Genomic DNA, 50,492 nt, shown 5'->3' on the forward strand with positions numbered 1-50,492 from the left:
AGGGCTCACCACCGGTGAGTCGCAGGGTGTGCACCCCAAGGGATACGGCCGTCTCCACGAGCTGAACGCGCTCGCCCTGGCTGAGCAGCTCAGGTGGATCTTCCCCCTCCGGGCAGCAGTAGGGGCAAGCCAGGTTGCAGCGGGCTGTGAGCGACAGGCGCAGCACCCCCAGGGGCCGGCCGAGCTGATCCAGGGGACCTTGCGCCATGGGCGCACGCTAGGGCCAGAGCGCGGCGGCGGCGGCGGGGTCGTTGGCGTTGCGCAGGGGGGCGGCCGGCAGGGGCACGCTGCGGGCGCCCACCGCCTCCAGCCAGCCCTGCAGGCTGCGGCGGCCCAGGGCGAGGTGCGCCTGAAGCGAGGCCCGCTGCTGTCGATCGGCGGGGTAGATCCCCAGCAGCGGCTGCAGGCGTTCGCCATCGTGGGCCACCAGCACCTGCCCGGGGTCGCGATGCGCTTCCTGGCAGAGGATGTCGAGGCTGTCGCCATCCAGCCAGGGCATGTCGACGGGGCAGAGCAGCAACAAGGCACCTGGGTGGTGCTCCATCAGCCGGGCCAGGGCCCGCAGGGGCCCCTCCCAGGGGGCCGGTTCTTCGAGGATCTCCAGGGGCACCGCCAGGGAGGGGGCGATGGCCCGGGCCAGATCGAGGTGGCTGGGGTGCCGGCTGAGCACAGTGATCGGGGCGCCAGCCAGGGCCAGCAAGCGCAGGCTGCGCTCCAGCCAGCTGCCCCCTTCCGGGTGGGGCAGCAGGGCCTTGTCGCGGCCCATGCGGCGGCTCTCGCCGCCACTGAGCAGGCAGGTCCGCAGGGGGGGCATGGTCCGCGGGTCCAAGGCCAACGGCGGCAGCGGCTCACCCTATGGCGCCCCCATTCCGGGGGCAGCGCTGAGCCCATCAATTCCGTAGCGGTTGCTACCGGAGCGGCCCTGGGCGCTCCGTAGGGTCCGGCCACCGTTCCCACCAGCCATGGCCGCCGCTTCGGTCCCTTCCGAGCTCACCACCACGCTGCTGGCGGCCAAGCGTCGGCTTGGTTTGAGCTTCGCTGATCTGGGCGCTCTGATCGGCACCGATGAGGTCTGGGTGGCGAGCCTGCTGCATGGCCAGGCGATGGCGACCGCCCAGGAGGCCTCCACGTTGCTGACGGCTCTGCAGCTCGAGGCCTCCCTGCTCGAAGAGCTCACCGCCTACCCGCTCAAGGGTGCCCTCAATCCGGTGATTCCCACCGATCCGCTGCTCTACCGCTTCTTTGAAATCCTGCAGGTCTATGGGTTGCCGCTCAAGGACGTGATCCAGGAAAAGTTCGGCGACGGCATCATGTCGGCGATCGACTTCACCCTCCATGTCGATCGGGTGGAGGACCCCAAGGGCGATCGGGTGAAGGTGACAATGAATGGCAAGTTCCTGCCCTACCGCAAGTGGTGAGTGGCGCCGAGTCCGGCAACGCCCGCGCCCAGTGTCCCTATTGCGGTGTGGGTTGCGGCCTCGATCTCAAACCCCCGGCCGAACCGGATGGCAGCTGGACGGCCCGGGGTGATCGCCAGCACCCCTCCTCCCTGGGGCAGGTGTGCATCAAGGGGGCCACCGTTGGTGAAACGCTCGACCGCGGCCGCCTCACCACGCCCCTGTACCGCGAGCGCACCGATCAGCCCTTCACCCCGATCGACTGGGAGACGGCTTTCCAAATTCTGGTGCGGCAGATCCAGAAGGTGCGCGCTGAGCTGGGGCCGCAGGGCCTGGCGATGTATGGATCGGGTCAGTTCCTCACCGAGGACTACTACCTGGCCCAGAAGCTGTTCAAGGGGGCCCTGGGCAGCAACAACTTCGATGCCAACTCCCGCCTGTGCATGAGCTCAGCGGTGTCGGGCTACGCCCGCAGCCTGGGCTCCGATGGCCCCCCCTGCTGCTACGACGATCTCGATCTGGCCGACACGGTGTTCGTCATCGGCGCCAACATCGCCGAGTGCCATCCGGTTCTGTTCCAGCGGCTCGTCAAGCGCCATCGCAAGCGCCAGGATCCCGATGAGCTTCGGGTGGTGGTCGTCGATCCGCGCGAAACCGCCACCATCGGCATCGCCGACCACTACCTCGCCATCCACCCCGGCACCGATCTGGTGCTGCTGCATGGCATCGGCCATCTGCTGCTGAAGCAGGCGGCGATCGACCACAGCTTCATCGAGGAAGCGACCGAGGGCTTCAGTGCCTGCGCCGCGCTGCTCCAGGAGTGGACGCCGTCCCGGGTCGCCCAGCTCTGCGGCATCAGCGAAGAGCAGCTCCAGGAGCTGGCCCAGCTCTGGGGACGCAGCCGCGCGGTGCTGAGTCTGTGGTCGATGGGAGTCAATCAGTCGGCGGAGGGCTCGGCGACCGTCAGCGGGATCATCAACCTGCATCTGCTCACCGGCCAGATCGGGCGGCCGGGGGCGGGGCCCTTTTCACTCACCGGCCAGCCCAACGCCATGGGCGGCCGTGAGGCGGGGGGCCTGGCCCAGTTGCTGCCCGGGTACCGCGCTGTGGCCGAGCCGACGCACCGGGCCGAGTTGGAGCGCCACTGGGGCCTGGCCCCGGGCGCCATCTCCGCCGAACCGGGGCTGGATGTGTGGCGGCAGATCGAGGCGATGGAGCGCGATCAGCTGGGGCTGTGGTGGGTGGCGGCCACCAACCCGCTGGTGAGTCTGCCCTCCCTCGATCGGGTGCGCGCCGCCGTCGCCCGCTGCCCGTTGGTGGTGCTGTCGGAGGCCTACGTGGGCACCGAAACCGAAGCCGTGGCGCACCTGGTGTTGCCGGCGGCCCAGTGGAGTGAGAAGGCGGGGGTGATGACCAACTCCGAGCGCCGCGTCACCCTTTGCTCCGCCTTCCGAGCGCCCCCCGGTGAAGCCCGCCCCGACTGGGCCGTGTTCGCCGAGCTGGGCCGCCGCCTGGGGTTCGTCGAGCTGTTCAGCTACGGCTCCAGCGCCGAGGTCTACGACGAGTTCACCGCCTGCACCCGCGGTCGGCTCTGCGACCAGGGCGGCTTGAGCCACCAGTTGCTGGCCGAGCACGGCCCCCAGCAGTGGCCGTTCCCCCTGGGCACCCCTCCCGGTGGTGGTGTGAGCCGCCTGTACACCGAGGGCCGCTTCCCCACCCCCAGCGGCCGGGCACGTTTTCTGGCCGATCAACCCCTTGGCCTGGCTGAGCCCCCCGACGACGACTACCCCCTGGTGCTCACCGTGGGCCGCCATCTCAGCCAGTGGCACACGATGACGCGCACCGGCAAGGTGGAGCGTCTGCTGGCGATGGAACCGGAGCCGCTGCTGGAGGTCCATCCCGACGATGCCGAGCTCGCCGGCCTCCGTGAGGGTGGCCTGGCCCTGATCAGCTCCCGGCGGGGCAGCCTCACGGCCACGGTGACGATCACCAGGCGCATCCGCCCGGGCACGGTCTTCCTGCCGATGCACTGGGGGGCAGCCCAGGCGACTCCCTGTGAGGCCAATCGCCTGATGCACGAGCTCGGTTGCCCGATTTCCAAGCAGCCCGAGCTCAAGGCGGCGGCGGTGTGCCTCGAGCCGGTGGACGCTTAGGCCACTAGGCGCTCCGACTCAATCAAGGCCGGCGCCAGGCGCAGCCCCGTGCTGCCGCCATCGCCGTACTCCACCAGGTCGGTCTCCCGCCACCGCGACATCATCTTGGTGACCGTGACGCGGGTGCTACCCATCAGTTCAGCGAGGCGTTCGTGGGTCAGGCGCATGGGCAGTTCGTACCAGGCACCGTTGCGTCGGCCCAACCGCAGCACCAACAGGGTCAGCAGAGCCTGGAGGCGCTGCTCGCATTGGTTGAGGTGACGGATCAGCAGCAATTCCAGCATCCAGTCGCCCACGCCCTCGCCCGCCTTCGGGAGCGGATCGGCCGGTGTCAGGGTGGAGAGCGTGGCCGGACAGAGCGCCTCCAGCCCCACCCAGTCACGGAGCACGGTCTCCGGGTTGAGGCCCTCTCCGCTCTGCAGGAAGCCGATCGTGATCTCCACCCCTTCGGGGCTGGGCAGGTAGAGCCGTACCAATCCAGCTTGCACCCGCAGGCCTTGGCTCAGCAGGGGCGAGTTGGCATCCAACAGAACGGATTGACCCTGCTCCAGCTTGAGCCCTGAGCGGGCGGGTCTGAGCAGGGAGGCCCGGTTCATTCGTCGTCGTGGGCGTAGCGGCGGTAGAGGAAATCAAGGGCGCGATTGCGCAGATCGAAGTATTCCGGCTGCTCCATCAAGCGGGCTCGATCCCGTGGGCGCGCAAACGGCAGCTCCAGCACCTCGCCGATCGTGGCGGCTGGGCCGTTGGTCATCATCACGATCCGGTCGGCCAGAAACAGGGCTTCATCGATGTCGTGGGTGATCATCAGCACCGTCACCTTGTGGTCGGCCCAGATGCGCAGCAGCTCCTCCTGCAGTTCCTCCCGGGTGATCGGATCGAGGGCGCCGAACGGCTCATCGAGCACCAGAACCTTGGGCTTCAACGCCAGGGCCCGGGCAATCGAAACCCGCTGCTTCATGCCCCCCGAGAGGCTTGCCGGCTTCTTGTCGGCCGCTTCGGTGAGTCCCACCATGGCCAGGCTCTGCTCAACCAGCTCCCGGGCCTGGCCATTGCGCTTCAGCTCCGGGAACACATGGTTCACCGCAAGGGCGATGTTGTCGTAAGCACTCAGCCAGGGCAGCAGCGAGTAGTTCTGGAACACCACCATCCGTTCTGGCCCCGGCTCCTGGATCGTCTGGGATTCCAGCCGCACCTCACCCTCGGTGGGCTGGCGGAATCCCGACACCATGTCGAGCAGGGTGGACTTGCCACAACCGGAATGGCCGATCAGACAGACGAACTCACACTCGGCAACGCTGAGTTGAATGTTGTCGAGAACGGGAAAGAGCCCTGTCTTGGTGGGGTACACCTTCGAGACGCCATCGATCACCAGGAAGGCCTCCCGGGTCTGTTCGGCCAGCGGCGCCGTGACGGTTTCGGTCTGCATGGGCTTGGCGATTCAGCGAAGAGTGGACGGGGAGACGGGGATCGGGCCGGGTCTGGGCGGCAAGACAACCGTTTCGCGGCTGATCGCGCCGTTGGCGCCGAGCGCCTCGAGGTAGCCCAGCGGGTCGTCTGGGTCGAGCCTTGGCGCTCCGAACGGCTGCAGCGCTGTAGACGCCCGACTCTCGAGCGGCAGACCCAGCGACTCGGCGGCGGCGGCGTAGAGGTCGGGACGCTGCACCCGCTCGATCACCTCCTCCCAGTTGAGCGGGAAGGGGCTGATGCCCCAGCGCGCCAGCTGGGTGAGAATCCAGGCCGCATCGCTGGGGTCGGGCGGGTTGATCTGGGCCCCGTAGAAGCGGAAGAACTCCGGCATCGGCTGCGGCTCGCCCAGCCCCCGGTCGAAAGGACCGATCAGGCCTGGGCGCAGCAGGGCCCCATCGGCGCCCACATACTCCCTGCGGGCCAGCAGCTCGCTGAGATCGGCGCGGTTGGCGGGATCGTCGCAATAGCGGCAGGCTTCGATCAGGGCCTTGATCAGGGCCTGGTGGGTGAGCGGGTGGGCGGCGGCCCAGTCTTCACGGACGCCCAGCACCTTTTCGCAATGGCCGTTCCAGAGCTCCCCATCGGTGGCGATCACCGTGCCCAGACCCTCCTGCACGGCGCGGCTGTTCCATGGCTCCCCAACACAGAAGCCATCGATGCTGCCGGCCTTGAGCGTGGCCACCATCTGGGGGGGCGGGATCACGATCAGCTCCACATCCCGACCGGGTTCCATGCCGCCGGAGGCCAGCCAGGCCCGCAGGATCAGGTTGTGCATCGAGGCGGGATGCACCATCGCCAGCACAGGCTTGCGGCCAGGGTTGGCAACGGTCCAGGCCTTCAGGTCGGCCAGGCTGTGCACCCCGGCCTCGGCAAAACGGCGATGCAAGGTGATCGCATTGCCGTTACGTGAGAGGGTGAGCGCCGAGATCACCGGCGTGGGTGGCTGTCCGCCGCCCCCAAGGGTCATGGCGAAGGGCATCCCCGCCACCATCTGGCCCGCATCCAGCACCTTCTGGCGCACATTGGCTTCGAGGGTCTTCCAGTTCGTCTCGCGTCGCAACGTCACCTGCTCCAGGCCGTACTTGGCGAAGAAGCCCCGCTCCTGGGCCACGACCAGGGGGGCGCAATCCGTGAGCGGGATGAAACCGATGTCCAGATTCACCTTTTCGAGCGTATTGGCGGCGATGGCGGTGGCTGGATTGAGACGCTGGAGCCGGGCCAGTCGCTGCTGATTGAGGAACTGAACCACCTCCCCCCGCTGGGAGTAGTAGGTGGGATGCGCCGCCGCGGACAGGTGGGTGCGGGGCCGGGGCAGGTCGACCTCCATGATCTGGCCGATGTAGGCCTCCGGGCCATTGGTCATCAGCACGATGCGATCGGAGAGCAGCAACGCCTCATCAACATCGTGGGTGACCATCACCGTGGTGACCTTGGCCTCTTCGCAGATGCGCATCAACTGCTCCTGAAGATTGCCCCGAGTGAGGGCATCAAGAGCGCCGAAGGGTTCATCAAGCAGCAACAGCTTGGGACGCAAGGCCAGGGCCCGGGCGATCGCCACCCGCTGCTTCATCCCACCTGAAATTTCGTGGGGATACTTTTCGGCCGCCGCCTTGAGCCCCACCAGCTTGATGTGGTGATCAATGATCGATTCCCGTTCGGCCTTGCTGCTGGAAGCCATCACGTTGTCGACGGCCAGGGCGATGTTCTGATGCACCGTTTTCCAGGGCAGCAGCGAATAGTTCTGAAACACCACCATCCGGTCAGGGCCTGGATCGGTAACCTCACGCCCCTCCATCAAGATGCCTCCCTCCGTGGCCTGGGTGAGACCGGCCAACAGGTTGAGCAGCGTTGACTTACCACAGCCCGAGTGGCCTACCAGGGAGACGAACTCGCCCTCGGCGATGTCGAGAAAAACATCCTTCAGGGCGTTGTAGTGCCCCCCTCCTTTGAGCGCAAAGCACTGGGTGATGTTGTCGACCGTGAACAGGGCAGGCATGGTTTCAGTGGGCTCCGGTGTTCAGGCGGCTACCGACGTAGGCGATGAGCCGATCGAGAATCAGGCCCACGATGCCCACGTAGACGATGGCCAGGATGATCTGGCTGGTGCTGCTGTCGCCGCCGGCGTTGTAGGCATCCCAGATGAAGTAGCCGATGCCACCATCAGCCTTGAGCATCTCAGCAGCCACGATCGCCAGCCAGGCCAGGCCGATGGCAATGCGCAGGCCCGTGAACACGTAGGGAACGGTGGAGGGAATGACGATTTCTCGGATGTAGGCACGTTTGCTCAGCCTCAGCACCCGGGCGACATTGGTGTAGTCCTGTGGGATCTCCTGGATGCCCACGGCGGTGTTGATCACGATCGGCCACACGGCCGTGATGAAGATCACGAAGATCGCCGCAATGTCCGCCTGCTGGAACAGCAACAGCGAGATCGGCAGCCAGGCCAGGGGCGGCACCGTGCGCAGCACCTGGATCATTGGATCGAACCCCTTGCGGATGAAACCGTTGAGACCCAGGGCCATGCCCGCGGCGATGCCGACCACCGCCGCCAGGCTGTAACCGATCGCCACCCGTTGCAGGGAGATCAGGATCTGCCAGCCCATGCCCTTGGCGGTGCCGCCGTCGTCGTAGAAAGGCTTGCTGATGTAGGGGTTCCAGGTCTGGGTGACCACCTGGATCGGCCCGGGAAAGGCGGTGCCGCTGATTGTGCAGGCAAGTTGCCACACCAGCAGGGTCAACCCGATGCAGATCACCGGAGCCTTGATCTGCCGGGCCAGAGGGCTGCTCAGCCAGGTGAGCGCAGGAGCCCGGGGGGGGCGACCGCGGGTCGGACCGGCGGCGCGACGGGGGGCAGAGGCCGTGATCATCGGGACCGGTGCGAGTGGAGAGAACAAAGAAGGCTCCGGAGGCCCAGGGACGCCTCCGGAGCGGAGCCATGGGCCCAGGCAGGCCTACTTGAGGGCCTTGATCTTCAGGCCCTTGAGGTAGGCCTGGGGGTTGGCGGCATCAAACTTGACGCCGTCGAAGAAGACCTCCACACCACGGGAATCGCCGCTGGGGATCTCCTTGTAGCCGTTGGCCTTGGCCGCCTCACGCCAGAGGTCGGAGCGGTTCACCTTCGCCACCAGGCCCTTGATGTTGGTGCCCTTGGGCAGGTAGCCCCAGCGGATGTCCTCGGTCACGAACCAGGTGTCGTGGCTCTTGTAGGGGAAGGAGGCGTTGTTGGCCCAGAACTTCATCTTCAAAGGGCTGTTCTTAACCACCTTGCCGGTGCCGTAGTCGATGTCCCCCCTGAGCCGGGGCAGCAGGTCGTCCACGGTCGCTTTGACGTACTTGTCCTGGGCCAGGATCGTGGCCAGTTCCTTGGTGTTGGAGGGGTTGTCGGCCCACTTCTGGGCCTGTTGCACCGCCATCAGCAGCCTCAGCGAAGCGTTGGGGTTCTTCTTGACCCAGTCGGCCCGAAGGGCGAAGGCCTTCTCGGGATGGTCTTTCCAGAGCTCGCCGGTGATCAGGGCGGAATAGCCGAGTTTCTTGTTCACCAGGCGCTCGTTCCAGGGTTCACCCACGCAGAAGGTGTCCATGGTTCCCGACTGCATGTTGGCGACCATCTGCGGCGGTGGGATCACCACCAGGTCGGCATTCTTGTTGGGATCGACGCCGTTGGCGGCCAGCCAGTAGCGCATCCAGAGGTCGTGGGTGCCGCCCGGGAAGGTGACGGCGGCCTTGAACTTGTCACCCGTGGCGTTCTTCGTGGCCACAGCCTTGCTCAGGCCTGGAGACTTGACTGTGAACTTGTCTTTGAGGAACGCATTCGAGAGCGAAATGCCTTGGCCATTCACGTTCAGGCGGGCGAGGATGTTCATCGGCACCGGTTGCTTGCTCTTGGCGATCGCCCCGGTGGTGAGCAGGTAGGCCATCGGGGTGAGCAGGTGGGCGCCGTCGATGCCGCCTTTGCTGCTGCCGAGCTCCAGGTTGTCGCGGGTCACGGCCCAGGAGGTCTGCTTCTTGAGCGTCACTCCGGGCATCCCCTGCTTGGCGAAGAAGCCCTTCTCCTTGGCGATGATCAAAGGTGCCGCATCGGTGAGGGCGATGAAGCCCAGCTCCACCTCGGTGGTTTCCGGTTTGCCGGGGGCCGCCTGGGCCGCCAGGGGCGCCAGCAGGCCGGTGCCGGCCATCCCAAGCGTGAGGCCCAGGCAGGCGGTGGAAAGGCTGGTGCGAATCAGAAAGGATCGACGGGAGAGAGGCGGCATGGAGGCGGCAGGCACGGAGGCAGGCGAAACAGCAGTGGTGGGCGGCATGACTTTCCCTTGACGGCCAGGGCCGGAAGGGTGCGCATGATCGGACTGGCTTCAGAACGCGGCGACCAGTGCCGATGGATCAAGGATCGTGTTGGCGCTGAAGCTGACCAACGCACTAACAACACCACGCCGAGCCACCCCCCCCGGTGACGATTGTTACAAACGCTCCGCTTCTGTCAGGAACTCAGCAAGGGCGTGGGCCAGGTTGCGGTGCTCGTGCCCTGGTTGGCTGAGCTTCACCAGCACGAACCGCTGCAGTTCATCGAGCCCCGCCCAGTCGACGTCATCGAGCTGCAGCCCCAGGGGGGCGCAAGCCGCCAACACGGCCTCGGGCACGCTGCCCCATTGCTGCCAGGGCTCCTCGCTGGCGGGGGGCAGGGGGCGGGCGGGCCCGTCCGCCAGGGCGGCCGTGCGAGCCAGCAGATGCCGGCGCAGATCTGTGATCGAGCCGGGGTCGTCGTGCCACTCCACCAGGGTTTGCCGTTCCGGCTCCGGCAGCGCCAGCCAATGGCTGAGCTTCAGCTTCACCCCGGCCAGATCGAGCTTGCGCCGCACCGCCATCGGGATGCAGCGCAGGTTCGAGGCGAAGTCGGCCTCGAAGGCGAAATCGCGTGCATGCAGCCCCTCAGCCCCCGGTGCCATTCAGTGCGCCTCCGCCAGAGCGGCCCGCAGGCGCTCACCGGCCCGGGCCGCCAGCAGGGCCCTGGCCTGCTGCACCCCTTCCTCCAGGCCTGAGCAGACCTCCGAGAGCCACAGCAGCGCCCCCAGGTTCCAGACCAGGGCCTCCGCCAGGGGCCCTTTCCCCGCCAGGGCCTGGAGGGCCTGGGAGCCCCAGGTCTCGAGCGACTCCCAGCGCACCTCCTCGCTGGCGATGCCGTGGTCGCGGGGGTGCAGGATCAGCCGTTCCACCACCCCCTGGCGCACCCGGGCGGTGATGCCGGCGCGGGTGGTGGGCAGATCGGTGGAGCCCTCAAGCCCCTTGATGGTGAGCAGGTCGGATTCGCCCGCGGCGGCGAGGGCTTCCCAGGCCCGGCTCTCGGTGGGGGGGTGAACGAAACCACTCACCAGCAGGTGCTCGCCTTGATGGGGTGTCCACAGCAGCTCCAGGCTGGCCACCGGCGGACGCTTGCCGATCGCGTCGCGCACCGGCCGGAGGCGATCGGCGGCGACGAAGTGCAGGGGCTGGTGGGTGAGGGCAAGGTTGTGATCATCGAGCCGCGCCTGCACCGCCGCAAGCGTCAGACCCCGCCACTCGATCCCCAGCACCGCAAAAAGCTCGGCAAGGGTGACTCCGTACTTCACCGGCATCGGATCGCCGCCGTGGAGCACCACCGGCTGGCCGCTGGCCGCCAGCAACAGCGCCACCAGGGGCACCAGGGGCGCCGTGCGGCTGCGTCCGTCGTAGGGCACCCCGAAGCAGAGCGGCCTGCGGCCAGGACTGCGCAACACCGGGCCATGGGCGCGGTAACTGTCGAGCATGCCGGTGAGCTCGATCGGCGAAGGGCGCCGGATCCGATGGGCGATCAGGAAGGCGCCAAGCTGGGCTTCCCCCACCTCGCCGGCCAGCATCAGGTCCATCGCCTCACGGGCCTCGCCCCGGCTCAGGCCCGTGCTGGTGTGCTCGCCACTGCCCACTTTGGCAAGCAACTCACGGAAGCGCAGGCCATGGGCTGCCATCGCCGGCCGTCGCTCCAGCTCAGAAGGGTGGCTCCCCTTGAAGGCCTTGAGTGATGGTTGCGACAAGTGCTGGGCGCGTCCCCTGAAACATTGTCCCTAAGAATGACTGACCCCAGCGCCGCTCCGTGACAACCCCCACCACCGCTCCTTCCCCCGGCACTCCGGCCAAGCGCAACAAAGTGGAGCAGGCCAAGGCCGACTTCTGCGGCCTTGATCTCCAGCCCCGGCTGGCCGAGCTTGGTCAAGCCGGCTGGGAATCCCTCGACGAAGCCACCCTCACCATCCATCTGAAGTGGCTGGGGATCTTCTTTCGGCCAGTGACCCCCGGTCGGTTCATGGTGCGGCTGCGGCTCCCCAATGGGCTGATCCAGGCGAGCCAGCTTGAGGTGCTGGCCGAGGTGTTGGACCGCTGCGGCGACCATGGCAGTGCCGACATCACCACCCGCCAGAACCTGCAGCTGCGGGGCTTGCTGCTCGAAGACATGGCGCCCCTGGTGGCGGCGATGGAGGCCGTGGGCCTGACCAGCCGGCAGTCCGGCCACGACAACCCCCGCAACGTCACCGGCAATCCCCTGGCGGGGATCGACCCGGAGGAGTTCGTCGACACCCGGCCGCTTGTGGAGGCGATTCAGGAACGGCTGCTCGGTCCGGAGGGTCCGAAGAATCTGCCGCGCAAGTTCAACGTGGCCGTGGGCGGCGCGCCCGACAGCTTCTTGCTCCACAACGATCTGGCCTTCCTGCCGGCCCGTCACGGCGACAAACTCGGCTTCACCGTGATGGTGGGGGGCTTCTTCTCGGCCCAGCGCAACGAGCTGGCCATGCCCCTGGGGCTGTGGCTGCGAGGCGATCAGTTGCCTGAGTTCAGCCTCGCGCTGCTGCGTCACTACGAGCGCCAGGGAGATCGCACCAACCGCAACAAGACCCGGTTGATGTATCTGATCGATGCCCTCGGCCTCGAGCGCTATCGCAGCGAGGTGCTTGACACCTACGGCGAGTTAGCCGGTGCGGCGGCAGCGGCGGCGGTGCCACGCCACGATGGCTCCCACCTGGTGGACCGTGCCCCGCGGGACATCTGTGGGGTCCATGGGCAGAAGCAGGAGGGCCTCTACTGGGTCGGCCTGCACGTGCCGATGGGCCGGCTGGAGGCCGAAAGCATGGTGGAGCTCGCCCGCCTGGCCCGGGAGTACGGCACGGGTGAACTGCGGTTGAGCGAAAGCCAGAATGTCCTGATCGCCCATGTGCCCCAGGGCCGGCTGGAGGCCCTGCTGGAGGAGCCCCTGCTGGAACGCTTCCAGGTGACCCCGGGGCCCCTGCAGGCCGAAGCGGTGAGCTGCACCGGCAACCGTTATTGCAGCTTCGCGCTCATCCCCACCAAGAGCACGGCCCAGGCGGTGGTCGATGAGCTGGAGCAGCGGCTGGAGCTGCCCCATGGGGTGCGCACCCACTGGACCGGCTGCCCCAACGCCTGCGGCCAGCCCTACATGGGCGAAATCGGTCTGATGGGTGCCAAAGCCCGCCTGGATGGCCAGATGGTGGAAGCGGTCAAGATCTTCCTGGACGGCTCCATGGCGGGGGATCCCCGCCTGGGCGAATTGCACGAAACGCCCGTACCGCTCAGCCAGCTGCCCGATGTGCTTGAGGCGCTGCTGGTGGAGCGTTTCGGGGCCCGGCGGCGAACGCAGCCCCTTTGAGGGAGCGGCCTGGGCGCCCCGGGAGCCAGCCCCGTGGCCCGCGCCTGCTGCTGAGCTTGGGGCGGCACCTCTGGCTGAAGCTGCGGTCCAGCTCTTCGAGCGCCCCCTGGTCGCCCAGGTCGTGGCCGCCGTAGAGCAGGGCACAGATGCGCTCGGGATCGATCCCAAGGGCCGCCACCTCCTGCCAGAGCCGTTGGCTGAGGGCGGCATCAGCCCGCTCGAACTGCACATGGCCCAGTTGCCGCACCAGCAGCCACACCAACTGCCGTTCCTTCAAGTCCGTGAAGCTGAGCTGGGGGCAGGCCCTCGATCCTGTGGTCCCAACAACGGTTTGGTTCCCAGCCATGGCGCCCGTCCAGCTCAGTCCTGCCCCCTTGCTACTCACGCCGCCGCCGGGGTCCAGGCCCCATCGCCACCAGCACATGAAACGTAGCGATGGCTACCAATGAGGCGCCATGGGTCAACGGGCCCCCTGGCCTTCGATGCAGCCCCCGCCAAGGAACCAGCGCTGGCGCTGGAGGGGTGCCAAGGTGTGGGCCTTGCTGGCTGGGGGTGGGCAATTCCTGAGCGCGTGCACAGCTTCTTGAACGGCGCCCCCGCGGATCCGCCGCTCCCCGCCCTCCTGCCGCCCCCCGGCGATGGCGGCCGCTGGCCGTTGCTGCAGCAGCTGCGGCGCCTGGAGCCCAGCGAGCTGGAGCCCTGGCTGCGGGCGCTGGAGGCGGGATCCCTCGCTTCCGAGACTGACCTGCTGGCGGTGCTGGCCGACCGGCTGGAGGGGGCCGATGCCGCGCGACTGCTGGTGTGCTGGCTCAACGACCATGGCCCCGGCGGGTCCCGCTTCGGGGCGCCCGGAGAGGCGGAGCAGCTGGCCCTGATCGGCCGCCGGCGCCACCCCGCCTGCGCCAGGGCCCTGCGCCAGGCGGTGGAGGAGTTGGAGCGCGCTGACCTTCCCCTGTCGGCGGCCCTGCTGCCGCCCCTGGGTCTGCAGCGGGATGGCGACGATTTCCCTTTACTGGCGCGGCTGGCCGGTGATCCAGGGTCGAGGGCCCTGCGCCGGGGAGCGCTCGAAGGGCTGGCGGTGGGGTTGAGCGCCTGGCCCCTCGCCCCCCTGCGTCAGCTCCTGGAGCGGCTGGCCGAGGATCTCGACGGCATCCTGGCCGCCCAGGCCGTGGATCTGCTGGCCCGTCTTCCCGCTGGCCGCGCCGGCCTGGCGCGTCTGGCCCGCCGCCCCCTGGATCCCGCCGTGGGCGCTCGCCTGCACAGGCGTCTGGCGGCAGCGGCGGCCAGCCCCCTGTTGCTGGTGGTGCACGGGCGCTCGGAAGGGGTGATTCCGCCGGAGCTGCTGGAACTGGCCGAGACCCTGGAGCGCCGCCGTGGGGCCCCGGTGCGCTTCCAGGCGCTCACGGCAGCAACGGCAGTGGCAGCACCGGCGGGCACGGCGATGGGGAACCGCCCCCCTTGGTTGCTGGTGCCGCTGTTGCTGCTCCCCGGCGGCCATGTGCGCCACGACGTGCCGGCGATCGCCACCGCCTGGCGCCAGGCGGGGCCGCTGCGGCGGCTGCCGTTTCTGGGGGCCTGGCCCGCCTGGCAGCGGGCCCTCAGGGCTGAACTGGCTGAACGGGCCGAGCAGGTCCAGGTGACCTCGGTGTCCAATGGCCTGGAGTCGCCCCGGTTGCTGCATCACCCCGTCGAGGGCGAACTGGGGCAGCGCTACCTGCGCCATCTGAGCAAGGTCACCGGGGCGATCTGCGTGGCCAGTCCATACAGTGCGGCAGATCTGGAGGCGTTGACGCTGGCGATCCCCACAGGCGCCCTGCCCCTCACCCTGGCGGCCAACCGACTCACCGACAGCCTGGGCGCTCTGCTCGGGCCGCCCCTGCTGCAGCGCCCCCGTTTCCGCGCGCTGCTGCTGGAGTTGTTGGGCGAGTTGCCATGAGTGAGCCGATCCCAGGCAAGGTGTACCTGGTGGGGGCGGGCCCGGGGGATCCGGAGCTGCTCACGCTCAAAGCCCATCGGCTCCTGCGCGCGTGCGATGCCCTCGTCTACGACTCCCTGGTGCCGCAGGAGCTGCTGGAACTCACGCCGGAGCATTGCGAGCGCCACTTCGTGGGCAAGCGCCGCGGCCACCATTCCGTGCCCCAGCCCAGCACCAACGCCGTGCTGGTGGAGCTGGCCCAGCGCCACCGCTGCGTGGTGCGGCTCAAAGGGGGCGACCCGTTCCTGTTCGGCCGCGGTGGCGAAGAGGCGGCCCACCTGGCCCGCCACGGGGTGCCGGTGGAGGTGGTGCCGGGTGTGACCGCCGGCATCGCGGCGCCCGCCTATGTGGGCATCCCGGTCACCCACCGCCGGGCGGGCTCGTCGGTCACCTTCGTGACCGGTCACGAGGAGATCGACAAGGGCCGGCCAGGGGTCGACTGGCGCGGTCTGGCCCGCTGCAGCGACGGGCTGGTGATCTACATGGGCCTGCACAACCTGCGCCGGATCTGCGAGGAACTGATGGCGGGAGGCCTGGGGGCCACCACGCCGGCGGCGGTGATCCAGCAGGGAACCGTGAACGGCCAGCGGGAGCTGGTCACGGAGCTGGCCCAGCTGGCCGACCGGGTGGAGGCGGAGGGTTTTGAGTCCCCCTCGATCGTGGTGATCGGCCAGGTGGTGGAGGAGCGGGTGCCGTCCTGCGCCCCCGCCCCCGCGGATGTGGAGCTGCCGATCCCCTTCTGAGTTCACCCCAGAGACTCCCGTTGTCAGCTGCTGAAGTGTGGGGGACGCCTGTTAGTAATCGCCACCAAGATCACCTCAATCCTTGGGAAAAGTTGGCATCTCGGCCAGTCCCTCAAGTCGGGGAATGTGTACCACATATACGCCTACCTCCGGTCACAGGCGGGCCATGGGCTTGCAGCTGCTGATCGGGCCGGAAGCCTGCTGCTTCGCCCCGCCATCGACGGCGAGGTCGATAAACCATCACGATCTAGGGCCACGCGATTCGCTTCGCGACGGTGGAACTCAGCGGCTCACATCAGCAGAGTCGGGAGCGACTCCTGGCTTTGATCGAGGGTTGAATAAGGGCTTTCAGCATCTGCTTCCAGGATTGATCAATGTATTTCTCTACAGATTCAGATCCGCCGCCTGCCGCGCCTCGCTGAGCACCTGGAACAGAACCCTGGGTGATTCCTGCAGCAGCTCAATCCAGTGGCCCAGATAGGCGGCATGGCTCTCGATCTCGCTGCCGATCTCCAGCCGATCACCCAGCAGCACCGCCCCGAGCTCAGCGACCAGCGCCTCTCGGGCGTAGTGACCTAGTGAAAAATTCGACGATGTCGACGGGGAGCCGTGTCGCCAGCAGTGACGAACTTCACCAACCGGAAAACTCCCGCTCCTTCCTTGCCCCTGCCTCTTGAGCATTGACCCGTGCATGGCATCGCAAATGCCGAGATGTAGCTGGTTCAAGTTGCAGGGAGTCGGTTCCAGAGGCCCGTTCCGCAGACGCGAAATCTTCCCGATGGAGACGCCGCAGCCTTGCAACGTCAGCGCCCGGGCCTGATCAAATGAACCCCAGCGGTGAAGCTGGGGGTTTCCACCGAGGCTGTCTACGCCTTCACGCCCTGACGGGTCCCGCGCAGCTTCCACATCTGCGGGTGGGAGTCGAAATATTTCGCACGATGCCGCTGCAGGAGTGCCTGGCACATCGACCGTTCGTCAAGGAAGTGGAGGCGCAGCCGCCTGCCGTCCGGGTGTATGGCCAGCGCCGACTTTGCCAGCGCCGTCTTCGGCAGGTTGGGCCGCTCTAACAGCAGGCGATGGAACTCTTCGACAAAGGCTGTTGAGAGAACGGAAGCCCGGCGTGAGGCCGGACGGCTAAGGCGACTTGGTGTCATGACGAAAGTGCGACCACCCATTCTACGGGGGCCTGCAGGGACTCGATATGGCCCTGGCAGATAACACCCCCCGTCAGGAACTCAACCTGCTCCAAACTCACATTCAAGACCCAAGTTGACGACGTGGTCGTCCATGCCCAGGGCCCTACGTAGGAGCTGGAACGCGCAGACGTCGGTCGGCTCGCTCCATTCGGACCTTGTCGACGATCTCCAGGAGTCGGATCTGGTAGTCGCTCAGAGTCGGGGGGTTGTCCCTGGGGCCTGAGGCTTCCCGATCGGGGGCCAGGCGCCCCAGGAAGCTCGGTCAGGGGTCGGACAGGTGGAACGTATCGGTCGGGGTCGGTTCAGGCCCCTTCTCGGGGCTTCTGGAGCTGAACAGCCTCTCGGCGTCCGCTCATGGTTGCTCCAGAGATCTACCCGTGTCCAGACGCTCCGCACCAGCTGGAAGTCGTAGACGTCGGTCGGCTCGCTCCAGCGGACCTTGTCGACGATCTCCAGGAGTCGGATCTGGTAGTCGGTCAGCATCGGGGGTCGTCCCTGGGGCCTGAGGCTTCCCGATCGGGGCCCAGGCGCCCCAGGAAGCTCGGTCAGGGGGCGGACAGATGGAACGTATCGGTCGGGGTCGGTCGAGGGCCCTTCTCGGGGCTTCTGGGGACGAGCAGCCTCTCGGCGGTCAGAGACGAGGGTTCTCGGATCTGTCCCCTCTGCTTCCCAGGTGGACGCTTGCGGAGTCCCGATCGGGACGGAGTCTCGATCGGGATGGAGCGATGGTCGTCTCTTCTCTTTCTCGTTCTCGTTCTCAGAGTAGAAGAAGACCTATAGAGAGGATCCGTCGAAACGTGTCAAGTTGACTGTCAGGTTGCTGTCAAGTTGACAGCAGGTTGACAGCAGGTTGACAGCAGCCCCCTACCAGCGGTGCCCCTCGGCCAGCCTCTCGGCCATGTCCTCGATCGTCGCTGGAGGCTCCAGGCTCTCGGGTCCGAATCAGTACCACCACTTCCGCTCGGCCTCGGGCAGGCGGTAGTCGAAGTCGGTCCCCTCGGCCGACCAGGAGGCCCTTGCGCGAACCCGGCCGGGCACGGCATAGATCGGGCGCTCCGGCAGGAGGGCATGGCGGAGTTCTACCTGCTGCTCGCGGGGGAGCACAAAGCTCAGGCCGTACCCGAGGTAGAGGTGCTCGAAGCGGGCCAAGCGACTCGATCTCCGCACAGGCAAGTCGAATCAGCGACCACCATGTTTGTCAAAAGATCTGTCACTTCATGAACAAGAGCCAGTCATGCCAAGCACACTGAAGCCAAACCACCCGGCTTTTAACCGATTGGTCCTGAGTTCGAATCTCAGGCGACCCATCTCAACCAGGGCAGGCAATCACCGGCCCCTGGGCGAACCATCCTCTGGGAGATCGCCGCCGGGTTGGCCCATGGGGGCACCGATGGCCAACGCTCGAAGGCCCGCGGCTGATCGTTCTGAGACATCGACGCGGCCATGGCACCTCCGCTGCAGATCCGCCCTTTTGAGCCGGCCGACTGGCCGGGGGTGTGGCGCCTGCTGGAGCCGGTGTTGCGCGCCGGCGAAACCTTTCCCCACGACCCGGCGATCAGCGAAACCGAGGCGAGGGGCCTGTGGGTGGAGCAGAGCCAGGCGGTGATGGTGGCGCTCGATGCCACCGGGGCCCTGGTGGGCACCTACTACCTCAGGCCCAATTCCCTGTGCCTGGGTGCCCACGTGGCCAATGCCGGCTATGTGGTGGCGGAGCCGTGCCGGGGGCAAGGCCTCGGCAGCTGCCTCTGCCAGCACTCGCTCCAGGCTGCCCGGCAGCTCGGGTTTCGGGCGATGCAGTTCAACCTGGTGGTGAGCACCAACACCGCCGGCCTGCGCTGCTGGGAGCGCAACGGCTTCCGCACCGTCGGCGTGCTGCCCGGGGCATTTCGCCACAAACAACGGGGCTATGTGGATGCCCTGGTGATGGTTCAGGCGCTGGTGGAGGCTCAGGCTCAGCCCAGGGAACATCCACCTACCGCCCTAGCCTCAAAGCCCTGACAACCTCCATGGCTCAACCATCAACAACCATTGACCTGCTGGGCTACGGGGCCGCCACGCTGACCACCCTGAGCTTCATTCCGCAGGCGATCAAGACACTGAGACGCGGGGACACCCGTGGCATCTCCCTGAGCATGTACAGCCTGTTCACCAGCGGCATTGCCCTGTGGCTTGTCTACGGCGTGTTGACGCGCAACGGCCCGCTGATGGTCGCCAATGCCGTCACCGTCGTGCTGGCCGGCCTGATTCTTCAGCACAAGCTGCGCGACCGGTTGAAGGAATGGCGCCAACCTCCCCATCGAGCAACAGATCAAGACGACTGAGGGAGTCAGGACGGCGGCGAGGGCCTCGCTTCCTTCCGTCGCCCGCTGGCCGTTGCTGATCAAGGTGCCCACTCCAGCTCAGGCTCCGCCTCCGTCGCCTTGACGCTCACGCTGTAGGTCATCTGCGAGCCCACTCCCGTGCCGCGGTAGGTGCCCGTGACCGGAGCCGCCAGCCGGTGATCGGGCGCGGCGGCGAGGGCCACATGGCCATCGGCGACGGCGAGGCCGAGGCTGGGGTCGTAGCCGCGCCAGCCGCCGCCCGGCAGGTAGACCTCCGCCCAGGCATGCAGCTCGTGTTCGCTCACCTCAGGGGGATGGTGCATCGAATAGCCACTCACGAAGCGGGCCGCGAGACCCTGGCTGCGGCAGGCCTCGACGAACAGGGTGGCCGTGTCGCGGCAGGCACCGCTGCGGGTCTGCAAGGTCTGCTCCGCCGTCATCGGATCGCCATCCAGCCGTCCGACATGGTGAAAGCCCGAGTGGATCTCGTCGGCCAGCCGCATCAGAAAGGCCGTGGTCGATCGATCAGCCGCCTCGGCCAGGGCCTCCGCCCAGACCCGCACCGATCCTGATGTCGCCGCTCCCATGGTCGGCGCCAGGGAGTCGGCCGCCTCAATCGGGTAGGCCACGGGGAGCTTCTGGGCCGCCCCATGGGTCTCGATCCAGCCGAAGGGGTTCTCGAGCAGGGTTTCCACCACCGATTCCATCTCGATCTCCAGTTCCGCCCGCTCCCGGTCGAACCAGACCACGAGCGCATCGGTGCCGTCGGGTTCCACGATCCGGCTCATGCCGGCGGGCTCCTCCCTCACATGCAAGTGATGCTGCACCAGCCGCTGGTGGCCGTTCTGCTGCGGGGTGAGCCGCACCGTCATCGGCTCCAGGAACACCGGGCGGTCGTAGACGTAGCGCAGCGCATGTCGGATCTGGAACAGCATCGTCAGCCCGGGTAAGTCACACCGCCACCCCAAGCCTACGGACAGCTCACCGCCCTCGGGACTGGGGGGGGTTGCTGCAGCATGGGAGCCCCCTGACTGCGGCCCGTTGATGCCCGGACCCGAGCCGATTCGCTCCATCGACCCCGACAGCCTGGATGGGGGGCGCTCTAGCGGCTCTGCACCAGCGTGGTGGTGCCGCGGCCGATTGCCTGGGTCAGCAGCATCAGCGGCGAGGGCCAGCCCAACCTGGCGCCGTTCAGTTTCTTCAATGCCGTGAGTGATCAGCCGGCGGTGCTGATGGTCTCGATCGGTGCGCGGCCTGATCGGGAGAAGGACACCCTGCGGAACATCCGCCAGACCCGTTGCTTTGCGGTGCATGGGGTGGATGAGCGGCTTGCCGGGGCGATGAACATCACCGCCACCGACTTCCCACCCGGCAGCAATGAATTCGAAGCCGCCGGACTGATCGCCGTGCCCGGTACCACGTTCACGATGGCGCTGGGCCAGGTGGTGATGGTGCACGTGCAGGAGCGTTGCCTGGGGGACGTGTTCGAGCTGGTGCGGCCGCGGCTGGGTCTCCCCCATTCGGGGGATGCACAACGGGATGGGCAGAGGAGATCGTGAAGAGATCAAGGGTGATGAATCCCACCAGCACCCCCCTCCACCATGAACCGGCCCTCAACCATTGCCATGACCCTCGGCGGCGGCCTTCTCGCCGGAGCCCTGATCACCTACGGCAACGTCGTCGCCAACCCCAGGAAGGATCCCCGCTTGGCCGAGCGTGTGGAAGCCCAGGCCCTTGCCGGCCAGGCCCAGGGGGTATCCGCCCCCTCTGCTGTGGTCGAGCGCTACTCCTGCGAACTGGCCACCAGGTTGCAACTCCGCGAACCGAATTCGTATCAGCCGATCAGCTTTGAGCAGGCGAGCGATGACGCGGCCCTGGTGTTCCGCAGCCGCGATGGCTCCGGCGGATCCACCCAAGGCAAGGCGGTCTGCACCAACGAAGGCGACGGCGTTCGCTCGAGCCTCGTCGCTCAGCACTGAACACCCCGACCCAACTGGCGGCACTGGAAGCCTGACCAACACCATCTCCATGAACACCAAAAACTCCCTCCTGCAACGGCTCCTGACCATCGCCCGGCCCTCCCCCGGCGAACGCGCCCGGGCTGGTGTGGTCTGCCTGATCGGGGCGGCCTTTGCCTTCATCTCAGCCTTCTTCAGCTACGCCCTGCTCTGGCCCGCACTGCTGGCGATCTGCGCCTTGAGCATCGCCGGTGCACTGCTGCTCCTCTCCGTGGAGTAGCAACGATTGAGCAGCCCATGGCTCCCGGTGGGTAGGAGTCAGCCGCTGCCCTTGATGCAGGCTTAAGAACACAAGCCGAGAGGCCGTTGCCTTTTACAGCCACTTAGATTCAACCAATCCTGGATTTCAGCTTTCGTGGTTTTTCAGAGATCTGAATTGCTCAGATCCATCGCCCCCCATGTTGTCGCCGCAGCGGGGCTGCTCCTGGCACCGCTCGCCGCAGGCGCCGCACCGAATGGAACATGGCTGTCGCAGCCGCAGATCTGGTTTTACACCTCAACCAATGGAATCAGCCAGGTCATGGCTCAGATTCGCGCCGTTCACTACAACGTGGTGTTTCTGGATTACCGCAAGGTGTCCGATCCAATGCAACAGCAGGTTGCCCAGGAAGCCCGTCGGCAAGGATTGATGCCTGTGGTCTGGGTGCAATCCCCTCAGTACCGCTCGCTGACCATCCCAGACCTGCTGCATGAGGCCCGCAACGGTGATGGAATCCAGGTGGATGATCACTTTTTTGCAAACTACAGCCTGGCCGATTTCTATCGGCTTCGTCAGCTCTACACCAAGCCGATTTTCTGCAGTATCCAGCCCTTCCAGGCTGGACTGGTACCTCCCGGCGGCTGCAATCAGCTCGACGTGCAGTGCTACACGGCGCAGACATTCCAACAATGTGTCAAAACGGCCGACCGACTGGGGGCGGTGGTCAGCTTGTCGGCGACGCACACCCTTCGCTATCAAACGACGTTGGGTGCACGTCTGTTCAATACGTTTCTCTGGCCGGGGTGAGCAGCGCGGCTGAACGGCTCCAGATGGCTGGCGGCCAGGGGCCTCGACGTTCAACTGGTTCAGGCTTCAAGGATCAGGGAGATCGCGACTGGGCATGGGTCTCCTGGAGCTGATTCGCCGACCGGAGCTCAGGTCAGCCGCGCTGGCTTCTGCTGAGCGGGCGCGATCCCCTGTGAGGGGGCCACGGGAGCGTCAGCCACATCCGCAGAGTCAAGGATGGCCGGCGTCCTGCTGGCGCATCGCCTCAGCCACCTCAGGAAAGTGCTTGTCGATGCAGGCCTCACACACCCCATGGGTGAAGGACACATCGGCATGCTGCTTGATGAAGGCCTCCACACTCGACCAGTAGCCCGCGTCGTTGCGGATCGCCTTGCAATAGGAACAGATCGGGATCAGCCCCTCGATCAGGTTGATTTTCTCCAGGGCCTCAGCCAGCCGGGCGGACACGCGCCGCAGCTCCAGCTCGGTCACCACCTGGCGGGCGATCCCCTCCAAGGCCCGGATCTGGGCGGCGTTCAGCTCCCTCGGCCTGTGGTCGATCACGCAGAGGGTGCCCAGGGGCAAGGCCTCCGGCGTCAGCAACGGGACGCCCGCATAGAAACGGATGTTGGGCTCCGAGGTCACCAGGGGATTGGCGGCGAAGCGCGCATCGAGGTGGGTGTCCTCAATCACCAGGATCTTGTCTTCGAGAATGGCGTGGGCACAGAAGGAGACGTCCCGGCTGGTTTCCGTGGCCTCCAGGCCGAACGTCGATTTGAACCACTGACGGTCCGTGTCGACCAGGCTGACCAGGGCGATGGGCACATCGCAGATGTAGGCCGCCAGTGCGGTCAGATCGTCGAAGGCCCGCTCGGGCGCTGTGTCGAGGATGCGGTAGTCGCGAAGGGCTTCCAGCCGCTCGTTCTCTCGCTCGCTCAGTGGCGCCTTCATGGGCATCAAACCGAAGGATCCTGATGTCCCTTGGCCCCATTGTCGGGGCCACTCCCCCGGCTCAGCAGCGGCTTCACGTTTCCTCACCGCTCCCCTGCCCCGACCAGGGACTCAGATCAGAGCCTCAGATCAGAGCCGCTGGTGCAGCTCGATCACGTTGCGGTCGGGATCCCGCAGGAACAAACCGCGGGCCTGGCCGCCGAAGTCCACCGGCCCGGCGCTGGGCTCCAGGCCCACGGCCCGCAGCTCCTTGATCGCGGTGTCCAGGTCGTTGCAGAGCAGGGCGAAGTGGGTGAGGCCCGCCGGTTTGTCAGGGCCGTCCATCAGCACGTTGGCCGCGGTCGCCGTGGGCGCATTGAGGATCAGATTGAGTTCCAGGCCGCTGGGGTGGCTGAGGATCGCCACCGGTTCAAGGCCGATCGGCCCAGCCACGAACTGAAAACCGAGCCGGGCGTAGAAGGCCGCCGATCGCTCCAGGTCGTGAACGCGGATCCCGATGTGGGCCAAGCCACCGAGGCCGGAGAGCACCGTTGGAACGCCAGTCGGAGGCGGGGTCGTCATGGCATGCGCTCCCTCAGGGGAGCTCGGTGGACGTCAATGGTGATGATCACACTGGAAGGCCCCGGTGCGCGCTCACACCAGCGCAGGCGCCACCTGGGGCAGGCCGTTGGCGCCATAGACCCGCTCCAGCACCAGCTCCCGGCCGGGCGTGCTCTGCCAGCGGAGCGTCACCGCCAGGGAGTCGCCGATGCGCCGCTCCAGCGCTGTGGTGAGGGTGAGGTCGGCGCTGAGCTGCCAGGTGCAGGCAGGGCCATCGACCCCCTCCAGGACCGCCGCCCGCAGGGGCGCCGCCGGAGCCGGATCCGCCAGTCCGGGACGGGCCTCCACCACCACCACCACGCTCTCGAGCCGTTCGGCGCCGTGGCGCACCACCACCCGCCGGCGGCGCTCGCCGTCCACCAGGCAGAGCTCCATCACCGCGAACCAGGGACCGGTCCTGTCGGGGCCGAGGCTCCAGTGGCCCTCGGGGCTGATCGCCATCAGATCCGGCGGCTCGGCGAAGCCCATCGTGGCCACCTTGCCGGTGTTCAGGTAGGTGAGGGCCGCTTCGATCTGGCCGCCGCTCTCCTGCACCAGCAGACGTGTGCCGAAGCGCTCGCTCTCAACGCCGCGTCCATCCAGACGGATGAAGCAGCCCTCCCAGACGCCGGCGTTGTGGGCCAGCAGGACGGATCGGCGATCGAAGCTGGACACCGGCGGGGGGAGGGGCGAAAGGATCTCGATGGTGGCGGGGATCGTGGTGAACAGCGTTGCTGGGCCGTCACCAGCACGGAGATCAACGGCGCCCGTTGACGATCACCGGATTGCCGCCCCCAGCCGCCCCCGGCAGGGCGGGCACCACCGAGGTCTGGCCATCCCACTTATCGAGGAACAGTTTGTAGAGCACCTGGTCATCGAGGCTGGAGTTGAGGGTCTGGTAGCGCTTGGCCTCCTGTTCGGCGATCAGCACCTCGGTCTGGGCCCGCAGCAGCTGTTGCTCGGCGATCTGCTTCTGCTCGATCGCGGCGCGGTACTCCTCGGCGATCTGCAGGCCGGTCAGATCCAGACCCTGGACGGTCACGTAGTCGAACTTGCGCAGCTCATCGGCGACCTTCTCCTGCACCAGTTCGGAGATGGAGTTCCACTCCGTGGCGATCGTCACCAGTTCGTACTGGGAGAACACGGACTTGAGCGCTTTGAGCAGCGAGGGCTGAATCACCCGCGGATAGATCTGCTGGTCGTCCGTGGCGATCGTTTCGTAGACGCGGCCCGCCTCGTCGGGCTTCATGGCGTACTTCACCGTGGCGGTGGCCTGGATCACCTGCAGATCCTTGGTGAGGGTGGAGAACTGCTCCGGCTTCACCTGGGTGCGCACATCGAACAGCGAGGTGTTCTGGGCCAGGGGGATCTTGAAGTTGGCCCCCGGCTGCCTGGGCACTCCGGTGACCTTGCCGAGGGTGGTGACCACCGCGACGGTGCCCGCCGGAACGATGAACACCGTCTGGGTCAGCAGCAGCAGGACGACCAGAATCGCCGCAACGGTCAGCTGCCAGAGGCCACCGAAGCCGTTGTCTGCGCCGGAGCGCATCGGAGATTGCATGGGCGGCCTGAATCCTTGGGGGTGCGACGACCCTAGGGGGATGGGCCCGCCGGCGAGCCTCTGGCCGGGGCTTGCTCGCTGCCGCTGGGGGGATGCGTTCACCTCTGTGACAGGTGCCCTCAAGGCCTCAGGTGCTGTTGGCGTGAGGCATGACGTTCCCTAGCGTTGCTTTCTCTGGTGCAAGGGCACGGTGCAGGAGAACCATCTCGTCAAGGACTGCCTGCGCCGCCAGAACGGTGCGCTGCTGTTCATGGCACCGGAGTGGAGCGAGGCCCAGCGAGCGGTGCCCTGCCAGATCGTGGATGTCTTTGCGCTGCAGGTGGTGACGGGTTTCACCCGTGATCCGCAAGGGACGTTGCTGCTGGAGGCCCATCCCTCCGTGGCGGCGGGCCGCAGCTGGTCGCTGTCCAAGGCCGCTCAGCTGGCGCGGCTTGACGCCAGACCCGAGCGGTGGGTGGTGCTGCAGCGGAACAACAGAGCCTGGGGGCTGTTCTGGGCAGGTGGCGGACTGCATCGCTGCCGCCAGGAACTGCTGGCCAGCTCGGAATCGCCAGCACTCAGCTCAGCGATCGTTCCGGTCACTCCGGAGGCCGTGCTGCGGCTGGTCCTCAATCTCGATGTCGACGACACCGCCCCCGCCGCGACGGCTCTTCTGACCCATGCCCCGCTTGCCGTCGTGGGTGGTTCCGGAGTCCTGAAGGCCGTGCTGTGGACCTCCCTGGCCTGGCTGGCCGTGCTGGCTCTGACCGCGGCCGGCTTCCTGGGAGTACTGCGCGAGCAGGACCGCAAGCTGGAGCTGCTGCTGGAGCGGCTGCCCGCACCGGCTGCGCATCGCTGATCTGACCTGCTGAGCTGAATGGCGGAGCTGCCCCGCACGCAGGACCCCAAAGGCAAGCCGGTGGACGCCGGCCAGTGCCATGGCTGGTTCGCCGAGCGCCTGCGAGCCCCAGGATTGATGGGGTGGGGCCCAGGAGTGAGGTTTGCCGTACTGACACAACGGCCCAACGGATCTATACATGAATCAGAGGCCTCGACCAGGGCGGTTCCAACCAGTTCCCTGCAACCGGCCCGAGGGCGCCCGACACGGGGCGCCCTTTTCATTGGCTCCAGGAACCCCACCGTCACCTGCCCATGGGCAGCGCCAGCGCCAGCAGCAGCGCCAGCAGCCACCAAGGGATCAGAGCCGTGACACCATCGCGGACCAGGGCCCGATCGAGAGGCGGCGATCACCGATCGGAGGGAGGTGGAGCCATGGTGGAGCCATGGCCATCAAGGGAGCGTTCGAATGGATTCACCAGCCGCGGAGAAAGCCTCCGACTATCCCCGGCCCCCGGCCCTGCGGGTCTGCCACTCCCATGTGCTGGTGCGGGCCCTCGGTGAGCTGCTCTGCGACACCCGGCAGTCGTTGCAGGTGCTTGAGACCTTCCATCCACCCACCTACTACCTACCACCGGAGTCGATCGCGCTGCAATGGCTTGAGCCGGTGCCCGGCCGCAGCTTCTGTGAGTGGAAGGGTGTGGCCCATTACTTCGATCTGGTGGTGGGGACGCGGCGGATCGAGCGGGCCCTCTGGCACTACCCCGAGCCGAGCGCGGCCTTCGCGGCCCTGGCGGGCTGGTTTGCCCTCTATCCAGCCCAGATGGACGGTTGCTGGGTGGATGGGGAACGGGTGCGCCCCCAACAAGGGGGCTTTTATGGCGGCTGGATCACCAGTGCCGTCAGCGGCCCGTTCAAGGGAGATCCCCTCCACCCGGAGCTGATCTGAGGCCACCCTTCCCCGATGGGCAGCCGCCAGCCCAGGAGCCCTGAACTGGTGCATCAACGGGGCAACCCCTGGCCCTGTGCAGGGTTGATCCCGCCCTGGGAAGGCCAAGATGTTTTGAGCGCAGATAGGATCGATTCAAGCCACTGTTGCCGCTCACTTGAACAAATTTGCTGGCCCCCTGCGCAGGGCTTTGATCTATGGCCTGATCAGCTATTTAGGGCTTGTTCTGATCAACAACTCAGAGCTGGATCTCCCCAATATGTGGATAGCTTATCTGCCGATGTTCATCGGCGTCTATGTGATCACGCAATGGCTGGATCGGAGGTTCGGGGGCTGAGAGCCTCGGCTGTGGACGCGTCTTGATCCATCGAGGACCAGGCGCTGCATGGTCAAACTCCGCCCCGTGGCGCCGCCCCCGCCGATCACGGACCGGCCGTGGGGTGCTCGAAGCTGATGGGCTGGGTTGGTCGACCATCACCCAAGGGGATCTGATCCGCCTGGCGGAGCAGGAGCAACAGGCCTTGCTCCTAACGCTGGGGGAACAGGAACTGGATCTGGGCCCGGATCGTCACGTCGCCGAAGAGATCGGGCTTCAGCACGTTGGCGTAGGCCTGCAGGGAGGCATTGATCGGCTGGCCACCCAGGCGGAACAGCCGACCCACGCCGCCCCCCACCGGCACGATCCACTACTCGCCACTGGGCGCCTGCCAGTTGGCGGTGATGACCGGCGAGGTCACCAGATACCAGCCGTTGGGCAGGTTGTAGTTGATGAACGGCTGCAGCAGAAAGGCGCTCACCGGGACGCGGTCGCTGGCGCCCGCGAACGACCAGACGTTGTTCAGGCTGCTGTCGCTGGCCGTGGGCAACACCAGGGTGGGGCCGAATCCGAAGGTCCAGGGCCCCCTGCCCTTGGGCACGAAGAAGAAGCTGGGGTTGAGATCACCGATGCCGCTTTGGGTGCCCGATGCGGTGGGTTGGCTCAGCAGCGGCAGGATCGTGCGGGTCACCAGGGTGAGGTCCTTGCTGAGCGCGAAGGGCACCACCGGCTGAATGTTGAGCACATTCAGGCTGTCCGCACCGTTCGGCCCGAGGCCCGGGGTGAGGTTGTACTGAAAGGGAAGGCTGACCAGGTTGGCGATCGGGTTCTGGGCCGCCGCCGCCAGGCCCTCGCTCTGGGCTGTGGTTTCGGCTGCGCTCGGCGCTTGGCTGGGTGCTTCGGTGGGGGTTGCTGTCGTCGCAGCGGTGGGCGGATCGGCCTGGGGCGGTTCTGCTGCGGCCGGGAGCATCGGAGCTGGCAGCAGCGTCGCGATGGCCAGAGCGAGCAGAAGGCGGACCATGCACCAGGGAGGGCAACGTCGGAGGCGGGATCCTAGGCCTGTCGTTCCAGACGATCTTGGAGGCCTGGCCGCTCAGCGCCCCCAGCCACCCAACAACCCCGATGGGACTGGGAACAACGACAGCAGGGAGCACGATCGCGAGAGCCGTCGTCGTGACCATAGGTTGAAGCCCGATCCGATGGCGAGGGCCTGGCTACGGCACCACCACGCGGGGCGACAGGTTGAGCTGGCGGATGCGCCGGGCAAAACCACGATCATCAAACGAGGCGATCGTCTCGCAGTGGCGGCAACTGGCGTGATGCAGGGCGTCGGCGAAATCAAGACCGGAGCGCAGGCCGGCCACCGCCTGCTCCTGGTCCGGGCGGTCTTCGATCTCAAGGCAGGGGTGGCTGAGCAGCTGATCCAACACCTGCAGCACCTGCTCCACCGGGAAGCCGTAGTAGCCCCGCAGCACCCACTCAAGTTCCAGGGTCACGGTCTTGGGCAGAAACAGATCCTGGCCGGATTCGATCAACTGGCGAGACGCCTGACGCTGGGCTTCGGTGGCGGCATCGCCCCTGGCTTCCTCCACGAAGTAGCGGGCCAGCACATTGGTGTCCAGCCCGATCATGGCCGCAGCAGGCTGGCGGCATCGAAGTCGACCGGAACGGGCGAGCGCTGGCTTTTGAGCAGTCCGAAGCCGCTGGCGGGCAGGGGCTGCTGCGGCCGCCAGGGCCGCAGTTCGATGTGGTCGCCCACCAGCTGGAAGCTGACGCAACTGCCCCGGGCCAGACCGAGTTGCTGGCGCAGGGCACTGGGGATGGTGACCTGCCCCTTGCTGGTCATCGAGCTGGTGCTGGAGGGATCCACGACCGAACGCCAAGGAGTATTACCAAGTAAGAATAGCGGGCCTGCTTACGGCCAACGGCCGCTGGCCTTGGCGATGGCGCCGCTGCAGCTCTCATAGCAAGCCGTTCCCCACAGACGACGACCCAGAGAACAAGCGGCTGTGGTTGCTTGCCCTGATTGGTGATCTTGTTGAGCGGCCATACACCACCAATGAAGCGGTGCTGGAAAGGGGCTGTGAGCTCGGCGAGGTTGTCGTGGCTGATCGGGAGCGTGCTCACGACAAAGCCCGGTGACGAGGCCACTGGGCTCTGAAGCAGTTGGGTTGGTGGGGGCGGAGCTGCTGACGCTGGCACCTGAGGCGAGGCCGTTAACGGTGCAGTGGACGGCGACAACGTCACACGCCGGGGAAGTCAGTGATCCGTCGAGAGTGTTGGAGCAGGGACCGGATCGTCAGCGCGCTCCTGGCTGATGCTCAGGTGGGGTGTCTTCCATGCTTTGGAGCCTCCCGGTTGTCGATGCACTCACCATCGTCCGGCCCTCTGGCAGGAGCCATAGGGGTTTATGCCTGACTCGGCCAGCCCCGGATCCTGGCCTGCCGGTGCGCCTCCTGAACCGCCTCGACGCAGCGCTTGGCCCTGCGCTTCAAGTCGTCCTGGCCCTGGGCCCGCAGCAGGTAGGCCTCCATCGCCTCGGCGGTTTCGATCACCGTCAGCAGCCCGCTGGTGCGCTCACCGATGGAGGAATCGTTCAACAAACGGCTCACCAGGTTCAGCTCCCAGAGCTTCGCTCCCATGCCGCCGGGCTGGAACAGCTGCTGGTGCAGCACATTCAGGCAGCTCGCCTTGAGTGCATCCAGCTGGCCGGGCCTGAGGCGACGGCTGTTGGGCAGGTCTTCTGCGGGGCCAGCCTCGACACTCCAGCTCAGCCCGGTGCCGGGCAACCCCACCGTGGTGCGGGCGCCGCCGGAGCGCGCTACGGGAATGTTGAAGGAGGCCCCAGGACCACCGAGCGAGATCGAGCTGAGGCCTGTTTTGGCGAAGTTGAAGCGCAACGGGCCCAGACGGGCGCTGCGGCGGTAGCGGAAGGGCATGGGAGCGCACCGACTCAGGGGCCAGGGTGTAGGCCGATCTTGCCGCCCCCTGCCTGGGGTCAGGTGAGGGCCTTGCGCGCCACCAGCCCGGCCCTCAGCCCATGGGCTCCAGCTGGACCAGCCCTAGAGCCTCAGCTGCCGAGCCGTCTCTGCCGCGGCGCGGAACACCAGGGAATGGCGCTCGACCAGAGGCTCCAAGGCGTCGTAGCCGCCGCCGATCACCGTGGCCACAGGGATGCGCCGCCTGAGGCAAAGCTCCAGCACCATCCGGTCGCGCAGCAGCAGACCGGTGTCGCTGAGGGAAAGCCGGCCCAGGCGGTCGTCGCGGTGGGGATCGACGCCGGCGTTGTAGAGCACCAGATCAGGCTGCACCTGCTCCAGCAGTTCAGGGATCCCTCCCCCTACCGCTGCCAGATAGGCGTCATCGTCCAGCCCATCGGCCAGGGGCAGGTCATGGTCGCTGGTCTGCTTGTGCAGGGGAAAGTTGCTGGCGGCGTGGGCCGACAACGTGAACACGCGCGGGTCACCGGCAAAGATCGCAGCGGTGCCATCCCCCTGATGCACGTCCAGGTCAATCACCATCACCTGGCGCACCGCTCCCTCGGCCAGCAGAACCCGTGCGGCCACGGCGACGTCATTGAAAATGCAGAACCCGCTTCCGTAATCCGGGAAAGCGTGGTGGGTCCCACCAGCCAGATGGCAGGCCAGTCCCTGCTGCAGGGCAAGCCTTGCCGTGAGAAGGGTGCCCCCCACGGCCAGCCAACTACGCCGCACCAGGGGCCCGGTGGCGGGCAGGCCGATCCGCCGCTGCTCAGCCGGGTTGAGTTGATCGCGGGAGAATGCTTCGTGATACGGCCTGCTGTGAACCAGCTCGAGCTCCCGGCGGGAGATCGGCATCGGTGCATGGAACTGTTCGGGATGGGCCAGATCGTGCCGGAGCAGATACTCGTTCAACAGCCTGAACTTCGCCATCGGAAAGCGATGACTGCTCGGCAGTGGCACGGAATAAGCCGGGTGGTACACCAGTGCGGGACGCATCAGCGGCACGTCTGCATCGATGGCAGGCGCACTCGATGAGCGCAGTTTGCTGCCATGCGGACATCACAACCATCACAATAACCAGACATTTTAACAAGCATCGTCCATAGGATTGGTCACTTCGTTTGGGAGCCTACCGCCGTGGAATTGGTGAGGCTGGAGCCATTGGAATGGATGCTGATCGGGAGCCATCCCATGGGCACGGTGCTAGCGCTGGGTCAGTGCCTCATGGAGGCCCACACTGAGCACCAGAGCGACCAAGCTGATCAGCACGAACTTTGCAGCAATCGCCAGAGAGAGCGGCACCACAATGAAGGCGACCATCACAACCAGAGGTTGGTGAAATAGATAGATGGAAAAGGCCACTCGATTGCCATAGAGCAGGATGGGGTGGCTGCTCGTGCGATAGGGCCGTGCCAGAGAATGCAGGGCCAGGACCCAGCACCAGCTGTTGAAACCTCGAAAGGCCTGATAGATCATGTAAGGCGCCGAGTAGGCACGCTCCGGCGCCCGCTGGGTGATTTCAAGGGCCAGCAGGAGCGCCATTCCCAGCCCGGCCGTGGCACAGAGGAGCCACCTGTGCTGATCCAGCACCGACCACAGCCCGGTGCGACAGCAGAACAGATAGCCATAGAGAAAGTATAGAAAATAGAGCAGTAGATTAGCCCAGTCGTCGTAGAGGTTCTGAAAGCCGATCCAGTGGGGGCGTAACAGGGCCTCGACCGCCATCAATGGCACGGCCAGGAGGATCAAGGATCCCACGCCTTGGGTGATTGGATCCAGCGGAAGCCTGACGCTCACCGCGGTGAGCTCGCTGAGCTTCAGCATGAGCGGAAGGCAAACGATCGAGATCACGAGCAGATAGGCCAGAAACCAGAGATGGGCCCATTCGAACAGACCGGCCGGTCGGATTCCAGCAAAGAAGTGGGGGTAGAACTCCAGAAAGTTGCCCTTCTCTCGGCCAGCCTGCAGCTCGTGTGCATACACCTGAGGTGGAACAAGCACCAGAATTCCAATCAGCAGGGGCACCAGAAGCCGCCGCAGACGTTGGCGAAGGTACTCCCCATGGGTGCGGGTCTGAAGGGAATACCAGCTGGCTGCACCGGCCAGAAAGAAAAACAGTGGCATGTGCCACTGGTACACGAAATGGATGAACACACCCAGGCCGGCACTGCTTTGTGCATTGACCACATAGAAACGGCCCAGTTCCCCTTCGTAGAACACAGCAGCTGAGTGAAAAGCGATCAGCAGCAAGACAGCCAACAACCGCAGCCAATCCAGATCATGGGAACGGGGCAAGGGGGGCATGGGCGCCTTAAGAGTTCCCTCCCGCCGCATGTCGCAGTCAGTGACTTCGCCCATGATTCAGTTTAAGCCCGATGCATCAAGCTGTGCCGGCAGAGGGGGCCGCAGCCCGGCAGCACGGCGATTGGTGCTTATGAACGCATGCAGGAGTTGCGGCGCCAAGGTCATACGTCTATGGATGGGAATACTGGTCGCGAAGTGAACACCTGCGCTGAATGGTCGGACACCAGCGCCTTCTTGCTCTGGCTGACCTCAGATTGAACGTCAGGGTCCAGCTGATTGATGCATCACCACCATGGGCCTCACCGGATCTGGTGCGAGCCAGCAGCTACCAAAGCAGCAAGGAAGGCGGCAGTCAGCACGCACAGCTGTCGGGAGGGCTGGGATTGCAGGATCTCGCCGAAGGATTGGATCGACAGGTGAACTTGGCCGACCAGCAGCTACTCCACATCCTGAATCGCACCCTTCTCCGGGCAAATCAATTCCGCCGCCTGTCGGACCTCGCTGAGCACCTGAAACAGCACCTTTGGTGATTCCTTGAGCAGCCCAATCCAGTGGCCCAGAACAGCGGCATGGCTCTCGATCTCGCTACCGATCTCCAGGCGATCACCCACCAGCACAGCCCCCAGCTCCTCGCGGGATTCAATCGATCGCCTGCAGATAGCAGGCCCGATCCCCCCGAAGCTCACCGGCACCGGCCAGGCCGCCACCCAGTTGAGATCAGAGGCGGCTCTGCTGCTTCGGCTCCGCAGCTGCCGTCACCTGTCACGGCCTGGCGCAGGGTTCCCCCAACTACCTTTTGCTGGCACGGCGACTGGGCTACCTCGCCAGGATTGGGCCATCGCTTCTCTCCAATGCTGCTGCCCAGCCCCTTCTGCCCCCTCACGGCCGCCAAGATCGCCGGCCTGCAGGCCATGGTGCTGCTGCTGCTCACCCTGCTGATCAAGGCTCGGGTCCAGATCAAGGCCGCCTCGGGCGCCCTGGGTCTGGCGACCCTCGCCGCTGGGGCCTTGGCCCTGAACCGCCGCCCAGCGCAAGCGGCATGACGGCGCTGCCGCCATGGCGGCCGCTGCTGCGCGGGGCCCGCGAGCGGGAAGGAAGATCACCAGCGGCCCGCTGGCTGCAGCTCGCCACTGTGGCCCCCGATGGCACCCCACGGGTGCGCACCCTGGTCTTCCGGGGCTGGGCCGATGGCGCCGCGTTGGATCTGTTCACCGATGGCCGCAGCGCCAAACCGGCTGAGCTCCGGCAGCAGCCCGCCGTTGAGCTGTGCTGGCTGCTGCCCAAAGCCCGCTGTCAGTTCCGCCTGCGCGGGGACGTTCTGACCTTGCCCACTGACCTGGAATGGGATGAGCGTCTTCGGCACTGGCAAGGTCTCACCCCCGCAGGACGCGCGCTCTGGGGCTGGCCCGAACCGGGAGCAGCGTTCGATGCCTCAGGGGGGTTCCCATCAGAGCTAGCGGACGGCACTCCCTTGCCCGAGCATTTCCAGCTGCTGCGCATCGAACTGGCGCAGGTGGAGTTGCTGGAGCTACGGGATCATCCGCACCAGCGCCGGCGTTGGCGCCGAGACGACGGCTGGACCGAGGAGCGCCTGAATCCTTGAAGGAGGAAGCGGCCGCTGAGCACCTGAACCAGCAGGCACCCGCGTGAACTCCAGGACCAGCACCCCATGGGCCCAGGTGGCGCAGAACGCCGCTGGCAGTTGGCGGGCGCGATCCCCCCGAAGCGCACCGGCACCGGCCAGGCCCCCCGCGCAGGCCACGGCAGCCCAAGCGCGAGACGGCCACGGTCGTTCGACTAGAGTGTATCCACACACTCGTACACACAAGTCGGCAGCCCATGGACGTGCTTCCCAGCCGGGTGTTCATGAACGGCAACAGCCAGGCCGTGCGCATCCCCGCCGAGTTCCGCCTCACCACCGACCGGGTGCAGATCACCCGCAGCCCCAGCGGTGATCTGATCATTCACCCCTGCCCGGCCCAGCGTGGCCAGGCCCTGCTCGACACCCTCGCGGGCTTTGAACCCAGCTTCGTGGCCAGCCTGGAAGCGCAGCAGGCAAGTCCGAGCGCGGTGCAGGACCGGGAGACCCTTTGATCTACCTGCTCGACACCAACATCCTCATCGACCTGATCAAGAACCGGCCGCCGCAGGTAGCTGAGCGCATCGATCAGCTCGCCGATGACGACAGCCTGGCGATGTCGTTCATCACCTGGGCCGAACTGCTGCGCGGTGCCGAGGGCAGCCAGCGCCGCGAAACCACCCTCCTGCAGCTCGAGGCCCTGGCCCGGCAGGTGCCGGTGCTCTATCCCGATGGCCCTGCCATCTGCCGCCATTACGCCGTGCAGGCCACCACCCTCAAGCGGCAGGCCACACCCATCGGCGGCAACGATCTCTGGATCGCCTGCCACGCCCTGGCCCTTGGCGCCACCCTGGTGAGCCACAACGGGCGTGAATTCGCCCGCATCGAGGGGCTGGCCCTGGAAGATTGGGCCGCAGCGGGATAACCGATGGAATGTCGCATGTCAGGCGACAACGAAGACTGAACCAGATCAATCACGCAGGCGACGATCGTCTCCAGCGGCGCACTTGAGTCAGTGAGGACGTCGGAGCGCCGCAGTCCTAGCCAACCGTCTAATGTAGTCACAAAAACAGCAGTGCCCATGGCTGATGTGGTCGCAAAGCAGGTGTCGGTGCGGGATCTCAAGACCCACCTCTCTGAGTGGCTGGCCCGCGCTCAGGCCGGTGAGGTGGTGGAGGTCACCTCCCATCGCAGACCCATTGCCCGCATCACCGCTGTGAAGCAGCCAGATCCATCCTCCTCGCCGCATCCGCTGCAGAAAGCGATCGATGCCTGCGTCATCACCTGGAGCGGCCAGAAGCCGGTCTTTCCACCGCCGGTGAAGTTGAACGATAGCGGCAAGCTCGTGAGTGAGATCGTGCTGGAAGACCGGGATTGAGCCGGTGATCCTGTTCTGTGACACCAGTGCGCTGATCAAGCTGCTGATCAGCGAGCCCGGCTCCGATCAGATGCTGCAAGCCAGCATGGAAGCTGAGGCGATTGCGGTGTGCCGGATCACCTGGGCAGAAGTCATGGCGGGCATGGCCCGCCGGCAGCGAGAGGTGCCCGGCGACGCCGTGATGCTCGAGCAGGCCCGCGAGCAACTGATCCAGAGCTGGCCGCTCTGCACGATCGTCGAGGTCAGCCAGAGCCTCGTCGAGACAGCCGGGCGGTTTGCTGATGTCTTTGCCTTGCGTGGCTACGACAGCGTGCAGCTGGCAGCAGCCCATGAACTGCAGATCAACAGTGAACAACCGCTGACCTTTGCCTGCTTCGATCGCCGGCTCAAGCAGGCTGCGGCTCTGCTGAAGATGGACGTTCTTTCGTGAGCAGAGACGCTCCAACCCTTTAGCCGCAGATCTACTCAGGGATGGGCGGGACCGTGCTGGTGGTCAGCTGGCAGGGGCAGACCGGCATCGTCGAGCAGCTCCACGCTTTCCTGCTCGTTTGGGTCGGAGCGGGTGACGATGGCGATCGCTGGCTCCGTGGCGCTGAGATTCACCAGTTGATGGGGTAGATCGGCTGGAATGAAGATGAAATCGCCGGCGCGGTTCACCACCCGCTGGCGCAGGCCGGCGCCATAGCGGGTTTCCACCGTTCCCTGCAGCAGATAGATCGCCGTCTCGTAGTTGCGGTGGCGATGAGCCCTTGCTCTGGCACCGGGCGGTATGACGATGCGGTTGAGCGAGAGTGTGCGGGCCCCGCTGTTGGCACCGGAGATGCCCACGAATCGCCCCAGACCCTGGCGGCTGTCGTGCTGCGTGGCTGGCCGCACCGTGATGACCCCGCCGTCGCCAGGACGGCCGATCACCTCGTCGGTGCGGACAGGCGATGCCTGCGCCAGCAGCCCCAGTCCACAGACCAGAGCCAGTGCACGGCCGTCAGTGACAACACCCACCTCTGCAATGGCCCCAATCTGTTCCAAATCAGGCGCAGACGGCTGGACCGGTCAAGCCCTTTGGGGGGTTGGTGAACCACCCAGCCAGAACCGCGCCATCGGTCCGGTCTGGCAAGAGCTGTGGAGAGGCAAGAGGTTCGATGGCTGGAGCACGAGAAGCGCTGGCGGCCCTGCTGATCCGAATCCTGTGGAGGTCAAAGCGCCTGTGCGGCGCCTTACGCCGTTGGTGCCCAGTTATCAACATGCAGACCGGGCACTTGGGCAAACTCACGGGTGTTGTTGGTGATCAGCGTGGCCTGCAGGCTCAGGGCATGGGCCGCGATCATCGTGTCGAGTGAACCAATCGGTGTACCCCTGCGTTCCAGCTCCGCACGCAGGTCGCCGTAGGCCCAGGCGGCGCGCTCGTCAAAGGGCAGGATCGTTAGTGGGGCCAGAAACATCTCCAGAGCCTGACGGTTGCGTGCCGATCCGCTCTTGGCAACACCAAAGGCCAGCTCGGCAGCTACCACACTGCAGAGGCCAATCTCTCCAAGTCGGTAGTTCTTGAACCGCTCCAGTACAGCTGCTGGTTTGGCATTGATGATGTAAATGCAGATGTTGGTATCGAGCAAGATCATGGGCTGATCGCTTCCCGGATCTGCTCCTCGGGTTGCTCGCGCGTGATCACGAACCCCGGCTCAAAGGCTGCCAGCCCTGCCTCCAGGGTTTGCCAGGGGTCATCGATCGGCAGCAGCAGCACACCGTTGCCGAAATGCTTCACAACCACCTCGTTGCCGCTGAAGCGGTAGTCCTTCGGCAGCCGCACCGCCTGGCTGCGGCCCGACTGAAACAGACGTGCGGTGTCCATCGGAGGCCCGGATCCGGTAGTGACCCATGGTAGCCACCACGGCTGGAACTTGGCCCATGGCGGCAAGCCCCCTGCCAGGCTGGTCGCCAGCTCCGCGCCCACGCCTTGCCATCCCTGCCCCCCGACCAGGATCCCGATGACTGGGCCGTTGATCGCGGCATGCCCCTGGGCCTGCGGCTGCTGGCCTTGGTGGGGGCGCTGTCGTTTGTGATGATCGGGATCACAAGCCTGCTGCCGCTGTTTCAACCCCAGAAGCCGCCTTCCCTGCCCGAACCCCCGAAGGCGGCCCTGGGTTGATGGAGCCTGCGCCGCTGGGAGTCGAAGTGGCGATCGCCATGCTCGAACGGCAGGGCCGCTGGCTGCTGCAGCTCCGCGACGACCTCCCGGGCATCGTCGCGCCGGGGCACTGGGGGCTGTTCGGCGGCCATCTGGATCCGGGCGAAACGCCCGAGCAGGCCCTGCGCCGTGAACTGCTCGAGGAGATCAACTGGCAGGCCGGGGAGCTGCCCTTCTGGTTCCGCCACAGCAACCCGGCGCGCGTCGCCCATTTCTTTCGCGCCGATCTCACCGTGCCGCTGGAGTCCCTGCAGCTGCTGGAGGGCCAGGACCTGGTGCTCGCCAGCACCCGGGAACTGAACAGCGGCCGTGTGTGGAGCCCGAAGCTGCGGCAGCACCGGCCCCTGGCCCCCTCGCTGTTGATCGCCGCCAGCGCCCTGGCGGCGCCCCCGCCACCCTGAGCTCAGCCGGCGGCACCGAACAGCCGCCCCACCGCGGCCGTGAGCGCCAGGGCGAACGTGCCCCAGAACAGCATCCGCAGGGAACCGCGCCAGAGGGAGGCGCCGCCGATCGAGGCCGACAGCCCCCCCAGCAGCGCCAGGGCGACGATCGCATTGATCGTCACCAGCTCGGTGATCCGCCCGGCGGGGGTGAGCTCAAGGGTGAGCAGCGGCAGGCTGGCGCCGATGGCGAAGCTGGCGGCCGATGCCAGCGCGGCCTGGATCGGCCGGGCCCGCAGAATCTCGTTGAGGCCCAGCTCATCGCGGGCATGGGCGCCCAGGGGGTCATGGAGCGTGAGTTGCTCGGCCACCTGCCGGGCGAGGCCGTGATCGAGGCCCCGCCGGATGTAGATCTCCGTCAGCTCGGCGAGTTCACCAGCAGGATCGAGGGCCAGTTCCTGGCGCTCCTTGGCCAGGTCGGCCCGCTCGGTGTCGGCCTGGGATTGCACCGAGACGTATTCCCCCGCCGCCATCGACAGCGCCCCGGCGACGGTGGCCGCCACCCCCGCCACGAGCACCTGCTCCTTGGCTGCCCCGGAGGCGGCGATGCCCACCACCAGGCTGGCCACCGAAATGATGCCGTCATTGGCCCCCAGCACCACGGCACGCAGCCATCCGGCGCGGTGGGAGCGGTGCCCCTCGCTGCGTCCAGCGTCGTGGCTCATCGTTCTCTGCGCTTGCCTCGGTGCAGCATGGCGCCTGGGGCCGATCAGTCGTGGCCTGTGCCGTCCTCCTCCGCCGCAGGCAGGCTGCCGCGGAACTGCTCGGAGAGCAGCGAGCGCTGGTATTCGATCGACAGCGAGGACAGATGGTGCTTGGCCGCCTTGTGCAAGCGGGGGTCGATCTGATCGAAGGTGCGACCGCTGGGCACCTGCATCCCGGCCACCAGACGCAACACATCAAAGAGCCGCACCTGGTCGTGCTGCCAGGCCTGGTAGTCGATCGCGGCGGCATTGAGATCCTGCTCGGAGACCTTCCCGAGCTCCAGGGCCTGGTGCAGTCCCTGGAGTTGGGCCAGCCGCGCCGAGGTCACCAGGGCATGGGCCGAGCCAAGGGCCGCCAGGGCATCGGTGGCCTCGCGCTTGAGCACCGAGAGATTGCGGCTCTGGACCGCCCGCTCCATCGACAGCGGCAGGCGCACCCCCGGCCGCATCGGGATCGGCGCCGCACTGGGGCCGGCGGACTCCAGCGCGCCGGGGAGCGGGTCCGCCATCAAAAGCTGGGCCTGGTCCGTTGGCTGGGCCTCAGGCTGGGTCTCAGGGGCAGGCTGGGCCTGCAGGGCTGAGCCCCAGCGCACCAGCAGATTTCCAAGTTTGTGGCCGTAGGCCCTGGGCGTCCATTCCATCGCATGCACTCACCTAGGGACCAATCTGCAGGCAGAGGGACGCCAGGGGAAGGGGGAAACCCGCGCCGGGGCCGCACGGTTTGCCGCATCGTGCCCAGCAGCCGCCTGCAACCGCTGATCACCCGGGTGAAAAGCCTTCCACCAACCCGACCACTCCGCCAGCCCCAGGCCGCCTGGCGCCGGCGGAGATCGACCTACGGTGGCTGGGGCGATCCAACAGCCACAGCCAACGATGGATCCCGCCGGCACCAGCAGCACTGATGTGGCCTCCCTGCGCCGGGAGTACCGCCTGGCCGGACTGCGCCGGGCTGATCTGGCGGCCGATCCCATGGCCCAGTTCCGCCGCTGGCTCGCCGAGGCCAGCGCCGCCGAGCTGCCGGAACCCAACGCGATGGTGCTCTCCACCAGCGATGGGTCCCGCTGCAGTTCACGCACGGTGCTGCTCAAGGCCTTCGACGGGCGGGGCTTCGTGTTCTTCACCAACTACGGCAGCCGCAAGGCCACCGACATCGCCGCCTGCCCCCAGGTCAGCCTGCTGTTTCCCTGGTACGCGCTCGAGCGCCAGGTGGGGGTGATCGGCCGCGCCGAGCGCATCAGCCTGGGTGAATCCCTCGCCTACTTCGCCTCGCGGCCCCACGGCAGCCGACTCGGGGCCTGGGTCTCCCAGCAGAGCGAGGTGATCAACTCGCGCACGATCCTGGAGCTGAAGTGGGAGGAACTGCGGCGCAAGTTCGCCGGAGGTGAGGTGCCCCTGCCCGATTTCTGGGGCGGCTTCCGGGTGGTTCCCCGTGAACTGGAGTTCTGGCAGGGAAGGGAGAACCGACTCCATGACCGCTTCCGCTACGGGCGCAGCAACGGCGAGGAGGCCTGGGCGATCGAGCGCCTGGCCCCCTAGGGCCCGCAGGCCAGCCGGGCCGTTCAGCCGCCTCGGCGGGCCAGTCCCGTGCGTCTGCGCCAGCGCCGCAGCGCCACCAGCGACCAGATCCCCTCCGCTACCGCGAACGGCCAGGCACCCGCCAGCAGCCCGTAGACCCCCGAGGCCAGGCAACCGGCGGCGAACACCAGCACCCAGAACGGGGCGCGCTCCTCAAGGGCGTAGGCGATCAGCATCACGGCCACGGCCACCACGCCGAACAGGGTGAGTGGATCGAGAGCCATGGCGAGCGCAGGGGAAAGGGCTGGTGAGCTTGGCCCGTTGGCAGAGGAGGCCGTTGTGGTGTGAATCCGCGCCTAGCTTGGCCGCAAAGGGGGCGCCGGGCGGAGCGCAGGGATGGCCTTGACGGTGGGGATCGATGGGATGGGTGGGCTGGCGGACATGGCGGACATGGTTTTTTCGATGGGAGTTCAGGGGTTCACACCGCTGATCGACGGGCTGATCGTGTTCGGGTTGATCCTGGCCCGCTACTTCCTGGTGGCCGGCGGTTCCTACCTGCTGCTCTACCGCCCCGGCGCCACCCCGCAAGCGATCCCCCAGGCGCCACCACAACGACCCTCGGCGGTCTCGATCCGCCGCGACATCGTCCTCTCGGTGCTCTCGGCCGGGGTGTTCGCCCTGGCCACCCTGGTCCTGCTGGCGGCCCATCGCCACGGGCTGACCCGCCTCTACACGGAGGTGCCGGAGCCCCTGGGCGGCCTGGCCTACGGCCTGGCGAGCTACCTCCTGGTGCTGCTGTTGCAGGACGCCTGGTTCTATCTGACCCACCGGCTCGTCCACCTGAGCGCGCTCTACCCCTGGATGCACCGGGGTCACCACCGCTCCCGCTGCCCCAACCCCTGGACCTCCTTCGCCTTCGATCCCCCCGAAGCGGCGGTGCAGGCCCTCTTCCTGCTCGCGGTGGTGGCCCTGATCCCGCTGCACCCGATCACCCTGATCGCCGTGCTCACCACCATGACCGTCTGGGCTGTGGTCAACCACCTGGGCCTGGACCGGCTGCCCACGGCCTTTCCGCACCACTGGCTGGGCCGCTGGTTGATCGGGCCCAGCCACCATGCCCTGCACCACAGGCGCCCGGCGGTGCACTTCGGCCTCTACTTCACCCACCTCGATCGCCTGTTCGGCAGCGAGGATCCCGCCTACGTCAGCTCCCTGGGCACCGCTGCGCTGGGCGAGCCCGCCCTCAGCGACCCACGAGCAACGTGATCAGCCCCGAGAGCAGCCCGAGCCCGTGGAGGGCCAGGGGCACGGGCTCGCTGGGCGGGTAGGACGCCACCAGGCGCCGGCTGCCCAGGTGCTCCTGGGCGAAGTAGAGGGCACAGACCAACGCCCCCGCCACAGCCAGCAGTTGCCAGCCATGTTCGAAGCTGGCGGCCGCGAAACCCGGCCCGCGCCAGATCAGATGCTGGGCCAGGTGAAACACGCGCAAGGGCAGATCGGCGCTGAGCACGAACACCACGAACAGGGCCAGGAACTGGCGCAGGCGACGAGCGAACTCCGATCCCATCGATCCCCCCAGCTGAACCCACCCTGGTCAGCCCGGTCACCAATGGCACAGGCCATCGTCACATCGGTGGGGGCTCCGGGGCGGCAACAGCCAACAATGGGTTCAACTCCTCACCCACGCCCATGCCCCCCCGTTCCAGCCTCGCCCTGTTCCTGGCCACCGCCGGCCTGGTGGCGGGGGTCAGCGCCTGCGGCAAGACCCCCGAACCGACCATGGCCCCGGAGAACGCCAAACCCGAAGCGACTGCCCCCGATCAGTCGGCCCCCACGGCCAAGCCCCACGCCGCCAAAACCCCTGGCGCCAAGGCTCACGACGAGGGGAAGGAAGGCGGCGAGGGCGGCGAAGGGGGCGAAGGCTGATCAGGGCGAGGCCAAGGCGCCTCCGGCGCCTGGTCGGAACCGGGCCAGCAGCAGGGCGGCCGCCAGGGAGCAACTGGCGGATAAGCCGAAGGCCGCCGCTGGGCTGGCCGCCTGGTAGAGCCAGCCGAACAGGATCGACGCCGGCAGCAGCAGGGCCCCGGTGGTCAGGTTGAACCAGCCGAAGGCGCGGCCCCGCTGCTCCGGCGGGGCCAGATCCGCCACCAGCGCCTTCTCCACCCCTTCGGTGGCGGCCATGAACAGGCCATAGAACCCGAACAGGGCAAACAGGGCCATGCCCCCCAGCCTCAAGTTGCCGAGCAGCAGATAGAAGAGTGCGTAGGCGCCGTAGCCGCCCACCAGCAGTTGCCAGCGGCCCACCCGATCCGACCAGCCCGCCAGCGGGGCCGAAAACAGCATCGCCACCGCTGACACCGCCGCCCAGAGCAGCGGCACCTGGGCGGGGGGCACCCCCAGCTCCTGGGCCCGCAGCAGCAGGAACAGGTTGGAGGAGTTGCCCAGGGTGAACAGGGCCACCACCGCCAGGTAGCGGCGCAGCTCAGGCGGCAGGGATCCCACCCGCCAGTCGAAGCGAGCGGCGGGAGCCGCCGCCGGCGCGGTTCGGGGAGCAGGCCCCGGGCGTTCCCGCAGGCTCAGGGCCAGGGCCACGCACAGGGCCCCGGGCAGGGCGGCCCCGAGGATGATCTGGCGCAGGGGCACCTGCTGGGCCAGCAACAGTGCCGCCACCAGCGGACCGATGACGGCGCCGGCGTTGTCCATGGCGCGGTGCACCCCGAAGGCCAGCCCGCGCTGGTCGGCTCCGACGCAGCCCGCCAGCAGGGCGTCACGGGGGGAGGTGCGCAGGCCCTTGCCGACCCGATCGAGGAAGCGCAGCAGCAGCAACGCCGGCCAGGAGGCCACCAGGGCGATCAGGGGGCGGGCCAGGGCCGCCAGCCCGTAGCCGCCCACGATCCAGGGCTTGGTCCTGCGGGTGCGATCGACCACCACGCCGGAGACGAGCTTGAGCAGGCTGGCGGTGGCCTCCGCCACACCCTCGATCAGCCCCAGGGCCCGGGGCCCCGCCATCAGCACGGAGCTGAGATAGAGGGGCAGCAGCGGGTAGATCAGCTCGCTGGCGCCATCGTTGACCAGGCTGATCAGGCCGATCAGCCACACCTCGCGGGGCAGCACCGCCAGTGGTTGGCGCATCCGGGGCGAGCGACGGGACAAGCGACGCTGGCGAGCCTGGCATGACTCCCCAGCCGGCATGTCCGTCGGTGCTCACCAAGGCAGCGGCGGCCCGAGGCCAGGGCGACAATCGCCGCAACCGCCGCTCCGCCGTGACGATCGCCCCGACACCCGCCACGGGGCCCATGGAGTCGCCCGCAGGTCAGTCGGCTGCAGGTCAGTGGGCCACAGGTCAGTCACCCATCGACCAGCCGTCGCTCGAGCCGCAGACCGGCGAGAACCCCTTCTCACCGGATCAGGTTCTTGACGGGCTGCGGGCGGGTCATCAACGCTTCCTCGATGGTCATTCGCTCCATCCCCACAGCGACCGGCGCCGGATGCTGGAGCTCGAGGAGGCCCAGCACCCGATGGCGGCGGTGCTGGGCTGCGCCGATTCGCGCGTGCCGGTGGAGCTGCTGTTTGACACCGGCTTCGGCGATCTGTTCGTGGTGCGCAACGCCGGCACCATGTCGTTCACGGCGGCGATCGCCTCGCTGGAGTTCGCCGTGGGCCACCTGGGGGTGCCCGTGATCGTGGTGCTGGGCCACGACCGCTGCGGGGCGGTGCAGGCGGCCCTCAACCCGAAGCTCACCCTCACCCCGAACCTGGCCCAGGTGGTGGGGCAACTGCGCATGGAGCTCAACAGCCTGGGGGTGAGCGACGACCTGGAGCAGGCCTGCCGCCACCACACGCTCAACTCCGCCCGCAACCTGGTGGATTCGAGCGTGCTGCTCACCGACCGCATGCGCGAAGGCAAATTGCAGGTGGAGGCCGCCTACTACAACCTGCACACCACCTCGATCGACTGGATGGGCACGGTGATGCCGGTGCGGTTCACGACGATCTGAGCCGAGAGCCTGGCCCTGACCCTGGAGCGTCAGCGGTGCGAACGGCGCCTGTTTCGTCGCGCTGGAAGCAGGACCGGCAGGGTTCCAATGGCCCCATCCCTCACCCGAACTCTGATCACGTTTCAAGGTCACCTCCTCTGGGCGTGATTACGGTTCTAATAGGCACCGTTCAAGCGCCATGCACTTCTGGGCACCCGAGATCGACCCCGCCCATCCGATGGATTGCACGCAGGCGGAGCGCTATGCCGTACAACGGCTGGATACGGGCGTGTATCTCACCGTCGGCGGAGACGATCAACACCTCACCGAGGTCACCTCGAGCAAGGACGCCTATCTGTTTCACACCCATGAGGCCGCCCTGCGGGCGGCGCTTGAACTGAACGAAGTGGGACAGGGCCCCCTGGATGTGGTGAAGATCGAGTGACCTCGCCTGAGCCACCCCAGTGGTTCAGCCGCGGCCCATGGAGGATGCTGGTCCCACGACGATGCAACACCCCATGAGTCCGGCCCTCGTTCGGCAGAAACCGAAACCGGCAGCCCAGCAGGCCAGCGGCTCCAACGCGGCCAGCACCAGAGGCTTCGGCGGCAAGGCCGCCGCGACACCGAAAGTGGCGGGCGGCAAGGGGCGGAAGCGCAAGGGAACGGGCCTGACGGCGGCCGATCGCTCGCCCCTGGGCAAGAGTCCGGATCTGGAGGCGATCGAAGCGCGGCACCTGCTGGGCCTGGCCCTGGCGGGGCGCCTCAGCAGCGACGTGGTCACCCAGGCCTGGAAACGGGCGGCCGGCGAGCACCATCCCGACCGCGGCGGCCAGCACCACACGATGACCGCGATCAACGGCGCCCGCGACCTGCTGCTGGGCCGGCGGCTGGACTGAGTCCTTCGCTCAGACACCCCAGCCGTCCCACAACAAAGCCCGGTGAGCGGGTCACCGGGCTTTGCCCATTTGGAGGCCCATCGGGGCCAGAGGCTTGAGAGTTGTGCAACGGATCGATGGATCGATCCTCAGGTTGGGCGTAGGGGGCGGAGTGGCTGGCGCAGGCCCCTGGGGCCATGACGTTCAAGCGGTGGTCGTCCGTTGGACCCGGGGCACCTGGAGCGGTGCGGTGGGTGGCCATTGAGCACAGGGCTCGGCCGGATGACCCAAGATCCCAATGAGACTGTTGGAGCAGGGGTCCGAAACGTCAGCGCGCTCCTGACATCTGGTTAGGCGGCGTGTCGTCCATGGAGGTCTCCGAATCACGACTCCGCAGGCTCAGGTGCTGCGGTTGAGATCACCATCGGACGGACGCCACCAGCAGGCAATGGGTCGACTTACCCATTTGCCTGCGACCGATCGCAGCACGCTGGTCTTCAGCTGGAAGCCGAGGTGTAGAAGCGCAGGGCAAAGCCCCAGAACCAGCGGCTGAAGGCCAGCGCCGCCGCCGCCACGACCAACGAGGCCAGCAGCCAGCGGGCGCTGCCCGTGCCCAGGATCGCCTCGGCGGGCACGGTGGTGAGGAAGGCCACCGGCAGCACCACGGTGAAGAAGGTGCGCAGGGCCGCCGGATAGGCGCTGATCGGGTAGCGGCCGGCCACCAGAGCCGAACGCAGCACCTCGGTGGCGTTCCAGACCTTCACGAACCAGATGCTGGTGGCCGCCAGCACGAACCAGAGCGCATACAGGATCAAGGTGCTGGAGAGCAGCAGCAGGGACACACTCAGCAGCGTGAGCGGATCGGCTCGGGCGCCGGAGCGCGCCGCGGCCACCACGATCAACGTCAGTCCCAGCACCACCCCCGGCAGTCCCCAGGGCGACACCGTGCGCGCCGAGAGCCAGAACTGGCTGTCGATCGGTTTGAGCAGCACGAAATCCAGCGTGCCGGTGCGCACGTGGGTGACGATCGTGCTCAGGTTCGGCTGCAGCAGGGTGCTGGTGATCCCATCAAGCAGGGTGTAGATCCCCAGCACCACCAGCGCCTGCTCCCAGCTCCAGCCCCCCAGGCTGCGGCCATTGGCGAAGAACAGCGAGAGCAGAAAGACACTGCCCGCCAGGTTGCCGCCCACCGAAAGCAGCTCAATCAGGAAATTCGCCTGATATTCCAGCTCCGCCGTGAGCGAGGTGGCCCAGAAGCGCCGCAGGGTGCGCCGATAGCGTCTGAACGTCGAGCGCAAGTTCGCCGTTGGTGCTGGCATCATGCCCCCATCGCCGAGTAACGGCGCACGCCGGCGCGCCACAGCAGCAGCACGAACGGAAACACCAGCAGCGTCCAGCCCAGCAGGGCCCCGAAGCCGAGGGCCAGATTCACCTCCCCACCGCTGAGCAGCTGGGCCGGAAAGCCGATCATCCAGGGGAACGGCGTGGCGTAGGCGAAGGCGCGCATGCCCTCGGGGAAGGTGTCCAGGGGCGCCACCAGGCCGGAGAGGAACAGGTAGGGGATCATCTGCAGGCGCTCCAGGGCGGCGGCCCGTTCACTCCAGAAGCAGAGCATCGTGATCAGGCTCTGGATCAAAAAGCGCAGCAGGAACACCATTAAGGTGGCCAGCACCGCCAGCAGGAAAGTCGCAGGCGTTGGCAACCAGAAGGTGTGGGGCAGCACCAGGAACACCAGCGCCAGAATCACGACCACGAAGGGCAGCCGGGTGGCCTGCTCCGCCAGGTGTGCGGCCAGGTAGCGCCACAACGGCGGCAGCGGCTGCAGCAGGTAGGGGGAGAGGCGGCCCTGGAGGTTGTCCTCCTCAAAGGCATGGATCACCCAGATGATCGTGAACTGACGCACCACGAAGGCCGCCAGGAAGTAGCGCGTCAGCTGCAGGGGGCTGAAGCCTGAATCAGCGGCGGCCCCCGAACCGCTCCAGACCCCGAGCATGATCAGCGGCAACACACCGGAGAGCGCCCATAGGGCGATCTCGGCGCGGTACTCGAGCATCAAGGCGTATTGGCTACCCAACAGCACCCGGGCCAGACGGAGGGCATGGCGGGCGGCTCGAAGGGTGGCTCTCACGTAGCGGAGGGGGCTTGGGGACGTTGAACGGGAGGCGCAAGGCTGAGGTGCCGGGCCTGGCGCACGAAGCTCCGATCAAAGCTCAGCAGCACGGCACAGCTGCCGCTGCCCTGGTGGTGCAGGGCATCAGAGAAATCGAGTCCCTTGCGATGGAGCTCCAGGGCGCCCCGCACCAGCTCCTCCTGCTCGAAGCGCAGCTGTCGCACGCTGAGCAGTCCAGCGAAGGCGGCCAGCACGGCCTGTTTGTCGAGCTTGTAGGCCCCCCGCAACACCCACTCCAATTCCAGGGACACCGTGAGCGGCACGAAACAGGCCTCGGAGGCCTCGATCGCCGCCGCCGCGAGGGCGGCCTGGGCGGGGTCGTCGTTGGTGACCAGGCGCACCAGCAGGTTGGTGTCGAGGGCGACGGGACGTGCCATTCAGGGGCGAACGGCAAAGGCCGCCGGGTCCATGGCTTCGATCGGCAACGCGGGCCCCCGGTAGCCACTGCAGCCGATCACCTCCGTGGCCCGGTGGGTCCTGGGGGCGGATTCGACCTCCAGCCGCAACCCTTCCCCCTCCAGGGTCAGAGAGAGCCTGGAGCCGGGACCAAGCCCCAGCCGGCGGCGCAGAGCCGCGGGAATCACCAGCTGCCCCTTGGAGGACAGGGTGACCAAGGCGCCCTCCCCGGTGTCGGAATCCTGTGGGGAGAGAACGGCCACGACGATGAACGTCTTACCTGAGTAAGCATAGCCATCGCTGGTCAGACGATCACCCCACCGATCCCTGGCGAAACAGCCGCCCGATCAGCTCCTCCACAGGCGGCTCGCTCACCTCCAGATCCACCACCTCAAAGGCCGTGAGCAGACGACCCACCGTGGCCGTGAGGCCCTCGCGAGGAATCAGCAGTCGCACCTGGTGCCCCTGGCACTCCTCCAGGCTGCCGTAACCGGCGAACGCCTCCCGTGGCTGGGGCTGCTTCAGCTCCAACCGCACCTGGCGGTGGGGGGCGAGCCGTTCGGTGAGGGCCTCGAGGGAGCCGTCATGGAACAGGTGGCCCTGGTGGATCAGCAGCACCCGCGGGCAGAGGGCGGTGATGTCGCCCATGTAGTGGCTGGTGAGCAGCACGGTGGCACCCGTGCGGCGGTTGTAGTCAGCGAGGAAATCACGCACCCGCACCTGGGCGTTGACATCCAGCCCCAGGGTGGGTTCATCCAGGAACAGCACCGCGGGCTGATGGAGCAGGGCGGCCATCAGCTCGGCCTTCATGCGCTCGCCCAGGGAGAGCTTGCGCACCGGCCGCGTCAATTCGGGGCCCAGTTCGAGCATCTGCGCCAGCTCGTCGATGCGGCGCTTGGCCACAGCGTCGGGGATGCCGTAGACGGCCGCATTGACCCGCAGGGAATCGAGCGGTGGCAGGTCCCAGATCAACTGCTGCTTCTGACCCATCACCAGCGTGATCTGGTTCAGAAAAGCGCCCTGGCGCCGGGCGGGCTCGAAGCCCGCCACCCGCACCGAGCCGCCCGTGGGGTGGATCAGCCCCGAGAGCATCTTGAGGGTGGTGGTCTTGCCGGCGCCATTGGGGCCCAGAAAGCCCACCACCTCCCCAGGTTCGACCTGGAAACTCACCCCGGTGACCGCCGGCACATCACGGTGGCGGCGCGCCACGAAATGGCGCAGCGTGCCGCGCAGACCCGGCTGCTTGTCGGCGACCCGGTAGGTCTTGGAGAGGTTGTCGGCGCGGATGATCGGCATGGGTGCGCTGGTTTCCGCCTGGAGTCCAAGCTAGGCAGACCACCTTGGACCCTCGCGCCCAGGCGACGACCCAGCCAGCGCGGCAACTCGGCATCCTTCAGCCTCCGCCAGCACCCACTAACGTTCGGGCCATGCAGCCGAAGAGGGTGCCGGCAGCCATGACCTCTCCCAGCCAAGAGCCGTTGCCCACCGCTCGGCTCCTAACGGGCCCGCTGAGCACCGAGGCGGCCCTGGAACTCTTTGATCGGCTGGAGCCGGTGGCGGAGGAGAGCCTGATCGGCGCCTGGCGGGGCAGCAGCTATGCCACCGGCCATCCCTTCGATGGGCTGCTGGAGAACTGCCACTGGCATGGCAAACGCTTCGAGAGCTCAGAGGTCGTGCACCCGCTGGTGTTCCGCCGCGCCGGCGGACAACTGATCAGCCTTGAACCGCGACTGCTGATGCCGGGCCTGGGCGCTCTGGAGCGCATGCCCTGGCTGGGCGCGCCCTGGGTGGGGCGTCTGTTCCAGGCGCTGATGCCACTGCTGGCGACGGGGCAGTCGCGGGCCCGCCTGCGCCTCACGCGCTACCGGGGTGTGGAGTCGGCCACGATGCTCTACGACCACGCGCCGATCAACGACGTCTTCCGCCGGATCGACGACGACACCCTGCTGGGGCTGATGGACCTCAAGGGCCAGGAGCGGCCGTTCTTCTTCCTGTTGCGGCGGGAGAGCTGAACGGCGCCCCGATCAGGGCAGGTTGCCGGCCTGGCTCAGGCGGCCAGAAAGCGCCGGTTCACCTCGTTCCAGTTGATCAGATCCCACCAGGCGCTGATGTAGTCGGGGCGGCGGTTCTGGTACTGGAGGTAGTAGGCGTGCTCCCAGACATCGAGCCCGATCAGGGGGAGACCGCGCTCGAGGCCCGGCAGGTCCATCAGGGGATTGTCCTGGTTGGCGGTGCTGGTGATCGCCAGCTGGCCATCGCTCCTGCGGATCAACCAGGCCCAGCCCGAGCCAAAGCGGGCGGCGGCCGCCTGGTTGAACTGCTGCTGCAGGGCCTCCAGGCTGCCGAAGCTCGCGGCGATCGCCTGCTGGAGTTCAGGTGAGGGAGCTCCGCCCTGGCCTGCCGGTGCCATCACCGCCCAGAACTGACTGTGGTTCCAGTGGCCGCCGCCGTTGTTGCGCACCGCCGCAGGGAAGCGCCCCACCTGGGCCTGCAACGCCTCCAGCGACAGATCGCCCAGGCCCGGATTCGCGGCAATCTGGCCGTTGAGGTTGCTCACGTAGGCGGCGTGATGGCGGTCGTGGTGGATCGTCATCGTGGTGGCATCGATCGCGGGCTCCAGGGCTGCCGGTGGGAAGGGCAGGGGCGGGAGCTCGAAGGTCGCCCAGGCCGGCAGGGCGGCACCCAGCAACACCAGGGCGCCAAGCGCTGCCAGCAGGGCCCGCCGAAACCAAAGGAAGCTCACGATCGGGCCCAGGCAGTTCAGCCCGGTTCTAGGAGTTTGTTGCCAATTGAGCAGCGAACCCCTGGCCACAGCGGATCGACCCCTGAGCTGAATAGCTGAGACTCCGTCCTTCTGCTGTCCGGGCCCCATCGATGGGCCTCAGTCAGCCGCTGCTA

General features: G+C 67.0%; 69 protein-coding genes. 29 read left to right on the forward strand and 40 right to left on the reverse strand.

All coding sequences use genetic code 11. From position 1 onward, the window contains the following. Together KBZ13_RS14835 and KBZ13_RS14840 are read right to left on the reverse strand one after the other, a co-directional pair. A partial coding sequence (locus tag KBZ13_RS14835) for a radical SAM protein (RefSeq protein WP_255010437.1) occupies positions 1-208 on the reverse strand: 208 nt, incomplete at its 3' end. 9 nt (positions 209-217) lie between these two features. Further along, positions 218-829, reverse strand: coding sequence for a molybdenum cofactor guanylyltransferase (locus KBZ13_RS14840; protein WP_255010583.1), 612 nt, complete (start codon positions 827-829; stop codon positions 218-220). Between the two features lie 133 nt (positions 830-962). Between KBZ13_RS14840 and cynS the strand changes: the two genes are divergently transcribed. Both cynS and KBZ13_RS14850 read left to right on the forward strand, forming a co-directional pair. Continuing rightward, positions 963-1,418, forward strand: coding sequence for a cyanase (gene cynS / locus KBZ13_RS14845; RefSeq protein ID WP_255010584.1), 456 nt, complete (start codon positions 963-965; stop codon positions 1,416-1,418). Further along, positions 1,415-3,550 carry a molybdopterin oxidoreductase family protein gene (locus KBZ13_RS14850; protein WP_255010585.1) on the forward strand — a complete coding sequence of 712 codons (2,136 nt, stop codon included), beginning with the start codon at positions 1,415-1,417 and terminating at the stop codon, positions 3,548-3,550. Before cynS ends, KBZ13_RS14850 begins: the two co-directional genes overlap by 4 nt. On the opposite strand, the gene KBZ13_RS14855 is transcribed toward KBZ13_RS14850, so the two are convergent. The 7 genes from KBZ13_RS14855 to KBZ13_RS14885 all read right to left on the reverse strand — a co-directional run bounded on the left by KBZ13_RS14855 (position 3,547) and on the right by KBZ13_RS14885 (position 10,992). Further along, positions 3,547-4,146, reverse strand: coding sequence for a Crp/Fnr family transcriptional regulator (locus KBZ13_RS14855; protein ID WP_255010586.1), 600 nt, complete (start codon positions 4,144-4,146; stop codon positions 3,547-3,549). The two genes, KBZ13_RS14850 and KBZ13_RS14855, sit on opposite strands and share 4 nt — an antisense overlap. Next, the gene (locus KBZ13_RS14860; protein WP_255010587.1) at positions 4,143-4,976 is read right to left on the reverse strand and encodes a nitrate ABC transporter ATP-binding protein; all 834 of its coding nucleotides are present in this window, start codon (positions 4,974-4,976) and stop codon (positions 4,143-4,145) included. Before KBZ13_RS14860 ends, KBZ13_RS14855 begins: the two co-directional genes overlap by 4 nt. Positions 4,977-4,988: 12 nt before the next feature. Next, the gene (locus KBZ13_RS14865) at positions 4,989-7,013 is read right to left on the reverse strand and encodes a nitrate ABC transporter ATP-binding protein (RefSeq protein ID WP_255010588.1); all 2,025 of its coding nucleotides are present in this window, start codon (positions 7,011-7,013) and stop codon (positions 4,989-4,991) included. Positions 7,014-7,017: 4 nt separating this feature from the next. Beyond that, a complete protein-coding gene (gene ntrB, locus KBZ13_RS14870) occupies positions 7,018-7,884 on the reverse strand; it encodes a nitrate ABC transporter permease (protein WP_255010589.1) in 867 nt (288 codons plus the stop codon). A gap of 84 nt (positions 7,885-7,968) precedes the next feature. Then, positions 7,969-9,267: a CmpA/NrtA family ABC transporter substrate-binding protein gene (locus KBZ13_RS14875; protein ID WP_255010590.1), complete on the reverse strand. Its 1,299-nt coding sequence runs from the start codon at positions 9,265-9,267 to the stop codon at positions 7,969-7,971. Between the two features lie 204 nt (positions 9,268-9,471). Further along, positions 9,472-9,957 carry a nitrate reductase associated protein gene (locus KBZ13_RS14880; RefSeq protein ID WP_255010591.1) on the reverse strand — a complete coding sequence of 162 codons (486 nt, stop codon included), beginning with the start codon at positions 9,955-9,957 and terminating at the stop codon, positions 9,472-9,474. Further along, positions 9,958-10,992 carry an anthranilate phosphoribosyltransferase gene (locus KBZ13_RS14885; RefSeq protein WP_255010697.1) on the reverse strand — a complete coding sequence of 345 codons (1,035 nt, stop codon included), beginning with the start codon at positions 10,990-10,992 and terminating at the stop codon, positions 9,958-9,960. 125 nt (positions 10,993-11,117) lie between these two features. Between KBZ13_RS14885 and KBZ13_RS14890 the strand changes: the two genes are divergently transcribed. Continuing rightward, the gene (locus KBZ13_RS14890) at positions 11,118-12,683 is read left to right on the forward strand and encodes a ferredoxin--nitrite reductase (protein WP_255010593.1); all 1,566 of its coding nucleotides are present in this window, start codon (positions 11,118-11,120) and stop codon (positions 12,681-12,683) included. Here the strand turns inward: KBZ13_RS14890 and KBZ13_RS14895 are convergent. Further along, positions 12,607-13,029, reverse strand: a complete 423-nt coding sequence (locus KBZ13_RS14895; protein WP_255010595.1) for a hypothetical protein — start codon at positions 13,027-13,029, stop codon at positions 12,607-12,609. The two genes, KBZ13_RS14890 and KBZ13_RS14895, sit on opposite strands and share 77 nt — an antisense overlap. 225 nt (positions 13,030-13,254) lie before the next feature. On the opposite strand from KBZ13_RS14895, the gene KBZ13_RS14900 reads away from it, so the two are divergent. Both KBZ13_RS14900 and cobA read left to right on the forward strand, forming a co-directional pair. After that, positions 13,255-14,619 (forward strand): CbiX/SirB N-terminal domain-containing protein, encoded by a 1,365-nt coding sequence (locus KBZ13_RS14900; RefSeq protein WP_255010597.1) that lies wholly within the window; start codon positions 13,255-13,257, stop codon positions 14,617-14,619. Beyond that, entirely contained in the window at positions 14,616-15,401 is a 786-nt protein-coding gene (gene cobA, locus KBZ13_RS14905) for a uroporphyrinogen-III C-methyltransferase (RefSeq protein WP_255010599.1), read from the forward strand. The genes KBZ13_RS14900 and cobA overlap by 4 nt, the downstream gene beginning before the upstream one ends. A gap of 384 nt (positions 15,402-15,785) precedes the next feature. Here cobA and KBZ13_RS14910 read toward each other — a convergent pair whose 3' ends face one another. From KBZ13_RS14910 to KBZ13_RS14920, 3 genes are all read right to left on the reverse strand, one after another. Further along, on the reverse strand, positions 15,786-16,094 hold the full coding sequence (locus tag KBZ13_RS14910; RefSeq protein WP_315859653.1) for a zincin-like metallopeptidase domain-containing protein: 309 nt from the start codon (positions 16,092-16,094) through the stop codon (positions 15,786-15,788). A gap of 173 nt (positions 16,095-16,267) precedes the next feature. Continuing rightward, positions 16,268-16,555 (reverse strand): hypothetical protein, encoded by a 288-nt coding sequence (locus KBZ13_RS14915; RefSeq protein WP_255010601.1) that lies wholly within the window; start codon positions 16,553-16,555, stop codon positions 16,268-16,270. 984 nt (positions 16,556-17,539) lie between these two features. Further along, positions 17,540-17,764 (reverse strand): hypothetical protein, encoded by a 225-nt coding sequence (locus KBZ13_RS14920; RefSeq protein WP_255010602.1) that lies wholly within the window; start codon positions 17,762-17,764, stop codon positions 17,540-17,542. A 276-nt stretch (positions 17,765-18,040) separates the two neighbouring features. On the opposite strand from KBZ13_RS14920, the gene KBZ13_RS14925 reads away from it, so the two are divergent. Together KBZ13_RS14925 and KBZ13_RS14930 are read left to right on the forward strand one after the other, a co-directional pair. Beyond that, positions 18,041-18,595, forward strand: a complete 555-nt coding sequence (locus tag KBZ13_RS14925; RefSeq protein WP_255010603.1) for a GNAT family N-acetyltransferase — start codon at positions 18,041-18,043, stop codon at positions 18,593-18,595. Between the two features lie 8 nt (positions 18,596-18,603). Then, positions 18,604-18,918: a SemiSWEET family sugar transporter gene (locus KBZ13_RS14930; protein WP_255010604.1), complete on the forward strand. Its 315-nt coding sequence runs from the start codon at positions 18,604-18,606 to the stop codon at positions 18,916-18,918. A gap of 59 nt (positions 18,919-18,977) precedes the next feature. Here KBZ13_RS14930 and KBZ13_RS14935 read toward each other — a convergent pair whose 3' ends face one another. Beyond that, entirely contained in the window at positions 18,978-19,853 is an 876-nt protein-coding gene (locus KBZ13_RS14935; protein WP_255010606.1) for a transglutaminase family protein, read from the reverse strand. Between the two features lie 192 nt (positions 19,854-20,045). On the opposite strand from KBZ13_RS14935, the gene KBZ13_RS14940 reads away from it, so the two are divergent. From KBZ13_RS14940 to KBZ13_RS14955, 4 genes are all read left to right on the forward strand, one after another. After that, positions 20,046-20,477 (forward strand): flavin reductase family protein, encoded by a 432-nt coding sequence (locus KBZ13_RS14940; protein ID WP_255010609.1) that lies wholly within the window; start codon positions 20,046-20,048, stop codon positions 20,475-20,477. 42 nt (positions 20,478-20,519) lie between these two features. Next, a complete protein-coding gene (locus KBZ13_RS14945) occupies positions 20,520-20,897 on the forward strand; it encodes a hypothetical protein (protein WP_255010612.1) in 378 nt (125 codons plus the stop codon). A gap of 49 nt (positions 20,898-20,946) precedes the next feature. Further along, positions 20,947-21,156 carry a hypothetical protein gene (locus KBZ13_RS14950; RefSeq protein ID WP_255010615.1) on the forward strand — a complete coding sequence of 70 codons (210 nt, stop codon included), beginning with the start codon at positions 20,947-20,949 and terminating at the stop codon, positions 21,154-21,156. Positions 21,157-21,312: 156 nt separating this feature from the next. After that, positions 21,313-21,942: a hypothetical protein gene (locus KBZ13_RS14955; RefSeq protein WP_255010618.1), complete on the forward strand. Its 630-nt coding sequence runs from the start codon at positions 21,313-21,315 to the stop codon at positions 21,940-21,942. A gap of 210 nt (positions 21,943-22,152) precedes the next feature. Here the strand turns inward: KBZ13_RS14955 and KBZ13_RS14960 are convergent, their stop codons facing one another. From KBZ13_RS14960 to KBZ13_RS14975, 4 genes are all read right to left on the reverse strand, one after another. Further along, complete coding sequence (locus KBZ13_RS14960; RefSeq protein WP_255010621.1) at positions 22,153-22,872, reverse strand: GAF domain-containing protein; 720 nt, start codon at positions 22,870-22,872, stop codon at positions 22,153-22,155. Between the two features lie 129 nt (positions 22,873-23,001). Then, positions 23,002-23,433: a VOC family protein gene (locus KBZ13_RS14965; protein WP_255010622.1), complete on the reverse strand. Its 432-nt coding sequence runs from the start codon at positions 23,431-23,433 to the stop codon at positions 23,002-23,004. A 72-nt stretch (positions 23,434-23,505) separates the two neighbouring features. After that, on the reverse strand, positions 23,506-24,126 hold the full coding sequence (locus tag KBZ13_RS14970; protein ID WP_255010623.1) for a hypothetical protein: 621 nt from the start codon (positions 24,124-24,126) through the stop codon (positions 23,506-23,508). 82 nt (positions 24,127-24,208) lie between these two features. Beyond that, positions 24,209-25,012: a prohibitin family protein gene (locus tag KBZ13_RS14975; protein ID WP_255010624.1), complete on the reverse strand. Its 804-nt coding sequence runs from the start codon at positions 25,010-25,012 to the stop codon at positions 24,209-24,211. 190 nt (positions 25,013-25,202) lie between these two features. Between KBZ13_RS14975 and KBZ13_RS14980 the strand changes: the two genes are divergently transcribed. The 3 genes from KBZ13_RS14980 (at position 25,203) to KBZ13_RS14990 (ending at position 27,114) form a co-directional block, all read left to right on the forward strand. Next, complete coding sequence (locus KBZ13_RS14980) at positions 25,203-25,850, forward strand: hypothetical protein (RefSeq protein WP_255010625.1); 648 nt, start codon at positions 25,203-25,205, stop codon at positions 25,848-25,850. Between the two features lie 447 nt (positions 25,851-26,297). After that, positions 26,298-26,777 (forward strand): DUF427 domain-containing protein, encoded by a 480-nt coding sequence (locus tag KBZ13_RS14985; protein WP_255010626.1) that lies wholly within the window; start codon positions 26,298-26,300, stop codon positions 26,775-26,777. A 157-nt stretch (positions 26,778-26,934) separates the two neighbouring features. After that, positions 26,935-27,114 carry a hypothetical protein gene (locus KBZ13_RS14990; RefSeq protein WP_255010627.1) on the forward strand — a complete coding sequence of 60 codons (180 nt, stop codon included), beginning with the start codon at positions 26,935-26,937 and terminating at the stop codon, positions 27,112-27,114. Positions 27,115-27,304: 190 nt separating this feature from the next. Here KBZ13_RS14990 and KBZ13_RS14995 read toward each other — a convergent pair whose 3' ends face one another. The 8 genes from KBZ13_RS14995 to KBZ13_RS15030 form a co-directional block, all read right to left on the reverse strand. Further along, on the reverse strand, positions 27,305-27,439 hold the full coding sequence (locus KBZ13_RS14995) for a hypothetical protein (protein ID WP_255010629.1): 135 nt from the start codon (positions 27,437-27,439) through the stop codon (positions 27,305-27,307). Positions 27,440-27,463: 24 nt separating this feature from the next. Then, on the reverse strand, positions 27,464-28,114 hold the full coding sequence (locus tag KBZ13_RS15000) for a hypothetical protein (RefSeq protein ID WP_255010630.1): 651 nt from the start codon (positions 28,112-28,114) through the stop codon (positions 27,464-27,466). Positions 28,115-28,307: 193 nt separating this feature from the next. Continuing rightward, entirely contained in the window at positions 28,308-28,724 is a 417-nt protein-coding gene (locus KBZ13_RS15005) for a type II toxin-antitoxin system VapC family toxin (protein ID WP_255010632.1), read from the reverse strand. Next, positions 28,721-28,963 (reverse strand): AbrB/MazE/SpoVT family DNA-binding domain-containing protein, encoded by a 243-nt coding sequence (locus KBZ13_RS15010; RefSeq protein WP_255010634.1) that lies wholly within the window; start codon positions 28,961-28,963, stop codon positions 28,721-28,723. Before KBZ13_RS15010 ends, KBZ13_RS15005 begins: the two co-directional genes overlap by 4 nt. A 538-nt stretch (positions 28,964-29,501) precedes the next feature. Further along, on the reverse strand, positions 29,502-30,032 hold the full coding sequence (locus KBZ13_RS15015) for a DUF4236 domain-containing protein (protein ID WP_255010636.1): 531 nt from the start codon (positions 30,030-30,032) through the stop codon (positions 29,502-29,504). Between the two features lie 123 nt (positions 30,033-30,155). Beyond that, positions 30,156-31,070: a histone deacetylase gene (locus KBZ13_RS15020; RefSeq protein ID WP_255010638.1), complete on the reverse strand. Its 915-nt coding sequence runs from the start codon at positions 31,068-31,070 to the stop codon at positions 30,156-30,158. Positions 31,071-31,277: 207 nt separating this feature from the next. Further along, positions 31,278-32,432 carry an acyltransferase family protein gene (locus tag KBZ13_RS15025; protein WP_255010640.1) on the reverse strand — a complete coding sequence of 385 codons (1,155 nt, stop codon included), beginning with the start codon at positions 32,430-32,432 and terminating at the stop codon, positions 31,278-31,280. A gap of 383 nt (positions 32,433-32,815) precedes the next feature. Further along, a complete protein-coding gene (locus tag KBZ13_RS15030; RefSeq protein WP_255010641.1) occupies positions 32,816-33,085 on the reverse strand; it encodes a hypothetical protein in 270 nt (89 codons plus the stop codon). A 144-nt stretch (positions 33,086-33,229) separates the two neighbouring features. On the opposite strand from KBZ13_RS15030, the gene KBZ13_RS15035 reads away from it, so the two are divergent. The 6 genes from KBZ13_RS15035 (at position 33,230) to KBZ13_RS15060 (ending at position 35,765) form a co-directional block, all read left to right on the forward strand. Continuing rightward, positions 33,230-33,421: a hypothetical protein gene (locus tag KBZ13_RS15035; RefSeq protein WP_255010648.1), complete on the forward strand. Its 192-nt coding sequence runs from the start codon at positions 33,230-33,232 to the stop codon at positions 33,419-33,421. Then, entirely contained in the window at positions 33,418-33,981 is a 564-nt protein-coding gene (locus tag KBZ13_RS15040) for a pyridoxamine 5'-phosphate oxidase family protein (protein WP_255010649.1), read from the forward strand. The genes KBZ13_RS15035 and KBZ13_RS15040 overlap by 4 nt, the downstream gene beginning before the upstream one ends. A 236-nt stretch (positions 33,982-34,217) precedes the next feature. Continuing rightward, complete coding sequence (locus KBZ13_RS15045; RefSeq protein WP_255010651.1) at positions 34,218-34,472, forward strand: antitoxin; 255 nt, start codon at positions 34,218-34,220, stop codon at positions 34,470-34,472. Continuing rightward, positions 34,469-34,882, forward strand: coding sequence for a type II toxin-antitoxin system VapC family toxin (locus KBZ13_RS15050; RefSeq protein ID WP_255010653.1), 414 nt, complete (start codon positions 34,469-34,471; stop codon positions 34,880-34,882). Before KBZ13_RS15045 ends, KBZ13_RS15050 begins: the two co-directional genes overlap by 4 nt. A gap of 156 nt (positions 34,883-35,038) precedes the next feature. Beyond that, positions 35,039-35,335 carry a type II toxin-antitoxin system Phd/YefM family antitoxin gene (locus KBZ13_RS15055; RefSeq protein ID WP_255010654.1) on the forward strand — a complete coding sequence of 99 codons (297 nt, stop codon included), beginning with the start codon at positions 35,039-35,041 and terminating at the stop codon, positions 35,333-35,335. Positions 35,336-35,339: 4 nt separating this feature from the next. Continuing rightward, complete coding sequence (locus KBZ13_RS15060) at positions 35,340-35,765, forward strand: type II toxin-antitoxin system VapC family toxin (RefSeq protein WP_255010656.1); 426 nt, start codon at positions 35,340-35,342, stop codon at positions 35,763-35,765. Positions 35,766-35,800: 35 nt separating this feature from the next. Here the strand turns inward: KBZ13_RS15060 and KBZ13_RS15065 are convergent, their stop codons facing one another. The 3 genes from KBZ13_RS15065 to KBZ13_RS15075 form a co-directional block, all read right to left on the reverse strand. Beyond that, positions 35,801-36,334: a cupin domain-containing protein gene (locus tag KBZ13_RS15065; RefSeq protein ID WP_255010658.1), complete on the reverse strand. Its 534-nt coding sequence runs from the start codon at positions 36,332-36,334 to the stop codon at positions 35,801-35,803. 215 nt (positions 36,335-36,549) lie between these two features. Continuing rightward, a complete protein-coding gene (locus KBZ13_RS15070; protein ID WP_255010669.1) occupies positions 36,550-36,951 on the reverse strand; it encodes a type II toxin-antitoxin system tRNA(fMet)-specific endonuclease VapC in 402 nt (133 codons plus the stop codon). Next, positions 36,948-37,181, reverse strand: a complete 234-nt coding sequence (locus KBZ13_RS15075) for an antitoxin (protein ID WP_255005453.1) — start codon at positions 37,179-37,181, stop codon at positions 36,948-36,950. The genes KBZ13_RS15070 and KBZ13_RS15075 overlap by 4 nt, the downstream gene beginning before the upstream one ends. Positions 37,182-37,286: 105 nt before the next feature. Here KBZ13_RS15075 and KBZ13_RS15080 point away from each other — a divergent pair, with 105 nt between their 5' ends. Both KBZ13_RS15080 and KBZ13_RS15085 read left to right on the forward strand, forming a co-directional pair. Continuing rightward, the gene (locus KBZ13_RS15080; protein ID WP_255010670.1) at positions 37,287-37,478 is read left to right on the forward strand and encodes a hypothetical protein; all 192 of its coding nucleotides are present in this window, start codon (positions 37,287-37,289) and stop codon (positions 37,476-37,478) included. After that, on the forward strand, positions 37,478-37,918 hold the full coding sequence (locus tag KBZ13_RS15085) for an NUDIX hydrolase (RefSeq protein ID WP_255010672.1): 441 nt from the start codon (positions 37,478-37,480) through the stop codon (positions 37,916-37,918). Before KBZ13_RS15080 ends, KBZ13_RS15085 begins: the two co-directional genes overlap by 1 nt. A gap of 2 nt (positions 37,919-37,920) precedes the next feature. On the opposite strand, the gene KBZ13_RS15090 is transcribed toward KBZ13_RS15085, so the two are convergent. Together KBZ13_RS15090 and KBZ13_RS15095 are read right to left on the reverse strand one after the other, a co-directional pair. After that, positions 37,921-38,622: a VIT family protein gene (locus KBZ13_RS15090; protein WP_255010674.1), complete on the reverse strand. Its 702-nt coding sequence runs from the start codon at positions 38,620-38,622 to the stop codon at positions 37,921-37,923. A 44-nt stretch (positions 38,623-38,666) separates the two neighbouring features. Next, positions 38,667-39,302 (reverse strand): hypothetical protein, encoded by a 636-nt coding sequence (locus KBZ13_RS15095; protein WP_255010675.1) that lies wholly within the window; start codon positions 39,300-39,302, stop codon positions 38,667-38,669. A gap of 232 nt (positions 39,303-39,534) precedes the next feature. Here KBZ13_RS15095 and pdxH point away from each other — a divergent pair, with 232 nt between their 5' ends. After that, on the forward strand, positions 39,535-40,197 hold the full coding sequence (gene pdxH / locus KBZ13_RS15100; RefSeq protein WP_255010677.1) for a pyridoxamine 5'-phosphate oxidase: 663 nt from the start codon (positions 39,535-39,537) through the stop codon (positions 40,195-40,197). A gap of 23 nt (positions 40,198-40,220) precedes the next feature. Here the strand turns inward: pdxH and KBZ13_RS15105 are convergent, their stop codons facing one another. Further along, positions 40,221-40,460, reverse strand: coding sequence for a hypothetical protein (locus KBZ13_RS15105; RefSeq protein ID WP_255010679.1), 240 nt, complete (start codon positions 40,458-40,460; stop codon positions 40,221-40,223). A 112-nt stretch (positions 40,461-40,572) separates the two neighbouring features. Here KBZ13_RS15105 and KBZ13_RS15110 point away from each other — a divergent pair, with 112 nt between their 5' ends. Next, positions 40,573-41,442 (forward strand): sterol desaturase family protein, encoded by an 870-nt coding sequence (locus tag KBZ13_RS15110; RefSeq protein WP_315859651.1) that lies wholly within the window; start codon positions 40,573-40,575, stop codon positions 41,440-41,442. Here the strand turns inward: KBZ13_RS15110 and KBZ13_RS15115 are convergent. Then, positions 41,420-41,743: a hypothetical protein gene (locus KBZ13_RS15115; protein ID WP_255010681.1), complete on the reverse strand. Its 324-nt coding sequence runs from the start codon at positions 41,741-41,743 to the stop codon at positions 41,420-41,422. The two genes, KBZ13_RS15110 and KBZ13_RS15115, sit on opposite strands and share 23 nt — an antisense overlap. Positions 41,744-41,865: 122 nt before the next feature. Between KBZ13_RS15115 and KBZ13_RS15120 the strand changes: the two genes are divergently transcribed. Beyond that, complete coding sequence (locus KBZ13_RS15120) at positions 41,866-42,102, forward strand: hypothetical protein (RefSeq protein ID WP_255010682.1); 237 nt, start codon at positions 41,866-41,868, stop codon at positions 42,100-42,102. On the opposite strand, the gene KBZ13_RS15125 is transcribed toward KBZ13_RS15120, so the two are convergent. Beyond that, complete coding sequence (locus KBZ13_RS15125) at positions 42,103-43,308, reverse strand: MFS transporter (protein WP_255010684.1); 1,206 nt, start codon at positions 43,306-43,308, stop codon at positions 42,103-42,105. It lies immediately after the preceding gene. Between the two features lie 41 nt (positions 43,309-43,349). Between KBZ13_RS15125 and KBZ13_RS15130 the strand changes: the two genes are divergently transcribed. From KBZ13_RS15130 to KBZ13_RS15140, 3 genes are all read left to right on the forward strand, one after another. Continuing rightward, positions 43,350-44,174: a carbonic anhydrase gene (locus tag KBZ13_RS15130; protein WP_315859652.1), complete on the forward strand. Its 825-nt coding sequence runs from the start codon at positions 43,350-43,352 to the stop codon at positions 44,172-44,174. Positions 44,175-44,352: 178 nt separating this feature from the next. After that, complete coding sequence (locus KBZ13_RS15135) at positions 44,353-44,598, forward strand: hypothetical protein (RefSeq protein WP_255010686.1); 246 nt, start codon at positions 44,353-44,355, stop codon at positions 44,596-44,598. A gap of 73 nt (positions 44,599-44,671) precedes the next feature. Beyond that, positions 44,672-45,049 carry a molecular chaperone DnaJ gene (locus tag KBZ13_RS15140; RefSeq protein ID WP_255010687.1) on the forward strand — a complete coding sequence of 126 codons (378 nt, stop codon included), beginning with the start codon at positions 44,672-44,674 and terminating at the stop codon, positions 45,047-45,049. Between the two features lie 476 nt (positions 45,050-45,525). On the opposite strand, the gene KBZ13_RS15145 is transcribed toward KBZ13_RS15140, so the two are convergent. The 5 genes from KBZ13_RS15145 to KBZ13_RS15165 form a co-directional block, all read right to left on the reverse strand. Continuing rightward, positions 45,526-46,326, reverse strand: coding sequence for an ABC transporter permease (locus KBZ13_RS15145; protein ID WP_255010689.1), 801 nt, complete (start codon positions 46,324-46,326; stop codon positions 45,526-45,528). A 20-nt stretch (positions 46,327-46,346) separates the two neighbouring features. Further along, the gene (locus KBZ13_RS15150) at positions 46,347-47,081 is read right to left on the reverse strand and encodes an ABC transporter permease (protein ID WP_255010704.1); all 735 of its coding nucleotides are present in this window, start codon (positions 47,079-47,081) and stop codon (positions 46,347-46,349) included. Between the two features lie 71 nt (positions 47,082-47,152). Continuing rightward, complete coding sequence (locus KBZ13_RS15155) at positions 47,153-47,575, reverse strand: type II toxin-antitoxin system VapC family toxin (protein ID WP_255010691.1); 423 nt, start codon at positions 47,573-47,575, stop codon at positions 47,153-47,155. After that, the gene (locus KBZ13_RS15160; protein WP_255010692.1) at positions 47,576-47,857 is read right to left on the reverse strand and encodes an AbrB/MazE/SpoVT family DNA-binding domain-containing protein; all 282 of its coding nucleotides are present in this window, start codon (positions 47,855-47,857) and stop codon (positions 47,576-47,578) included. A gap of 49 nt (positions 47,858-47,906) precedes the next feature. Next, positions 47,907-48,890, reverse strand: a complete 984-nt coding sequence (locus tag KBZ13_RS15165) for an ATP-binding cassette domain-containing protein (RefSeq protein ID WP_261359085.1) — start codon at positions 48,888-48,890, stop codon at positions 47,907-47,909. A gap of 158 nt (positions 48,891-49,048) precedes the next feature. Between KBZ13_RS15165 and KBZ13_RS15170 the strand changes: the two genes are divergently transcribed. Further along, positions 49,049-49,606: a DUF4334 domain-containing protein gene (locus KBZ13_RS15170; RefSeq protein WP_255010695.1), complete on the forward strand. Its 558-nt coding sequence runs from the start codon at positions 49,049-49,051 to the stop codon at positions 49,604-49,606. Between the two features lie 35 nt (positions 49,607-49,641). On the opposite strand, the gene KBZ13_RS15175 is transcribed toward KBZ13_RS15170, so the two are convergent. Further along, positions 49,642-50,289, reverse strand: coding sequence for a superoxide dismutase (locus tag KBZ13_RS15175; RefSeq protein WP_409995673.1), 648 nt, complete (start codon positions 50,287-50,289; stop codon positions 49,642-49,644). Between the last annotated feature and the right edge of the window lie 203 nt (positions 50,290-50,492).

The organism is Cyanobium sp. ATX 6F1, assembly GCF_024346315.1.
Classification (GTDB): Bacteria; Cyanobacteriota; Cyanobacteriia; order PCC-6307; family Cyanobiaceae; genus ATX-6F1.

Bases quoted from the DNA above. Each gene is read 5' to 3' on its own strand.
- cynS (WP_255010584.1), top strand. From the start codon at position 963: ATGGCCGCCGCTTCGGTCCCTTCCGAGCTCACCACCACGCTGCTGGCG.
- KBZ13_RS14855 (WP_255010586.1), bottom strand. From the start codon at position 4,146: ATGAACCGGGCCTCCCTGCTCAGACCCGCCCGCTCAGGGCTCAAGCTG.
- KBZ13_RS14860 (WP_255010587.1), bottom strand. From the start codon at position 4,976: ATGCAGACCGAAACCGTCACGGCGCCGCTGGCCGAACAGACCCGGGAG.
- KBZ13_RS14865 (WP_255010588.1), bottom strand. From the start codon at position 7,013: ATGCCTGCCCTGTTCACGGTCGACAACATCACCCAGTGCTTTGCGCTC.
- ntrB (WP_255010589.1), bottom strand. From the start codon at position 7,884: ATGATCACGGCCTCTGCCCCCCGTCGCGCCGCCGGTCCGACCCGCGGT.
- KBZ13_RS14875 (WP_255010590.1), bottom strand. From the start codon at position 9,267: ATGCCGCCTCTCTCCCGTCGATCCTTTCTGATTCGCACCAGCCTTTCC.
- KBZ13_RS14880 (WP_255010591.1), bottom strand. From the start codon at position 9,957: ATGGCACCGGGGGCTGAGGGGCTGCATGCACGCGATTTCGCCTTCGAG.
- KBZ13_RS14885 (WP_255010697.1), bottom strand. From the start codon at position 10,992: ATGGCAGCCCATGGCCTGCGCTTCCGTGAGTTGCTTGCCAAAGTGGGC.
- KBZ13_RS14895 (WP_255010595.1), bottom strand. From the start codon at position 13,029: ATGGCTGGGAACCAAACCGTTGTTGGGACCACAGGATCGAGGGCCTGC.
- cobA (WP_255010599.1), top strand. From the start codon at position 14,616: ATGAGTGAGCCGATCCCAGGCAAGGTGTACCTGGTGGGGGCGGGCCCG.
- KBZ13_RS14910 (WP_315859653.1), bottom strand. From the start codon at position 16,094: ATGCACGGGTCAATGCTCAAGAGGCAGGGGCAAGGAAGGAGCGGGAGT.
- KBZ13_RS14915 (WP_255010601.1), bottom strand. From the start codon at position 16,555: ATGACACCAAGTCGCCTTAGCCGTCCGGCCTCACGCCGGGCTTCCGTT.
- KBZ13_RS14925 (WP_255010603.1), top strand. From the start codon at position 18,041: ATGGCACCTCCGCTGCAGATCCGCCCTTTTGAGCCGGCCGACTGGCCG.
- KBZ13_RS14930 (WP_255010604.1), top strand. From the start codon at position 18,604: ATGGCTCAACCATCAACAACCATTGACCTGCTGGGCTACGGGGCCGCC.
- KBZ13_RS14935 (WP_255010606.1), bottom strand. From the start codon at position 19,853: ATGCTGTTCCAGATCCGACATGCGCTGCGCTACGTCTACGACCGCCCG.
- KBZ13_RS14945 (WP_255010612.1), top strand. From the start codon at position 20,520: ATGAACCGGCCCTCAACCATTGCCATGACCCTCGGCGGCGGCCTTCTC.
- KBZ13_RS14950 (WP_255010615.1), top strand. From the start codon at position 20,947: ATGAACACCAAAAACTCCCTCCTGCAACGGCTCCTGACCATCGCCCGG.
- KBZ13_RS14960 (WP_255010621.1), bottom strand. From the start codon at position 22,872: ATGAAGGCGCCACTGAGCGAGCGAGAGAACGAGCGGCTGGAAGCCCTT.
- KBZ13_RS14965 (WP_255010622.1), bottom strand. From the start codon at position 23,433: ATGACGACCCCGCCTCCGACTGGCGTTCCAACGGTGCTCTCCGGCCTC.
- KBZ13_RS14975 (WP_255010624.1), bottom strand. From the start codon at position 25,012: ATGCAATCTCCGATGCGCTCCGGCGCAGACAACGGCTTCGGTGGCCTC.
- KBZ13_RS14985 (WP_255010626.1), top strand. From the start codon at position 26,298: ATGGATTCACCAGCCGCGGAGAAAGCCTCCGACTATCCCCGGCCCCCG.
- KBZ13_RS15000 (WP_255010630.1), bottom strand. From the start codon at position 28,114: ATGGTCCGCCTTCTGCTCGCTCTGGCCATCGCGACGCTGCTGCCAGCT.
- KBZ13_RS15005 (WP_255010632.1), bottom strand. From the start codon at position 28,724: ATGATCGGGCTGGACACCAATGTGCTGGCCCGCTACTTCGTGGAGGAA.
- KBZ13_RS15015 (WP_255010636.1), bottom strand. From the start codon at position 30,032: ATGCCCTTCCGCTACCGCCGCAGCGCCCGTCTGGGCCCGTTGCGCTTC.
- KBZ13_RS15020 (WP_255010638.1), bottom strand. From the start codon at position 31,070: ATGCGTCCCGCACTGGTGTACCACCCGGCTTATTCCGTGCCACTGCCG.
- KBZ13_RS15025 (WP_255010640.1), bottom strand. From the start codon at position 32,432: ATGGGCGAAGTCACTGACTGCGACATGCGGCGGGAGGGAACTCTTAAG.
- KBZ13_RS15035 (WP_255010648.1), top strand. From the start codon at position 33,230: ATGCTGCTGCCCAGCCCCTTCTGCCCCCTCACGGCCGCCAAGATCGCC.
- KBZ13_RS15040 (WP_255010649.1), top strand. From the start codon at position 33,418: ATGACGGCGCTGCCGCCATGGCGGCCGCTGCTGCGCGGGGCCCGCGAG.
- KBZ13_RS15045 (WP_255010651.1), top strand. From the start codon at position 34,218: ATGGACGTGCTTCCCAGCCGGGTGTTCATGAACGGCAACAGCCAGGCC.
- KBZ13_RS15055 (WP_255010654.1), top strand. From the start codon at position 35,039: ATGGCTGATGTGGTCGCAAAGCAGGTGTCGGTGCGGGATCTCAAGACC.
- KBZ13_RS15070 (WP_255010669.1), bottom strand. From the start codon at position 36,951: ATGATCTTGCTCGATACCAACATCTGCATTTACATCATCAATGCCAAA.
- KBZ13_RS15075 (WP_255005453.1), bottom strand. From the start codon at position 37,181: ATGGACACCGCACGTCTGTTTCAGTCGGGCCGCAGCCAGGCGGTGCGG.
- KBZ13_RS15085 (WP_255010672.1), top strand. From the start codon at position 37,478: ATGGAGCCTGCGCCGCTGGGAGTCGAAGTGGCGATCGCCATGCTCGAA.
- KBZ13_RS15090 (WP_255010674.1), bottom strand. From the start codon at position 38,622: ATGAGCCACGACGCTGGACGCAGCGAGGGGCACCGCTCCCACCGCGCC.
- KBZ13_RS15095 (WP_255010675.1), bottom strand. From the start codon at position 39,302: ATGGAATGGACGCCCAGGGCCTACGGCCACAAACTTGGAAATCTGCTG.
- pdxH (WP_255010677.1), top strand. From the start codon at position 39,535: ATGGATCCCGCCGGCACCAGCAGCACTGATGTGGCCTCCCTGCGCCGG.
- KBZ13_RS15105 (WP_255010679.1), bottom strand. From the start codon at position 40,460: ATGGCTCTCGATCCACTCACCCTGTTCGGCGTGGTGGCCGTGGCCGTG.
- KBZ13_RS15110 (WP_315859651.1), top strand. From the start codon at position 40,573: ATGGCCTTGACGGTGGGGATCGATGGGATGGGTGGGCTGGCGGACATG.
- KBZ13_RS15115 (WP_255010681.1), bottom strand. From the start codon at position 41,743: ATGGGATCGGAGTTCGCTCGTCGCCTGCGCCAGTTCCTGGCCCTGTTC.
- KBZ13_RS15120 (WP_255010682.1), top strand. From the start codon at position 41,866: ATGCCCCCCCGTTCCAGCCTCGCCCTGTTCCTGGCCACCGCCGGCCTG.
- KBZ13_RS15125 (WP_255010684.1), bottom strand. From the start codon at position 43,308: ATGCGCCAACCACTGGCGGTGCTGCCCCGCGAGGTGTGGCTGATCGGC.
- KBZ13_RS15130 (WP_315859652.1), top strand. From the start codon at position 43,350: ATGACTCCCCAGCCGGCATGTCCGTCGGTGCTCACCAAGGCAGCGGCG.
- KBZ13_RS15135 (WP_255010686.1), top strand. From the start codon at position 44,353: ATGCACTTCTGGGCACCCGAGATCGACCCCGCCCATCCGATGGATTGC.
- KBZ13_RS15140 (WP_255010687.1), top strand. From the start codon at position 44,672: ATGAGTCCGGCCCTCGTTCGGCAGAAACCGAAACCGGCAGCCCAGCAG.
- KBZ13_RS15150 (WP_255010704.1), bottom strand. From the start codon at position 47,081: ATGCTCGAGTACCGCGCCGAGATCGCCCTATGGGCGCTCTCCGGTGTG.
- KBZ13_RS15155 (WP_255010691.1), bottom strand. From the start codon at position 47,575: ATGGCACGTCCCGTCGCCCTCGACACCAACCTGCTGGTGCGCCTGGTC.
- KBZ13_RS15165 (WP_261359085.1), bottom strand. From the start codon at position 48,890: ATGCCGATCATCCGCGCCGACAACCTCTCCAAGACCTACCGGGTCGCC.
- KBZ13_RS15170 (WP_255010695.1), top strand. From the start codon at position 49,049: ATGACCTCTCCCAGCCAAGAGCCGTTGCCCACCGCTCGGCTCCTAACG.